At 37.9% G+C, this 57,671-nt stretch carries 47 protein-coding genes, 1 tRNA gene and 1 pseudogene (2 of these 49 running past the window's edge); 30 read left to right on the top strand and 19 right to left on the bottom strand.

Annotation, left to right across the window (positions count from 1 at the left end):
* From Q1K34_RS03020 to Q1K34_RS03005, 4 genes and pseudogenes are all read left to right on the top strand, one after another.
* Positions 1–1,179: pseudogene (locus Q1K34_RS03020) on the top strand (IS256 family transposase); it begins 48 nt to the left of the window's first position.
* Between the two features lie 142 nt (positions 1,180–1,321).
* A complete protein-coding gene (locus tag Q1K34_RS03015; RefSeq protein WP_300434316.1) occupies positions 1,322–3,964 on the top strand; it encodes a TonB-dependent receptor in 2,643 nt (880 codons plus the stop codon).
* Between the two features lie 186 nt (positions 3,965–4,150).
* Positions 4,151–4,582 carry a DoxX family membrane protein gene (locus Q1K34_RS03010; protein ID WP_300434313.1) on the top strand — a complete coding sequence of 144 codons (432 nt, stop codon included), beginning with the start codon at positions 4,151–4,153 and terminating at the stop codon, positions 4,580–4,582.
* 771 nt (positions 4,583–5,353) lie between these two features.
* Positions 5,354–6,718: an AAA family ATPase gene (locus Q1K34_RS03005; RefSeq protein WP_300434311.1), complete on the top strand. Its 1,365-nt coding sequence runs from the start codon at positions 5,354–5,356 to the stop codon at positions 6,716–6,718.
* Positions 6,719–6,874: 156 nt separating this feature from the next.
* Here the strand turns inward: Q1K34_RS03005 and Q1K34_RS03000 are convergent.
* Positions 6,875–6,959, bottom strand: a tRNA-Leu gene (locus Q1K34_RS03000).
* A gap of 304 nt (positions 6,960–7,263) precedes the next feature.
* Here Q1K34_RS03000 and Q1K34_RS02995 point away from each other — a divergent pair.
* Positions 7,264–8,652, top strand: a complete 1,389-nt coding sequence (locus tag Q1K34_RS02995; RefSeq protein ID WP_300434308.1) for a dipeptidase — start codon at positions 7,264–7,266, stop codon at positions 8,650–8,652.
* A gap of 321 nt (positions 8,653–8,973) precedes the next feature.
* Here the strand turns inward: Q1K34_RS02995 and murF are convergent, their stop codons facing one another.
* Together murF and gldJ are read right to left on the bottom strand one after the other, a co-directional pair.
* The gene (gene murF, locus Q1K34_RS02990; RefSeq protein WP_300434305.1) at positions 8,974–10,266 is read right to left on the bottom strand and encodes a UDP-N-acetylmuramoyl-tripeptide--D-alanyl-D-alanine ligase; all 1,293 of its coding nucleotides are present in this window, start codon (positions 10,264–10,266) and stop codon (positions 8,974–8,976) included.
* Positions 10,267–10,334: 68 nt separating this feature from the next.
* Complete coding sequence (gldJ, locus tag Q1K34_RS02985) at positions 10,335–12,029, bottom strand: gliding motility lipoprotein GldJ (protein WP_300434302.1); 1,695 nt, start codon at positions 12,027–12,029, stop codon at positions 10,335–10,337.
* Positions 12,030–12,449: 420 nt separating this feature from the next.
* On the opposite strand from gldJ, the gene porV reads away from it, so the two are divergent.
* From porV to Q1K34_RS02940, 9 genes are all read left to right on the top strand, one after another.
* The gene (porV, locus tag Q1K34_RS02980; protein ID WP_300434300.1) at positions 12,450–13,604 is read left to right on the top strand and encodes a type IX secretion system outer membrane channel protein PorV; all 1,155 of its coding nucleotides are present in this window, start codon (positions 12,450–12,452) and stop codon (positions 13,602–13,604) included.
* Positions 13,605–13,683: 79 nt separating this feature from the next.
* On the top strand, positions 13,684–14,166 hold the full coding sequence (gene cdd / locus Q1K34_RS02975) for a cytidine deaminase (protein WP_300434297.1): 483 nt from the start codon (positions 13,684–13,686) through the stop codon (positions 14,164–14,166).
* Positions 14,167–14,277: 111 nt separating this feature from the next.
* Entirely contained in the window at positions 14,278–15,279 is a 1,002-nt protein-coding gene (gene pdhA, locus Q1K34_RS02970; RefSeq protein WP_300434294.1) for a pyruvate dehydrogenase (acetyl-transferring) E1 component subunit alpha, read from the top strand.
* A gap of 3 nt (positions 15,280–15,282) precedes the next feature.
* The gene (locus Q1K34_RS02965) at positions 15,283–16,998 is read left to right on the top strand and encodes a pyruvate dehydrogenase complex dihydrolipoamide acetyltransferase (RefSeq protein WP_300434291.1); all 1,716 of its coding nucleotides are present in this window, start codon (positions 15,283–15,285) and stop codon (positions 16,996–16,998) included.
* A gap of 63 nt (positions 16,999–17,061) precedes the next feature.
* On the top strand, positions 17,062–18,039 hold the full coding sequence (locus Q1K34_RS02960; protein WP_300434289.1) for a M20/M25/M40 family metallo-hydrolase: 978 nt from the start codon (positions 17,062–17,064) through the stop codon (positions 18,037–18,039).
* Positions 18,036–18,719 carry an SDR family oxidoreductase gene (locus Q1K34_RS02955; RefSeq protein WP_300434286.1) on the top strand — a complete coding sequence of 228 codons (684 nt, stop codon included), beginning with the start codon at positions 18,036–18,038 and terminating at the stop codon, positions 18,717–18,719. Before Q1K34_RS02960 ends, Q1K34_RS02955 begins: the two co-directional genes overlap by 4 nt.
* A gap of 3 nt (positions 18,720–18,722) precedes the next feature.
* Positions 18,723–19,322, top strand: coding sequence for a SprT-like domain-containing protein (locus Q1K34_RS02950; protein ID WP_300434284.1), 600 nt, complete (start codon positions 18,723–18,725; stop codon positions 19,320–19,322).
* Between the two features lie 6 nt (positions 19,323–19,328).
* Complete coding sequence (locus Q1K34_RS02945; RefSeq protein WP_300434281.1) at positions 19,329–20,420, top strand: mannose-1-phosphate guanylyltransferase; 1,092 nt, start codon at positions 19,329–19,331, stop codon at positions 20,418–20,420.
* A 3-nt stretch (positions 20,421–20,423) separates the two neighbouring features.
* Positions 20,424–21,857, top strand: coding sequence for a DUF389 domain-containing protein (locus Q1K34_RS02940; RefSeq protein ID WP_300434280.1), 1,434 nt, complete (start codon positions 20,424–20,426; stop codon positions 21,855–21,857).
* On the opposite strand, the gene Q1K34_RS02935 is transcribed toward Q1K34_RS02940, so the two are convergent.
* Both Q1K34_RS02935 and Q1K34_RS02930 read right to left on the bottom strand, forming a co-directional pair.
* Positions 21,858–22,622, bottom strand: a complete 765-nt coding sequence (locus Q1K34_RS02935) for an ABC transporter ATP-binding protein (RefSeq protein ID WP_300434278.1) — start codon at positions 22,620–22,622, stop codon at positions 21,858–21,860. It abuts the gene before it with no gap.
* A gap of 3 nt (positions 22,623–22,625) precedes the next feature.
* Positions 22,626–23,363, bottom strand: a complete 738-nt coding sequence (locus Q1K34_RS02930) for an ABC transporter permease (protein WP_300434276.1) — start codon at positions 23,361–23,363, stop codon at positions 22,626–22,628.
* A gap of 116 nt (positions 23,364–23,479) precedes the next feature.
* Here Q1K34_RS02930 and pafA point away from each other — a divergent pair, with 116 nt between their 5' ends.
* Entirely contained in the window at positions 23,480–25,105 is a 1,626-nt protein-coding gene (gene pafA, locus Q1K34_RS02925; RefSeq protein ID WP_300434273.1) for an alkaline phosphatase PafA, read from the top strand.
* Between the two features lie 2 nt (positions 25,106–25,107).
* Here the strand turns inward: pafA and Q1K34_RS02920 are convergent, their stop codons facing one another.
* The 4 genes from Q1K34_RS02920 to gcvP form a co-directional block, all read right to left on the bottom strand.
* Positions 25,108–25,956, bottom strand: coding sequence for a glycosyltransferase family A protein (locus Q1K34_RS02920; protein WP_300434270.1), 849 nt, complete (start codon positions 25,954–25,956; stop codon positions 25,108–25,110).
* Between the two features lie 50 nt (positions 25,957–26,006).
* The gene (locus Q1K34_RS02915) at positions 26,007–26,528 is read right to left on the bottom strand and encodes a methyltransferase domain-containing protein (protein WP_300434413.1); all 522 of its coding nucleotides are present in this window, start codon (positions 26,526–26,528) and stop codon (positions 26,007–26,009) included.
* A gap of 1 nt (position 26,529) precedes the next feature.
* A complete protein-coding gene (locus tag Q1K34_RS02910; protein WP_300434268.1) occupies positions 26,530–27,588 on the bottom strand; it encodes a ketoacyl-ACP synthase III in 1,059 nt (352 codons plus the stop codon).
* Positions 27,589–27,716: 128 nt separating this feature from the next.
* Positions 27,717–30,566: an aminomethyl-transferring glycine dehydrogenase gene (gene gcvP, locus Q1K34_RS02905; RefSeq protein WP_300434265.1), complete on the bottom strand. Its 2,850-nt coding sequence runs from the start codon at positions 30,564–30,566 to the stop codon at positions 27,717–27,719.
* A 133-nt stretch (positions 30,567–30,699) separates the two neighbouring features.
* On the opposite strand from gcvP, the gene Q1K34_RS02900 reads away from it, so the two are divergent.
* Positions 30,700–31,539, top strand: coding sequence for a hypothetical protein (locus Q1K34_RS02900; RefSeq protein WP_300434262.1), 840 nt, complete (start codon positions 30,700–30,702; stop codon positions 31,537–31,539).
* Here the strand turns inward: Q1K34_RS02900 and Q1K34_RS02895 are convergent.
* From Q1K34_RS02895 to Q1K34_RS02875, 5 genes are all read right to left on the bottom strand, one after another.
* The gene (locus tag Q1K34_RS02895) at positions 31,508–31,774 is read right to left on the bottom strand and encodes a hypothetical protein (RefSeq protein ID WP_300434259.1); all 267 of its coding nucleotides are present in this window, start codon (positions 31,772–31,774) and stop codon (positions 31,508–31,510) included. The genes Q1K34_RS02900 and Q1K34_RS02895 overlap by 32 nt on opposite strands.
* A 2-nt stretch (positions 31,775–31,776) precedes the next feature.
* Entirely contained in the window at positions 31,777–32,328 is a 552-nt protein-coding gene (locus Q1K34_RS02890) for a sigma-70 family RNA polymerase sigma factor (protein ID WP_300434256.1), read from the bottom strand.
* 94 nt (positions 32,329–32,422) lie between these two features.
* Positions 32,423–34,453 carry a M3 family metallopeptidase gene (locus Q1K34_RS02885; RefSeq protein ID WP_300434253.1) on the bottom strand — a complete coding sequence of 677 codons (2,031 nt, stop codon included), beginning with the start codon at positions 34,451–34,453 and terminating at the stop codon, positions 32,423–32,425.
* 215 nt (positions 34,454–34,668) lie between these two features.
* Entirely contained in the window at positions 34,669–35,154 is a 486-nt protein-coding gene (purE, locus tag Q1K34_RS02880; RefSeq protein WP_300434250.1) for a 5-(carboxyamino)imidazole ribonucleotide mutase, read from the bottom strand.
* A 5-nt stretch (positions 35,155–35,159) separates the two neighbouring features.
* Positions 35,160–36,320 (bottom strand): 5-(carboxyamino)imidazole ribonucleotide synthase, encoded by a 1,161-nt coding sequence (locus Q1K34_RS02875; RefSeq protein ID WP_300434247.1) that lies wholly within the window; start codon positions 36,318–36,320, stop codon positions 35,160–35,162.
* Between the two features lie 122 nt (positions 36,321–36,442).
* Here Q1K34_RS02875 and Q1K34_RS02870 point away from each other — a divergent pair, with 122 nt between their 5' ends.
* The 6 genes from Q1K34_RS02870 to Q1K34_RS17985 are packed head-to-tail and all read left to right on the top strand — an operon-like array spanning position 36,443 to position 39,731.
* Positions 36,443–36,970, top strand: a complete 528-nt coding sequence (locus Q1K34_RS02870; protein ID WP_300434246.1) for a phosphoribosyltransferase — start codon at positions 36,443–36,445, stop codon at positions 36,968–36,970.
* A gap of 5 nt (positions 36,971–36,975) precedes the next feature.
* Complete coding sequence (locus Q1K34_RS02865; protein WP_300434244.1) at positions 36,976–37,554, top strand: adenylate kinase; 579 nt, start codon at positions 36,976–36,978, stop codon at positions 37,552–37,554.
* Positions 37,555–37,559: 5 nt separating this feature from the next.
* Complete coding sequence (gene obgE / locus Q1K34_RS02860; protein ID WP_300434242.1) at positions 37,560–38,567, top strand: GTPase ObgE; 1,008 nt, start codon at positions 37,560–37,562, stop codon at positions 38,565–38,567.
* A 60-nt stretch (positions 38,568–38,627) separates the two neighbouring features.
* Positions 38,628–39,149 carry a DUF4136 domain-containing protein gene (locus tag Q1K34_RS02855; protein WP_300434239.1) on the top strand — a complete coding sequence of 174 codons (522 nt, stop codon included), beginning with the start codon at positions 38,628–38,630 and terminating at the stop codon, positions 39,147–39,149.
* Between the two features lie 43 nt (positions 39,150–39,192).
* Complete coding sequence (locus tag Q1K34_RS02850; protein WP_300434236.1) at positions 39,193–39,498, top strand: GNAT family N-acetyltransferase; 306 nt, start codon at positions 39,193–39,195, stop codon at positions 39,496–39,498.
* Positions 39,499–39,524: 26 nt separating this feature from the next.
* Complete coding sequence (locus Q1K34_RS17985; RefSeq protein WP_367183291.1) at positions 39,525–39,731, top strand: GNAT family N-acetyltransferase; 207 nt, start codon at positions 39,525–39,527, stop codon at positions 39,729–39,731.
* Between the two features lie 419 nt (positions 39,732–40,150).
* Here Q1K34_RS17985 and Q1K34_RS02845 read toward each other — a convergent pair whose 3' ends face one another.
* The 3 genes from Q1K34_RS02845 to Q1K34_RS02835 are packed head-to-tail and all read right to left on the bottom strand — an operon-like array spanning position 40,151 to position 48,071.
* Positions 40,151–41,830, bottom strand: a complete 1,680-nt coding sequence (locus tag Q1K34_RS02845) for an OmpA family protein (RefSeq protein WP_300434234.1) — start codon at positions 41,828–41,830, stop codon at positions 40,151–40,153.
* A 12-nt stretch (positions 41,831–41,842) separates the two neighbouring features.
* Positions 41,843–42,778, bottom strand: coding sequence for a type IX secretion system membrane protein PorP/SprF (locus Q1K34_RS02840; RefSeq protein WP_300434228.1), 936 nt, complete (start codon positions 42,776–42,778; stop codon positions 41,843–41,845).
* A 22-nt stretch (positions 42,779–42,800) separates the two neighbouring features.
* The gene (locus tag Q1K34_RS02835; RefSeq protein WP_300434216.1) at positions 42,801–48,071 is read right to left on the bottom strand and encodes a gliding motility-associated C-terminal domain-containing protein; all 5,271 of its coding nucleotides are present in this window, start codon (positions 48,069–48,071) and stop codon (positions 42,801–42,803) included.
* A 178-nt stretch (positions 48,072–48,249) separates the two neighbouring features.
* Between Q1K34_RS02835 and Q1K34_RS02830 the strand changes: the two genes are divergently transcribed.
* Genes Q1K34_RS02830 through Q1K34_RS02795 form a run of 8 tightly spaced genes read left to right on the top strand, consistent with a single transcriptional unit; the run spans position 48,250 to position 56,210 of the window.
* Positions 48,250–49,128, top strand: a complete 879-nt coding sequence (locus Q1K34_RS02830; RefSeq protein ID WP_300434205.1) for a hypothetical protein — start codon at positions 48,250–48,252, stop codon at positions 49,126–49,128.
* A gap of 48 nt (positions 49,129–49,176) precedes the next feature.
* Positions 49,177–50,529 (top strand): Mur ligase family protein, encoded by a 1,353-nt coding sequence (murC, locus tag Q1K34_RS02825; protein ID WP_300434196.1) that lies wholly within the window; start codon positions 49,177–49,179, stop codon positions 50,527–50,529.
* 58 nt (positions 50,530–50,587) lie between these two features.
* Positions 50,588–51,286 (top strand): DNA repair protein RadC, encoded by a 699-nt coding sequence (gene radC / locus Q1K34_RS02820; protein WP_300434190.1) that lies wholly within the window; start codon positions 50,588–50,590, stop codon positions 51,284–51,286.
* Positions 51,287–51,298: 12 nt separating this feature from the next.
* The gene (locus tag Q1K34_RS02815; RefSeq protein ID WP_300434185.1) at positions 51,299–52,588 is read left to right on the top strand and encodes a polysaccharide deacetylase family protein; all 1,290 of its coding nucleotides are present in this window, start codon (positions 51,299–51,301) and stop codon (positions 52,586–52,588) included.
* The gene (locus Q1K34_RS02810; protein WP_300434184.1) at positions 52,575–53,264 is read left to right on the top strand and encodes a YjjG family noncanonical pyrimidine nucleotidase; all 690 of its coding nucleotides are present in this window, start codon (positions 52,575–52,577) and stop codon (positions 53,262–53,264) included. The genes Q1K34_RS02815 and Q1K34_RS02810 overlap by 14 nt, the downstream gene beginning before the upstream one ends.
* A 43-nt stretch (positions 53,265–53,307) precedes the next feature.
* Entirely contained in the window at positions 53,308–53,859 is a 552-nt protein-coding gene (locus Q1K34_RS02805) for a hypothetical protein (RefSeq protein WP_300434182.1), read from the top strand.
* Between the two features lies 1 nt (position 53,860).
* The gene (locus Q1K34_RS02800) at positions 53,861–55,270 is read left to right on the top strand and encodes a DUF5723 family protein (protein ID WP_300434178.1); all 1,410 of its coding nucleotides are present in this window, start codon (positions 53,861–53,863) and stop codon (positions 55,268–55,270) included.
* 49 nt (positions 55,271–55,319) lie between these two features.
* Positions 55,320–56,210 carry a hypothetical protein gene (locus Q1K34_RS02795; RefSeq protein WP_300434171.1) on the top strand — a complete coding sequence of 297 codons (891 nt, stop codon included), beginning with the start codon at positions 55,320–55,322 and terminating at the stop codon, positions 56,208–56,210.
* Here Q1K34_RS02795 and Q1K34_RS02790 read toward each other — a convergent pair.
* Together Q1K34_RS02790 and Q1K34_RS02785 are read right to left on the bottom strand one after the other, a co-directional pair.
* On the bottom strand, positions 56,207–57,481 hold the full coding sequence (locus Q1K34_RS02790; protein ID WP_300434166.1) for a replication-associated recombination protein A: 1,275 nt from the start codon (positions 57,479–57,481) through the stop codon (positions 56,207–56,209). The two genes, Q1K34_RS02795 and Q1K34_RS02790, sit on opposite strands and share 4 nt — an antisense overlap.
* Positions 57,482–57,533: 52 nt before the next feature.
* On the bottom strand, positions 57,534–57,671 hold the 3' portion of the coding sequence (locus Q1K34_RS02785) for an HlyD family efflux transporter periplasmic adaptor subunit (RefSeq protein WP_300434154.1). Its footprint extends 1,149 nt past the window's final position; only the last 138 of its 1,287 coding nucleotides appear in the window; its start codon lies off the right edge, out of view; its stop codon occupies positions 57,534–57,536.

Here is a 57,671-nt window from a genome sequence, read left to right as displayed (position 1 = left end):
TTCAGTAAAGGCAAGAGCTTTTTTGGAAAGGATGGTGCCTTTGCACCTATGCTTCAAAGTTTCATAGAAAAAGCCCTTGAAGCAGAAATGGAAGGCCATTTGGATAGCGATGAGCGAAACAAAGGCAACAAGCGTAATGGAAAAGACAAAAAGACCATCAAAAGCGGCATGGGGAGTTTTGAAATCGAAACCCCACAAGATAGGCAGAGCAGCTTTGAACCCGAATTGGTCAAAAAACGCCAGTCCATTCTTGCCGATAACCTCTCCGATAAGATTATTGGACTTTATGGGCTTGGTATGAGCTACCGGGATATTTGTAGTCATATAAAAGAAATGTACGATACCGAGATCTCCCACAATGTGCTTACCGAGATCACCGACCGGATCATCCCTGATGTAAAAGCCTGGCAAAACCGTCCTTTGGATCCCCTCTACTGCATCGTATGGTTGGATGCCATGCACTACAAGGTCAAGGTTGATGGAAAGATAAAACATAAAGCCCTTTACAATGTGTTGGGCATCAACAAAGACGGGTATAAGGAGGTGCTTGGGATGTATATTTCCGAGAGCGAAGGCGCCAATTTTTGGCTTCAGGTACTTACCGACCTGCAAAACCGCGGATTGGATGACATATTGATTGTCTGTACCGATAACCTCAAGGGCTTTACCGAGGCCATACTAAGTATTTTTCCAAAGACGGAGGTACAACTTTGTATTATCCACCAAATAAGGAACTTAATGAAATACGTGGCCTCCAAAGACCAAAAGGAGTTTATGGCAAATCTAAAACTGGTCTATCGTGCCACCAGCAAAGAGGTGGCAGAGGATCAACTGTTGGACCTGGAAGAAATACCCGATGGTTATCGAAAGCTGGCAAAACAACTGGGAACACCTCTCACAGTACTTTAAATACACCCAGCCCATCCGTAACTTATTTATACCACCAATGCCGTGGAAGGCTTCCACCGGCAGGTGCGCAAAATGACCAAGACCAAAGGGGCTTTCACCAACGCTATGGCACTATTGAAACTGGTCTATCTGGCCACCAAAAATATCCAAAAGAAATGGACGAGCCCACTTCAAAATTGGAGCTTGACAATCCAGCAATTATACATTAGATTTGAAGACCGGATCAAGCTCGATTTAGCGACCACTCCTTCGGGGGTACCCAAGGAGTGAAGCAGAGGACAGAGTTTAAATTACACTCCCTATATATTTTCGTCAAAACAGCAAGATCAGATATTCTAATGGACAAAGCGTAAATTAAATATTATTTTTTTAATCATTTGCCGACAATCAGCAAAAAACAAATTATTTCAAAATGACCAAAACAGTCCTATCCTTATTGATCATTTTTTTTGCAAATTTATATTCCGTTTATTCACAAAACTTAATTTCAGGTAAAGTGGTTGATAAAACAGATAATCAACCGTTGGCAGGAGCAATAGTTCAATTCCAGTCAAATAGTGCAAGTACCGTCACAGGCAAGCAGGGATATTTTGAATTGCAGAAACCGAAAAGTGAGGATGTACTCCTTATTAAATATTTAGGCTATAACGCAAGGACTATTAAAGTCAATCCTAACACCTTTAATTTAGGCGTAATTGAAATGACGCGATCCAGTACCAGCCTGGATGAGGTTCTCGTAAGTGCATCGCCCACTAATTTTAAAACAACATTTAAAGGGAGTAATTTCAGGATTAATCCTATAACCCTGAAAAATATGAATCCCATCAGTACTGAAGAAATACTTAAGATTGTGCCCGGGGTGAACATTGTGGGAGATATGGGATTGTCCAACCGCCCGAATATTAGTATTAGAGGCTCTTGGGGAAGACGTTCAAAAAAAGTACTATTAATGGAAGATGGCACCCCTTCAGCACCCGCACCTTATATCGCACCGGGCGCATATTATAATCCCGTAAGTGACCGGTTAACTGCTATTGAAGTTTACAAAGGTGCCGATATGTTGCGTTTTGGACCGAATAATATGTATGGTGCCGTAAATTACATCACCGCATTGCCACCACAAAAACCTAAACTCAGGGTAAAATTGGTAGGTGGTCAGCGAAACTATCAAACCGGACTTCTCTCCTATGGAGGTACATGGAACAACCTTGGAGCTTTGGTGGAAGGCGTTTACAAAAAATTTGGTGGGTTTACTGATAATTCTTCCGTTGAAATACTGAATTTAAATGCCAAAATATTCTCAAAACTTTCGGATAAACAATCGCTATATTTTAAAGTAAGTGGACAATATGAAGATAATCAGGCATCTTTGAGTTCACAAACACCATTTACTTTCGAAACAGATCCAACAGAAAACCCATTGGATGCCGACCAATTTACCATGAGACGTTATGGGTTGGACATTATCCATAAATGGCTACCTAAAAGTAATTTGAGTTTTACCTCAAAAATATATGCTTCCGATTTTGAGCGGGATTGGTGGCGACAGATTACTACAAAGGTTAAAGCTGAGCAAGTAAGGGATTACGTGGGGGAACAAATTTTTAACGATCGTTACGCTTATTTAAAAGGAAAAACTTTTAACGAGGAAGATTATCTCATTGTAGGCAGGATATTAAACGGTAGGGAAAGCACCACAGATAGCCGCTGGACTTATACGGTTTCAGGTTTTAAAGAAACCATGAATTATGATTGGGAAGTTTTTGGAGAAGGGCAACATTTAGAAGCAAGTATCAATTTACACCGTGAGATATTTAAAGACCGTTTTTTGGTGGCCGATAACAGCCGATGGGCAAGAAGTGGCAGAACCACAAAAGATTTATGGTATCGCCTCTGGTCAGCCAATGGTTTTATCAGAAATGAATTTAACATAGGAAGATGGGGTTTCACCCCTATTCTACGAGTGGAGCATGTAAATATGTATCGGCAGGATCTGTTTGCCGTGGCTCAAAACCCAAGTCTCAGCAGTACAGAAGAAGGTAAAGAGCCTAATATTTATACTCAGTTCCTGCCGGGTCTTACAGCAGATTATAGCATAAAAAACGGAGAATTTTATGGAAGTATTTATCAGGGAATGATTGCCCCGTCTAAGGTATTTGGCTTTTTGGTCGAGCAAAATGGTATAGTTACCAATCCACTGGCAAGACAAAGTATTAATATAGAACCAGAATTGGCCTGGAATCGGGAGATAGGTTGGAGAGGAAATTTATGGAACAATCGCATTGACGGTCAACTTACTTACTTCAATAATACGAGTCGAAATTTCTATGCAGGAGGACGAAATGAAGTATTTGAGGATTTGGGACGAATCAATGTACAGGGACTGGAAGTGGCCCTGGGTGCTGAACTTTTAAATAAAAATCAACATAAGCTCCGACTTTTTGGAAATATTAATATTATGAAGTCTGAGGTCTTAGACGGCCGATTGGTGGACAAAGATCTTTTTTCACAAGTCATACATAGCAGAGCTACTCAAAACGAATACATAGAAAAAGTAAATTCCAACCGGGATGCATTTGAAGTTTATGTTGCTGACGGCCCGAGTGGAGAAGTGCTTTTAACCGATGAAACTATTGACCAATCTGATTTTCAAAATATCACTAAAAGTGTTATAAATTTTGGAGATGATGGTTTGTCTGACGTTGAAGCACCCTACACGCCAGGATGGAATACCAGTGTTGGATTGAATTATAATTATAAAAATTTATCTGCTGGCATTAGTGGACATTTTGTAAGTGAACAATATACCGAATTTCATAATTTCGACAACGAATCAGCAGATGGGGCAATCGGGAAACTGCCTGCCTATCATTCTATAGATGCCTTTGTGAATTATAACTTTAGTATAGGTGAAAAACTCAAAATGTTGGCTTTCATCAATGGCAAAAATATTACCGATGAAATTTATCGGGCTTCCCGTTTAAACCGTGCAACATCTGGTATTTTCGGAGGTGGTTTTAGGCAAATTATTTTCGGAGTGGATATCAAAATATAAATACTTCTATAACCTGTTGAAATAATAAATAAAAATTGATTGGGATATCCCAAACCAAGCCTCCTTCTTTAGAAATGTTTCTTGATTAAGAGAAAACTACTTAGGATGAGAGGTATAAATCAGACTGCTTAAAAGCACATTCAAATGAAATATAATAAGGAGCCAATCACAATACCGTTACAAAATATGAGAGAAAAGATCGAATGCTGGATTGGACTTCAGGGAACGTTCCTATTGCGCATAAGTATTGGTCTCATATATTGCTTATTTGGAATACTAAAATTTTTCCCTAATCTAAGTCCTGCCGAAGATTTGGCTACTACAACCGTTCATACATTAACATTTGGGCTACTCTCTCCAGAGCTGTCCATGATTCTGTTGGCGTTGTGGGAGACCGCTATAGGTTTTCTTCTGCTCCTTAATATCCTTAGACCGCTTACCATTGCATTAGTACTATTGCATATAGCTGGAACTTTTACTCCTTTGCTGCTTTTTCCAGAGTTAACATTCACCCTGGTTGGCCAGTACATTCTAAAAAATATAATAATTGTTAGCTCAATGCTGGTAATTAGTACTTCCGCATTGAAGGAAAAAAAGGAAAATGAGAACCATTGCTAAGGTAATGGAAGATGGAATAGAATTTTCTTTTTATCCTACTAGAGACAAAGGAAAATTGGCTAAAGAAAATTTGAAATAGAAATAATACTTTTTTAAGATTTAGTTTATTTTGATTTATTTTATTGAAGTTTTTTTCAAATGAATGCGCTTATTGTTCTTTTCTATTTCCAATAAAGAAAAAAGAATAGGGACTTCATACCTCACATACTCTAGTTATTTGTATGTCTAAATTATTTGAATTATGGTTCTGAAACAAGACACCGGTAACCATAGGAGGGTACCTTGAAGCCAATTCTTTATTTAGTATAGAAGAAGGATTAACTAATGGGCTGCCCTTATAGTTATAGAAGATAAAAATGCAATAACAACATGTCTCGAAGAGTATAAATTTTAACATTATACCATGGAAACCGAACTTGATTCAGAAACCTGTAAATTGAGATAGCCAAAATGGCTGACACAAAGCTCTTATCGTCTTCAAGTTTTCATACTGGTTCAATTTTAAACATCCGAAAATATTTAAGCTTGAAAAGAATAAATAACAATTCGGGGATAAGAAAATTACTTACGGTTCTTAAACATTGTTTTAGTGTTTTTGCATTCTGCTCAAATTTTGGCATACTTTCCGATTTCCCCTTTAGACCTCTTCAAAAATTTATTTGAATCACTGTCTTTTCTATTACCCTAATTTCATTACAAATTAAATTTAAAATAACCCTTATTTTGTTACAATATAATTATATATTTACCCTTATTATATAACAAAATAAAATGAATTTCCAGAGACATATAACCGGTCATCTAGAGAATTGGAAGAAAAATTCCGACAAGAAGCCCTTGGTAATTAGAGGCGCAAGACAAGTAGGTAAAACTACATTAGTCCAGGACTTTGCAAAAAAATATAAGAATTCTATTTTTTTAAATTTGGAGAAGTCTGCAGATAAAAGGGTATTTGAAGAACATGATGATGTTGAAACAATTGTCGAAGCTCTGTTCCTGACCAATAATATATCTGTTCGGGATTTAAACGACACCCTTTTATTTATAGATGAAATTCAGGAGTTGCCCAAAGCTATCCAATTACTACGATATTTCTACGAGGACAAACCTCAATTGCATGTTATTGCAGCTGGTTCTTTGCTTGAGTTTGCCATAAAAGATGTAAAAAGTTTTCCCGTAGGCCGTATTGAATATTTATATCTCTACCCGTTGAATTTTGCTGAATATTTAAAAGCTTTAGAACACGAAACAGCGTTAGACCAACTAAATACTATTCCAATAAAGCCTTATGCCCATACTACTCTGATGGATCTATTTCATAGATATGCTATTATAGGTGGTATGCCAGAAGTGGTCAAAGCCGATCTAAAAACCAAAAGTTTGGCCGACCTGCCTAAAGTCTATGAAAGTATTTGGAGTACTTATAGAAACGATGTGGAAAAATACACTTCGAATGCTACAGAAAGGCGTGTAATAAAACATATCATGGAAGTAGCTCACTTATATGTAGATGAACGTATCAAATTTCAGAATTTTGGAAATTCCAACTATAGATCAAGAGAAGTTGGGGAAGCTATGCGCAATTTAGATGATGCCAAAATAATTCAGCTTATTTATCCTACTACAGATACAGAGAATCCCATAAAATCAAATTTAAAAAAGTCTCCTAGGCTTCAATTTCTGGATACGGGATTGATAAATCACGCCCTTGGAATTCAAGCGCAAATGTTGGGAATGGAAGATCTTAGCAATTCCTTTAAAGGAGCTATAATTCCACATTTAATTACTCAGGAGTTGATTTCATTGAATACCATAACAAACGCAAAACCAAATTTTTGGGTAAGGGAGAAAAACCAGGCATCTTCTGAAGTTGATTTGGTATATCCTTATGAAGATAAAGTGATTCCTATAGAAATAAAATCCGGAGCAAAAGGCACTTTAAAATCATTACATCAATTTACAATAAGGGCAAACCACCCTTATACTATAAGAATATATGGGGGTAACTTTAAAATTGAAGAAGATAAAACCCTGGACGGAACACCTTATTTATTGATGAATTTACCTTATTACCTGGGTACACAACTTCCAAAATATGTTGAATTCTTCGTGAAAAATTATGGCTTAAATCAGTAATTAGAGCAAAAGTTAACTGGCATCATATAATACTGAATCGTTCAGTTATTTAAGATATGCCGGGATGATATGCTTTTTTGTTAAACTTTAACATAAAGTGTTACCTCGGTGTTACCCACATAAAAAAAGCCGACTCGTTAAAGTCGGCTTTTCGTTTGGTGCGGGCGAGAGGACTCGAACCTCCACACATTGCTGCACTAGATCCTAAGTCTAGCGTGTCTACCAATTCCACCACGCCCGCATTTAAAGTTTCACAACACTTAGGACTCGTTGTGATTCCCTGCTTAATTACTTAAGCGGGTGCAAATATAATTATTGTTTTTAAATTTCAAATAATGTTAGACAAAAATATTAATTTTTTTTCTGAATAATTTTAACGGGATAAAATATGCGTCTTTCAGGACTTGATTCCAGTGTTCAAACAGATTATAATTTTTTTTCGATAAATTGAAAAGGTTTAGGTTGAGTTTTGGAAACAGTAAATAAAAGCTTTATAGATTTCCAATTATAACTTAGTAACTTTACGCACATTTGAAAAATAATTCATGGATTCAATAAAGAAATACTTAGATACGAATAAAGATAGATTTTTGGATGAACTGGTAGATCTGCTAAAGATCCCTTCAATTTCAGCCGATCCTGCCTATAAAGGCGATATGCTAAAAGCTGCAGAAGCGGTAAAAGAAAGTCTGCTGAAAGCAGATTGTGATATAGCAGAAGTTTCAGAAACTCCCGGTCATCCGGTAGTATATGCCGAAAAAATCATCGATAAAAACCTACCTACAGTACTGGTTTATGGACATTATGACGTGCAGCCCCCAGATCCGTTGGACCTTTGGGATTCACCACCTTTTGAACCTGTGATCAAAGAAACAAAGATCCATCCTGAAGGTGCGATATTCGCGAGAGGTTCCTGTGATGATAAAGGACAAATGTTTATGCACGTGAAAGCGATGGAATATATGACCCGAAATAATGAGCTTCCCTGTAATGTGAAGTTTATGATCGAAGGAGAAGAAGAAGTAGGGAGTGAGCATCTGGAATGGTGGATCAAAGAGAATAGAGAAAGACTTCAGAATGATGTTATTCTTATTTCAGATACCGGAATGATCTCTAAGGACACACCTTCTATAACGACAGGACTTCGCGGACTGTCTTATGTGGAAGTTGAGGTGACCGGTGCCAACCGTGACTTGCATTCAGGTCTTTATGGAGGTGCGGTGGCAAATCCATTGAATATTTTAAGCCAGATGATCGCTAAGCTCACCAATGAAAATAATCATATTACCATTCCTGGATTTTACGATAACGTGGAAAATCTCAGCGATGAAGAAAGATCTAAAATGGCTGAAGCTCCTTTTAGCTTGGAAGATTATAAGGAAAAGCTGGATATCAATGATGTTCATGGGGAAAAAGGATATTCTACTTTAGAAAGAGGTTCCATAAGGCCAACGCTGGACGTAAATGGAATGTGGGGAGGTTATATAGGTGAAGGGGCCAAGACAGTACTTCCTTCAAAAGCATATGCTAAGATTTCCATGCGACTGGTGCCAAATCAGGATTGGAAAGAGATCACAGAATTATTCAAAAAACATTTTGAAAGTCTGGCGCCAGATTCAGTAAAAGTAGAAGTGAAGCCACATCACGGGGGATATCCTTATGTTACTCCCATAGATACTATTGGTTACCAGGCGGCGAGTAAAGCTTATGAAGAAACTTTTGGTAAAACACCAATTCCGCAAAGGAGCGGTGGGAGTATACCAATTGTGTCGTTGTTTGAAAAAGAACTGGACAGCAAAATCATTTTAATGGGCTTCGGATTGGATACTGATGCGATACATTCGCCGAATGAGCACTTCGGAGTCTGGAATTACCTGAAAGGAATTGAGACAATTCCGTGGTTTTATAAGCATTTTACTGAGATGAGTAAATAGGGGAATATTTGTAAATTTAATTTGTCATTGCTTATTTTACTCTCCCAGTTATAGGTTTTCAAATTTTAAAATTCTCCAACGGCTCTGCATCGGGGCTTCCGTTTCATATCTTCTTTGAGAGAGGTCGGAACTGCTTTTTTTGCAGTTCCGGGTGAGGGAAAATAAAAAAAATCGGTTTTTGGCTGGGGAGGCCAAAATCACACCGATAATTAGCGGTACGGCGACATACCCCTACGGCTTACCTCAGGGATAGTCGGTATAAGAAATTTGAATTAAAACTAAAGTTTGATTTATACTGAAAAGTTTAAAACCTGAAGTAAATTATTTTTTAATAGAATCAAGGACTCTTTCAAGTGTCATTCCTCTGGAACCTTTGATAAGAAAATAGCAATTTTGGAAGTCGGATTCTTTTAAGTGGTTTTGTAGACTTTCCATTGACTTAAACTTAAAGATGAAATTACTACTTGTTTTTGTATTCTTGAAATTGTCTCCAAGCAAATAAACCTCCGAAAAATCACTGTTTTGAACATAGTTTGCAATCACCTGATGTTCTGTTTCAGCAGAAGTGCCTAATTCAAACATATCTCCTAGGATGGCAATTTTTTGTTTATTCGTCTTAAGCTGACTAAAATTTTCAAGTGCGGCATGCATGCTTGTGGGGTTAGCATTATAAGCATCCATGATGATCGTATTAGTTTCGGTTTCGATCATCTGAGATCGATTATTGTCTGGAGCGTAGTGCTGTATTGCATCCTGAATTTGTTTGAACTCCACCTTAAAATAAAGACCTATACATAATGCGGCTGCCATATTTTTGGCATTATAAGATCCGCTTAAGTTGCTTTTAAAGTCGGTCTTATTAAAAGTTAACTGGGCATTGGGTAAACCTGTTTTGTATTCTATGCAAACATCAGCAAGCTTGCTTTCCCCAAAGCTAAAGGTATGGCTATAATTATGATGTCTCCTTTGGATTTCATCATCGATATTAATAAAAATTAATTTATGTCTTTCTTGCAGACTTTTATAAAGTTCGGTTTTTGCTTTAATTACTCCGTCTATACTTCCGAAGCCTTCTAAGTGTGCTTTCCCGAAATTCGTGATGTAACCATAATCGGGATTAGCGATAGTACACAGGTGTTCTATTTCAAAAGGATGGTTTGCGCCCATTTCCACAATTCCAAATTCCGTTTGATTGTCCATACTTAATAAAGTAAGCGGGACTCCAATATGGTTGTTTAAATTACCCCTGGTGGCCATAGTTCTAAATTTTCTGGAAAGCACAGTATTCACTAATTCTTTCGTAGTAGTTTTGCCATTGCTCCCGGTAATCGCCAGGATAGGGATATTTAGATAATTTCGATGGAAAGTTGCTAATTTCTGAAGAGCTTCCAGAGCATTTTTTACCAGTATATAATGCTCTTCTTTTTTCGCATATTTTTTATCATCTACCACAACATAGCGGGCACCTTTTTTAAGCGCATTTTCCGCAAATTCATTCCCATTGAAGTTTGTACCCTTCAGGGCAAAAAACATACTGTCTTTTCTTATTTCTCTAGTATCTGTATTGGCGCCAGAACAAAGTAAAAATCGTTGATGTAGTCGAGCTGTATTCATAAATTAAATCTATAAAAAAAGCCCTAAACAAATTAGGGCTTTAAGTTTATTTTATGGAACTAAGCAAATTAGTTGCTTCTGGCTGTTTTATTTTTATCCAGTGATTTTGAGCCTACTCTGGACATGGCGTTTCTAAAACCAATATAATCTGTGGCCATATCCTGTGGGAAATAGCGACGCTGTGCGGGATCTAACCAATAGGCTCTGTCTCTCCAGCTACCTCCTTTATAAACCCTAACTTCATTACTTATTAACGTAGTTCTTTTTTCTTTATCGTAACCTCTTTCAGTGATTTCACCTTCTGCGCTACTATCGGCATACGTGAAATTATCATAGGTTGGGGAATTATACATTCTTTTAGCAGGATCCTCCTCTACTTCCTGGAAAGGCTGGTAATATCTACTGGAGCTTTTATCTCCATCACGGAAATCCCTTTGATCACTTTCGGTAAAATTGGTTCTCATGTAAGTATCTTCCTGAGTAACCGGCACCTGGGCAATTTCTCCAGGTAAATTTCTTGCTACAAGTTTTCCGTTGCTTAGAGTGTCATAAACTATGTCGTCTGTTCCTACAACTTTTACAGTCCCATCTTCATTGATAGCGTGTTTAGTATACACATTTCCACGATAATAATTAAAGTCATTAAATTCATCATCAACGATAGGTCTGTAAACATCAGCAACCCATTCAGCTACGTTACCGGCCATATCATAAAGGCCATAATCATTAGGTTCGTAAGTTTTAACTTCAGCGGTAATATCAGCGCCATCATCACTCCATCCGGCAATTCCGCCGTAATCTCCATCCCCCTGTTTAAAGTTGGCTAACTGATCACCCATTTTCTTAACATCACCATTTCTGGTATATTGCCCATCCCATGGATATTTTTTTCTACCACGGTAAGTGTTGTAATTTCTAATTCCCACCAATCCAAGTGCCGCGTACTCCCATTCTGCTTCTGTTGGAAGTCTGTATTCTGGATATATAAGACCGCTTTCTCGCCCTGGGTATACTTTCTTAACCGGGTTTCCAGCCTCATTAGTTTCACTTAATCTGTCTTGCGACTCATCTCCACCCTGACTAATTTCGGTGTTGCCTCCATAAGCTTTGCTTGGCGTGTGGATATAGGTTTCGGTGTTAAAAGTGGAAGACGCATCTACGTCTGTTAAGTGTGCACTTTCTTTAATGAAGCCTTCATCTTCTAAACGATATTCATTCACTCGGTCGGTTCTCCATTTACTGAATTCCACAGCTTGTATCCAACTAACTCCAACCACAGGATATTCAGCATAAGCAGGGTGACGTAGGTAATTAGTTACCATAGTCTCGTTATAACCCAGGCGGTTTCTCCAAACCAACGTATCTGGGAGAGCTCCATTATATATATTCTTGTAATTTTCTTCGCTAGGCGGGAAGACACGTCTTAACCAATCCAGATACTCGAGGTACATTTTATTGGTGACCTCGGTTTCGTCCATATAGAACGACTGTACATGCTGTTGCGTTGGGGTGTTGTTCCAGTCGTGCATAGGATCATCCTGAACACGTCCCATAGTGTAAGTTCCTCCTTCTACAAATACTAATCCGGGAGCAGCTTCCTGCTCTTTATAATCAGAATTATACTGAAAGCCACCTTCGTCAGAATTAATGTCCCAACCGGTAGCGCGAGAGGTATTTTTGTAATTGTTGGATTTATTACAGCTTAGTAAGCTAACGCCACAAATTACAGCAATAACGGCTTTTAAAGCTACATTCAATTTCATAGTATTCCCTTCTTTATGATAGAAATTTAGGCTTCGCAATATACTAATTAACGATAAATGTACAAGATTATTTTGTTAATTCTGAAAGAGTCGAAAATTCATAACTCTCTGATATTGTGATCACCCAAGATCAATTTATATTCGGTTTAAAATTAGGTTTTTAGGTTCCCCAACTGCGGGATCTATAAAACGTAATTATTACTGGAAAAATTATATGCATTTTTAAATTTTTATCGAATTTAATGTTCTCTTTATTATGTCCTGCAATAAATTCCATTAATTTGAGTTATATTCATTAACCCCTAACGAAATCACTGCTATAGATTTATTGAGATTCTACTGAATGGGAAAGCATTTTTTTTTCGAGGTTCTTTCTTAACAGGATTATTACTATATATTTGTGTATCATTAACTACTATAATGAAAAAAATTACATTCTTTTTGATCGTTGCCATTTTGTTCACCAATCTTTCAATCTTTGGGCAGGGAAATGATAGGGACAGAGTAATAACCACAGCCGTTCCTTTTCTATTGGTAGCTGCAGATGCACGTGCGGCCGGATTGGGGGACCAGGGGGTGGCAACTTCTCCAGACGTTTTTTCCCAACAATGGAATCCCGCAAAATATGCTTTCGCTACAAGCGAAAATGGGGTGGCGGTTTCCTACACTCCTTATTTGAGCGAAATAGTAAATGATATTTTTCTTGGAAGTCTTAATTATTTCCACAAGATAGATGATCGAAGTGCTGTTGCCGGAAGTTTAAGATATTTTAGTCTCGGGTCTATAGAGACGCGTCAGGGATTTGAAGATCTTCCGCTTTTGGTGAATCCAAATGAACTTACTTTTGATGTATCTTATGCTTTAAAGCTTAATGAAACTTTCTCTATGGCCGTAGCCGGAAGGTACTTAAGGTCTGATCTCGGACTTCAGGACAATGAGGATCTGGGTGCTGCTTCTACTTTTGGGGTAGATGTCGCTGCATATTATGAAGGGGAACAGCTCACTCTAAGTAGTTTTGATGCAAAATGGCGATTAGGTGCTGCAATATCCAATATTGGTCCTAAGATGAAATATGATGATGCAGGACAGGAAAACTTTATTCCTACCAATCTTAAATTAGGTGCCGGTTTCGATTTTATTTTTGATGCTGATAATCGTTTAGGGACCTATGTTGAATTTAATAAGCTTTTGGTTCCTACCCCTCAGGATTTTGATGATGATGGTGATATAGATGCTGAAGATGATGAGGAATATAATACAATAGGTTCTATAGACGGTATATTTAAGTCTTTTGGAGATGCGCCTGACGGTTTTTCTGAAGAGCTGAAAGAAATCACTCTCGCCCTGGGAGCCGAATACTGGTATAGGGAAAAATTCGCTTTAAGGGCAGGATATTTCAATGAGAGTGAAGATAAAGGTTTTAGAAAATTTTTCTCCCTGGGTGCAGGTTTTGCTTATGAAAATATCATTATAGATGCTTCTTATTTATTTTCAACTTCTTCCGTGCCCAGCCCGTTAGAAGGTACCTTAAGGTTTGGGTTAAGCTTTAACTTTGGGGATAGCTACAATAACTAAAACTGAATTCTTAAATCTGTCTTGTCATTACGGTTTAGCCTGGTGATTTCTTTTACCTTGTATTTTTCAATAATTATATATGAAACCACTTACCATTACTTCACGTTTAGAAGTTTATGAATCTATAGATGAAATTTCCCATGATATTCAGGATTTAATGAAAAAAGCCGTGGAGGTTCGGGAAAATGCCTATGCCCCTTACTCCAGGTTTAAAGTTGGAGCAGCAATTCTTTTGGAAAACGGGGAAGTGGTCGTGGGAAGCAATCAGGAGAATGCTTCTTACCCCTCGGGTCTTTGTGCTGAAAGGACCGCTGTTTATGCCGCTGGAGCCCAACATCCAAATATTCGAATATTAAAAATTGCAATAACTGCAAGATCATTAAAACATAAAGTTGTTTCGCCCGTACCACCTTGTGGTGCATGTAGGCAGGCTTTAGCAGAATATGAAGTAAAACAGGAAGAGCCTATAGAATTGTATTTTATGGGCGAAACAGGAAAAGTGGTGAAGGCTGAATCTATAAAGGATCTGTTGCCTTTAGCTTTTGACAATTCGTGTCTATAAGGTTTTCGTGATTTTTTGCAGTAAAACTGTTTTCGTTTCTTAGCGAAAATAGTATTTTTGTTACCCGCTTGGCAAAACCAATCTGTCTGGCCTTTAAATATAAATTTTTAGATGAAGAAAATTACAAAAGCCACATACTTAAAGTGGTACGAGGATATGTTGTTTTGGCGCAAATTCGAAGATAAGCTTGCGCAGGTTTATATACAACAGAAAGTTAGAGGGTTTTTACATTTATATAATGGGCAGGAAGCCATATTGGCCGGAGCACTTCATGCAATGGATCTGGAGAAAGACCGCATGATCACGGCTTATCGTAACCACGTTCAGCCAATTGGGATGGGAGTAGACCCAAAACGAGTGATGGCAGAATTGTATGGTAAGAAAACAGGGACTTCTATGGGACTGGGTGGTTCCATGCATATTTTTGCCAAGGAGCAGAGGTTTTATGGAGGTCACGGTATCGTAGGAGGGCAAATTCCTCTGGGAGCTGGACTTGCATTCGCAGATAAATACCACAAGAGGGATAATGTTACCTTGACTTTTATGGGTGACGGAGCTGTTAGACAGGGTTCCCTTCATGAAACTTTGAACATGGCCGTAAACTGGAATCTTCCGGTTGTTTTTTGTGTTGAGAATAATGGTTATGCTATGGGTACTTCTGTAGCCCGTACTTCAAAAGATACTGAGATATGGAAGCTAGGGAATGGTTATGAAATGCCTTGTGGTCCTGTAGATGCCATGGATCCTGTAAAAGTTGCTGAAGCATTGGATGAAGCGATCACCAGGGCAAGAAAAGGAAACGGGCCAACTTTCCTTGAGTTAAAAACATACCGTTATAGAGGTCACTCTATGAGTGATGCTCAGAAATACCGTACTAAAGATGAGGTTGCAGAGTATCAAAAACTGGATCCTATCACTAAAGTTCGGGATATCATTAAGGAGAAAAAATACGCCTCAGATAAAGAAATTAAAGAGATAGATAAACGCGTTAAGGAAAGAGTTTCAGAATGTGAAAAATTCGCAGATGAATCTGATTTTCCAGATACCAATATTATGTATGACGTTGTTTATGAACAGGAGAATTATCCATTTCTAGCACATAAATTAGATTAAACTATGGCAGAAGTTATCAAAATGCCGCGCCTGAGCGATACCATGGAAGAAGGTACCGTTGCCAAGTGGCTGAAAAAAAAGGGAGATAAAGTAGAAGAAGGTGATATCCTGGCTGAAATCGAAACAGATAAGGCCACAATGGAGTTCGAATCTTTCTATGAAGGTACGCTGCTTCATATTGGAGTTGAGGAGGGGGATGGAGCCCCGGTGGACGAACTGCTAGCCATAATTGGTGATGAAGGAGAAGATATTTCTGATCTTATCAATGGAGGTGGAAGTGATGATGCGGACGATAAAAAGAACAAAAAGAAAAAAGATAAATCTGATGATTCTGAAAATGAAGAATCAAAAGACGATTCAGATAAAGAAGGTGATTCGAAAGAAAAATCACAGTCTGAAGATGATAGCAACGAGACCTCAGGTATACCTGAAGGTGTTGAGATCATAAATATGCCTCGTTTAAGTGATACCATGGAAGAAGGCACCGTCGCTGCATGGCTTAAACAGGAAGGAGATAAAGTAGAAGAAGGGGATATCCTGGCTGAGATCGAGACCGATAAGGCTACTATGGAATTTGAATCTTTTTACGAGGGAACGCTGCTGAAAATTGGTATTCAGGAAGGTGAATCTGCAAAAGTGGATAGCCTGCTGGCCATTATAGGCCCTGAAGGAACCGATGTTTCCAAAATTGATACTTCGGGAGGTACTAAAAAGAAAGCTACTTCTTCAGATAAGAAACAGGAAGCTACAGATACTTCTAAAGATTCAGAAAAACAGGATAAAGAAGAGAAAGAAGCTTCAGGTCCGGCTCAGGGCAAAGACGGCAAAAGAATATTTGCTTCGCCTTTAGCTAAAAAGATGGCGGAAGATAAAGGTATTGATCTTGCTGATGTTAGCGGGTCAGGAGAAAATGGCAGAATTGTAAAGAAAGATATAGAGAACTTTAAAGGAACTGATAAAAAAGCTGGAGCTGAAGCAAAAGCTGATTCCGCTGAAAAAACAACGGCAGCAGCTCAGCCTTATACTCCGGCAGGAGAAGAAAGTTTTGAAGATCGTAAGAATTCTCAAATGCGTAAGGTAATTGCCAAGCGTCTTGGGGAGTCTAAATTCACCGCTCCGCATTATTATTTAACTATCGAGGTTGATATGGCTAATGCGATGGCTTCCAGAAAACATATTAATGAAATGCCAGATGTAAAGGTGTCTTTCAACGATATGGTGATCAAAGCGTCTGCAATGGCTCTTAGAAAACATCCGCAGGTGAACAGCCAGTGGACAGGTGATAATACTAAGATCGCCAAACATATTCATATGGGAGTGGCGGTTGCTGTTGAAGAAGGGCTGGTGGTGCCGGTTTTGAAATTTGCAGATCAAATGTCACTGACTCAAATTGGTGGAAATGTGAAGGATCTTGCTGGTAAAGCAAGAAATAAGAAAATTCAACCGTCAGAGATGGAAGGGAGCACCTTTACCGTTTCTAATCTTGGAATGTTTGGGATTGTAGAATTCACCAGTATTATAAATCAGCCTAATTCAGCGATACTTTCCGTAGGAACTATTGTAGAGAAGCCGGTGGTTAGAAATGGTGAGATTGTTGTTGGAAATACGATGAAGTTAACACTTGCCTGTGATCACCGTACCGTAGATGGAGCAACAGGGGCTGCTTTCTTACAGACCTTAAAGACTTATATGGAGAATCCGGTAACGATGCTGGCTTAATTCAAAAGCTTAATAAACTATCATAATCCCGCCTAATCGCGGGATTTTTTTATCTTTAGCATTATGAGAAAAAATAGATTATTCAATAGGTTCAACGCAATGTTTCTTGTGTTTTTCACAACCCTGGCCTGTACAGGTCAGACTGATAAGAATCCTGATATTGTAAAAGCTGAGGTTTCCAAAAATGAAGTTCAGGATGATTTAAAGTATTTGTCATCAGATGAATTAATGGGAAGGAAAACAGGTACTAAAGGAATTGAAGATGCTGCTGTTTTTATTGAAAATAAGTTTAAAGATTTTGGGGTAGAACCATATTTTGAAACCTACAGGGATAATTTCATGATAAATGATATCCAGGGTTTTAATATCGTGGGATATGTAGAAGGGAACGATCCGGAATTGAAAGATGAATTTATAATTATTGGTGCACATTATGACCATATTGGCACAGGGAAAGAAGTAGAAGAGGATACTATCGCCAATGGAGCCAATGATAATGCGGCAGGAACTGTAGGAGTGATACAATTGGCTAAACATTTTGCTAATTCTGAAAATAAAAGAAGCATTTTATTTGCCCTTTTTTCAGGAGAAGAAATGGGGCTAAAAGGTTCAAAGCATCTTGCTGAAAAATTGAAAGAAGAAGGCCTCGACCTGTATGTGATGTTCAACCTGGAAATGATTGGTGTTCCCATGAAAGCCAAAGATTACCGGGCTTATTTAACCGGATTCGAAAAATCGAATCTCGCTGAAAAATTCAATGAATATTCTGAAGGAGAGCAAATTCTGGGATTCCTGCCCCAGGCGCAGCAAATGAGCCTTTTCAGGAGAAGCGATAATTATCCGTTTTTTGAAGTATTTAATGTGCCCTCCCAAACCGTAAGTACCTTTGATTTTTCAAATTATCCATATTATCATCATGTAGATGATGAATCTGAATTTCTTAATGCTGAGTTCATGGCATCACTAATAGAAGATCTTATTCCAGGTTTGAGAAAAATGGCAAATACCGGAGACAAGGAAATTAAAATGACTAATGAATGAAGAATGTAGTAATTACCGGAACTAGCAGAGGTATAGGTTTCGAGCTGGTTTCTTTCTTATCTAAAATGGGACATCAGGTTCTCGCACTTTCCAGAAATGAAAAGCCGGTTAAAGATTTGGGTCTTGAGAATGTACATGCATTTTCTTTTGATATTACAAAAGAAGATAGTTTGCTAAAGGCTGAAAGCTACATTACTAAAAACTGGAATTCTAAAGTAGATATTCTTATAAATAATGCAGGTGCTCTTTTGAACAAGCCCTTCAAAGATTCTAATTATGAGGATTTTACTACAGTTTATAAAGTAAACGTTTTTGGAGTAGCTGAAGTAACCAGAAAATTACTTCCTTTTATGAATGATAAGTCGCATGTATTAAATATTAGTAGTATGGGTGGAATTCAGGGAAGTATAAAATTTTCTGGCCTGGCAGCGTATAGTTCCAGTAAAGGAGCTTTACTTACACTAACTGAATTGCTTGCGGAAGAATATAAGGAAAACGGTCCTTCATTTAACGCATTGGCACTGGGAGCAGTTCAAACTGAAATGTTGGAAGAAGCTTTTCCTGGATATAAAGCTCCGGTGAGCGCAGAAGAAATGGCACATTACATAGCAGATTTCAGTCTGAATGGACAAAAGTTCTACAACGGTAAAATAATGCAGGTGTCTAATAGTACGCCCTAATAGATGAGAGATATTCTCGCTAAATACTTGCCAGTAAATGCGGTAGAACCCGTATCAGAATTGATAAAAATGAACGGCGTTCATTTGAAAATAGTCAATGAACGGATTACCAGGCATGGGGATTATCGCCGAATGCCAGATGGAGCACAGCAAATCACTATCAATGCAAATTTGAATAAATACAGATTCTTGATAACAACTATTCATGAGGTAGCCCATTTGATAGCATTTGAAAAATACGGTCGGGGAATAAAACCTCATGGCCTGGAGTGGAAGCATTGTTTCAGAAGCTTAATGTTACCATTTATTAGGCCCGAAATTTTCCCCAATTCTTTGTTGCCGGTAATAGCGAATCATTTTAGAAATCCCAAAGCCAGTAGTGATACAGATGCGGGACTCTCTGTTGCTCTCAAAAGCTTTGATCCGGAGAACGATAAAAGCTATATTTTTGAAATTCCTTTTGGCAGTGTTTTTAAAATACACAATGGAAAGACTTTTAAAAAAGTAAGAAAGAAAATAAAGCGCTATGAATGCTTGGAGGTGGAGACAGGAAGAATTTATTTATTTCAGCCCAATGCTGAAGTACATTTAATTAAGGTTTAAATTATTATGACGGGTACAAAAAAAGATAATTATTATGCGATCCTGATGGCAGGTGGTATTGGTTCTCGATTTTGGCCGGCTAGCAAGGCATCAAATCCTAAACAGTTTATAGATATATTGGGCGTTGGGGAGACGTTATTTCAGGCTACTTTTAGAAGGCTTTCAAAATTGATTCCCATGGAAAATATTTATGTACTTACCAATAAAAAGTATGTAGATATTATTAGGGATCAGGTGCCACAGATTAAAGAAGAACAGGTAGTCGCTGAGCCTGAAATGAGGAATACTGCTCCAAGTATATTATTAGGAGCTTTAAAAATTTACGATAAGAACCCAAAGGCATTAACCGTCGTAGCGCCTAGCGATCATTGGATCAAGGAAGAAGATAAATTTCTTGAGGCTATCCAGGAAGCTTTTAATAATGTAGAGCATAATGATAAGTTGGTAACGCTTGGGATAGAGCCGGCTTATCCAAATACCGGTTATGGTTATATAAAATATGATAAGGAAGATCAGGAAAGCCTGAAGAAAGTAGATGCTTTTATAGAAAAACCGAGTGAAAAAAAAGCGAAACAATTTATCGAAGCCGGCAATTATGCCTGGAATGCCGGGATATTTATTTGGAGTGCGAAATTCATCATTGAAAGTTTTAAAAAATATCTTCCCGATACTTTTCATGTTTTAGATAAGGGAAAGAAAAAATGGAATACTCCGGAAGAAGAAAAATTTATTGAAGCGAACTATTCAAAAACCTCCAATATTTCTATTGATTACGCCATCCTGGAAAAATCTGACGCTGTGTTTGTGATTCCGGTTAGCTTTAATTGGAGTGATCTTGGAACCTGGTCTTCGGTTCAAGCGGAACTACCTTCAGATGAAGAAAATAATACAACTATAAATTGCAGATTCTTAGCAGAAAACTCAGAGAATAATATTGTCTCTACAATTGATAAAAAGATTGTAGTTTTAAAGGGACTTTCAGATTATATAGTTGTGGAGGATAAGGATATCCTGATGATCGTTCCAAAATCTGAAGAACAGCAAATAAAGCAATTAAGGGAAAAGGTAATGAAAGATTTTGGGGAAGACCTAGGTTAATAAATGGCAGATACTAAAATTACAGATGGCGAATCAAAGAATTCCTCAGGTGAAAACCTAAGGGAAGATGCCAAAGAGATTCATAAGAAAGCAAGAACATTTTTTAGTAGGCTGCTGGACATTCGCGAAGATACCGATAGAGAATCTACAGTAGAAGCTGTACAGAAAGATATTTCCTTTAAGGGCCATAATGCCTGGATCCTTATATTTTCAATTTTTGTCGCTTCCATTGGGTTAAATGTAAGTAGTACCGCGGTGGTGATTGGAGCCATGCTTATTTCTCCCTTAATGGGACCTATTGTAGGGATTGGAATGGCTGTAGCTATCAATGACGTAGATACTTTAAGGCGTTCTTTTGTGAACCTTGGGATTATGGTGGGTCTAAGTGTGCTTACCGCTAGCATTTACTTTTTTATATCGCCGGTTAAAAATGAAACACCAGAGCTGGTAGCCAGAACATATCCTACAATTCTGGATGTACTGGTAGCTATTTTTGGCGGACTGGCCCTCATTGTCGCTAAGACTAAAAAAGGAACTATAGCCAGCGTAATCTTAGGGGTTGCGATCGCCACAGCTCTTATGCCACCATTATGTACGGTAGGCTATGGTATAGCAAATGCAAAATGGGAATATGCTCTTGGAGCGCTCTACTTGTTTTCTATCAATGCGGTATTTATCGCCCTTTCCACCTTTGTAGTGTCAAAACTGCTGGGTTTTCCGTTGGTAAGGTATGCCAATAGTAAAAGAAGGAGGAGGACCGCTCAAATTGCATCCACAGTGGCTATTATAGTAATGATCCCCAGTGTGGTTCTGTTCGTGAAATTATTAAGAGAACAGGTTTTTCAAAGCAAGGCAGCAGAATTTATTGAAAATACTGTTAGGTATTCCGGCACTGAAGTTTTAAAAGCAACCAGTGATTATGCGGCTAAGACTATTGATGTGTATATGATAGGTAATTCTGTACCAGTTGCAACCATTACTACCTGGCAGGAGCGACTGGGGGAAATAGAAGCTCTTAAAGAAAGTCAGCTTGTAATCCATCAGGGAAATGATCAGAGCCAGGATATTAATGAACTTTCAACAGTAGTTAGAAGCGGGATTCTCGAGGATCTCTATGTTAAGAATCAGGAAGTACTTCAGAATAAAGATCGCAGAATTCAATTATTAGAATCGGAACTTTCGAAATATCGAGGCGATAAATTTTCTTTTGTTAATTTGAGTAAGGAGGCTAAGATCAATTATGAGAATATTGAAGAAATTGGATATTCTAATCTTATAACCACCAATTTTCAGAAAACAGATACCGTTCCAACCTTCACGGTGATTTGGAATGATAAGATAAATGCCAGGCAGTTGGCTACAGAACAAGACAAATTCGCCGACTGGATGCGGGTACGTTTAGAGCTTGATACACTCGCGATAAAGAATGTGAGATAATTAAAGGCCTTTGAGCTGTGCCTCGCGCACCTTCTGAAAAAGATTGGAAGAATACACAAAATTGGTAACCGTCTCATCGTCTGTCTGGAAAATTTCATCTTTGGTGCCTTTCCAGGCCAATTTTCCATCTTTTAGAAAAGCGATACGTTCCCCAATTTCTAAGACTGAATTCATATCGTGCGTGATGAGAACGGTGGTAATATCATTCTCATGCGTAATTTCCTGGATAAGATTATCAATTACCGTAGCCGTTTGAGGGTCAAGTCCTGAATTTGGCTCATCACAAAAAAGATATTTAGGTTTGTTTACGATTGCTCTGGCGATCGCAACCCTTTTTTGCATCCCCCCACTAATCTCTGAAGGCATTTTGTCGCCCGTGCCGTCGAGATTTACACGCTCCAGTACTTCATGAACCCTGGAGAGCATTTCTTTTTTTCTCTGCTTTGTAAACATTCTTAGGGGGAACATTACGTTCTCTTCCACTGTCATGGAGTCGAATAAAGCACCTCCCTGAAAAAGCATTCCTATTTCAGTCCTTAATTCCCGCTGTTCTTCATCTGAAAAACTGGAGTAAGGTTTGCCATCGTATTCAATGGTTCCTTTATCAGCTTTAAATAGCCCGAGCATACATTTTAAAAAGACACTTTTTCCTGAGCCAGACTGACCAATAATTAAGTTTGTTTTCCCTCTTTCAAACGTATAGGAAATCCCGCGAAGTACTTCCTGATTATTGAATCCTTTGTATAAATTTTTTACCTGTATCATTTGCTAACTTAATAAGAGTTGTGTAACCACATAATTTGTTACAATTAGAACTACACTGGTCCATACGAAAGACGTGGTAGAGGCTTCCCCAACTTCCAGAGCTCCACCTTTCATATAATAACCATGATAAGCTGGTACAGTTGCTAAAATGATGGCAAAGAGAAATGTTTTTATAAATGCGTACGTAAGATGAAAACCGTTAAAATCGTCCTGAAGTCCCGTTATAAATTCATCTGATGGGACAAAATTTCCAAGCACTGCAGCACAATAAGCTCCTACTATTCCAAGGAACATCGAAATTGCAATTACAAATGGATATGTTAACATTGCGATGATCTTGGGAAAGATGAGATAATTTTTGGAGTTGATACCCATTACTTCCAGCGCGTCAATTTGTTCAGTAACTCTCATAGATCCAATACTGGAAGTAATAAAAGATCCTACTTTACCGGCCATAATAATGGAAATGAAAGTAGGGGCAAATTCTAATATTACAGACTGCCTTGCGGCATAAGCTACCAATGATTTAGGAATAAGCGGGTTGTTTAGGTTCAGTGCGGTTTGAATTGCTACTACCGCTCCAATAAAAAATGATAGAAATGCGACAATCCCCAGGGAACCCATAATAAGTTCATTTATCTCCTTTAGAATAAGATTTCTGAGAACCGAACCTTTGGTCATTCGGCCAAAAACTCCTTTAAGCATTAAAAAGTATTCCCCAATGGAGTGCAGGTAGGTCATTAATTCAATTTTGAAAAGCTAAAATACTAAAATTTCGTTCTAAAGTATTTAAGGCTTAATTAAACTTTAGCGTTTCAAGTTTAGTATTTTTGGAATCCATTTAAAAATTTAACCTAATGAAACGGTATTTATTGGTATTTATATTAGTGCTTGCCTTCTCACCGATCAAGGCGCAAATTGTAAATGAAAAACCAAAATTGGTAGTAGGAATTGTCGTAGACCAGATGAGGTATGATTACTTAACCCGATTTTGGAACCGGTTTGGAGATGAAGGATTCAAAAGACTTGTGAATAACGGGTATAATTTTAAGAATAACCATTTCAACTATGTGCCTACCTATACTGGTCCCGGTCATGCTTCGGTTTTTACCGGTACTACTCCCGAATATCATGGAATTATAGGTAATGGCTGGTTTGATAAATTTAAGGATACTTCGGTTTATTGTGTAGGAGATGAAAATGTGGAGCCAGTTGGAACCACCAATGATGCTGGTAAAATGTCTCCGCATAGAATGAAGACAACTACCTTTGGAGATGAAAACCGGCTACACACCCAAATGAAGGGGAAAACTATTGGTATTGCTTTGAAAGATCGGGGAGCAATTTTGCCAGCCGGTCATACTGCAAATGCAGCTTATTGGTTCCACGGAAGGGATGAGGCAAGATGGATCACTAGTTCTTTTTATAAGACAGAATTACCAGACTGGGTGAAAGACTTCAATAGATCTGGCAAGGCAAAAGAGTATTTAAAAACATGGAATACTCTGGAAGATATTGATACTTATTCTGAAAGTGGAGTAGATGAGAACAACTTTGAATTTGGATATCAGGGAAAAGAAACCGCCACATTTCCTTATGATCTGGAAGCTCTGGCTTCTGAAAATGGAGAATATGAATTAATAAAAGCAACACCTTTTGGCAATGACCTTACGGCGGAATTTGCAAAAGCCGCGATCAAAGGTGAAAACCTGGGTCAGGATAAATTTACTGATGTGCTTACACTTAGTTTCTCCAGCACCGATTATGTAGGTCATAATTTTGGAGTGAATTCAAAAGAAATTCAGGATACTTATATGAGGCTGGATCTGGCTTTGGCAGATCTCCTGAACTATCTTGATCAAAATGTTGGAGAGGGTGAATATACGGTCTTTTTAACTGCAGATCATGGAGGAGTAGATGTCCCTGCCTATTTAAATACCCGTAAAATTCCTTCAGGATATTATGATGATATAGAAGGAAATAAAAGATTAGAGCAATTTTTAAGCGAGGAGTTTAAGGTTGATAGTCTCATTCAAAATATTTCTAATTCACAGATTTTTCTGGATTATGATGTTTTAACTGAAGAAGATTTAGATGCAGAGGAAGTAGAAAATAAGATTTCCCACTATTTACTTCAGCAAAAAAATATTTCCAGGGTATATACCAGGTCACAATTACAATCGGGAAGCTTTACCAAAGGAATTAGTTCGTTGATCCAGAATGGATTTAACCAGGAACGTAGCGGTGATGTGGTTTTTGTATTAGATCCCGCCTTTATAGTATATCCAGAAAAGGGAACCACCCACGGTTCCGGATTTCTTTATGATACACATGTTCCTTTAATTTTCTTCGGAAAAGGGATTAAGAAGGGAAGCACTTTTGAACATTCAGTAATTCCTGATATTGCGCCCACAATTTCTGCTTTACTGGGCATATCTTTTCCAGATGCTTCAACCGGTCAGCCTTTAATTCAAATGCTGTAAGATTAGGCGAATTTTTTCCGGATGTTAGCCCAGCGTAATTTTCTTATAAAATGGCCTTCTTCTTCAGAAACAAGAAAAGGTCGTTTTTTGTTTTTTGCATTGAAGTAGCCTGTGATATAATGTAAAAAAGCAAAAGGGTTCATTTTCATCGCGGCCAGTTTGGCTGAAGCGATTAAACTCAATAAAGTGCCGTATCTCAACCGGTAAAATGCTTCGCCCTGTTTGCGGCCGGAATGTTCAAAATAATTCATTCCCGTGGGTCTTAGGTGTTTTACATATAGAGAATCATCCGTAATTACCTTCCAGCCGTGAAAACGTGCGAGAAGTTCATCGGCAGTATCCCAGCCCATTGCCGGTTTTAATTCCCCAATCTGAATAAAGCAATGTTTTCTGTAAGCTTTAAGAGCTCCCCGAATATGATCTTTTCCGGTTAAATTTTCAGGGATCCATTTATTTTTTCTTTGAACTGAACAAAAACCTCCTACCATCCCCGCCAAATTATTATCATTAAAATGTGCGACTATTTTTTCAAGATAATTTTTTGGAAAAATAAGGTCTGCATCAAATTTACAAATGATATCGAAATCATCCTCTAATTCATAATATCCTTTATAAAAAGCATTGATCACCTTGCTGCCGGGGGCATGTTCAGTAGAAGAATTATTTTTAACTAATTGCATGAAAGAATATTTTTTGGAAAATTCTTCAACCACTTCAGAAGTATTATCGGTAGAACTGTCATCCACCACAACCAGTTTATGAGGTTTTAAGCTTTGATCTGCGAGCGACTGAAGCGTCTGACCAATAAAATTAGCTTCATTGTGGGCGGGTATAACAATGGAGATCTTCAACAGAAAATAGATTATGATGAGTTGCTAAGATAGAATTTTAGACTAAAAAGCTAGGCTTTTTCAGCGTAAACAGCATAATACCGCGGAGTGAATTTTCTTAAGACAGGCCTTATCCCAATCTTATTTACAGGGTTTGTCCATTTAATGCTTTTTTTGATCTCCCAGCCGCTTTTTTCGAACAGCCAATCGAACTGCCAGTCTTCAAATTCATGATAATGCCGGTCCCATTTGTCTGTCTTGCTTCGGTAAGCTGGCGAAAACCATAATTTAAGAGGTACGCTGGCCAGGATTTTATCTGCTTTTATTTCCCGTAGAATGTTGTAGGGAGCAAGTAGATGTTCAAAAATCTCAAAGGCGGTTACCAGATCGTATGTCTTTTTCTTTACAGCTTCAAAATTATTGTCTAGATCTTCTCCCGAGGTATTGGTAACATCATACCCGTGTTCTTTCATGATTTCAGAAAAAGGATTTTCAACTCCCAGATCCAGAACTTTGGCTGGCGGAGGCAGCATTTCTTTTAAAAATTCAAGTGTTTTTTGATAACGTTTTTCAGGAAAAGTATTCTCGTACATTTTAGATCTGATAAGTGATCGCATTGATGTTCATTCCCGCTCCTACGCTGGCAAACATAACGACATCTCCTTTTTCCAGTTTTTGATTATCTATTTTTCCCCTTTGTACAAGATCAAAAAGGGTTGGCACCGTAGCTACACTGCTATTCCCTAATTCATGGATTGTCATGGGCATTACATCATCTGGAGGAGTCATTCCATGAAGTTTGTAGAATCTTTGAATAATGGCATGATCCATTTTTTCATTCGCCTGGTGTATAAAGACTTTTTTAAGATCCTTAATAGATTTACCACTATTCTCAAGGCATTCCTTCATTGCCCTGGGCACATTGACCAAAGCAAATTCGTAAATCTTTCTGCCATGCATTTTGATATACCTGATCTCTTCTGGTGCAGTAGAATGATTGGATTTTCCGAAATAAATATATTCTGACTCCTGAAAAGAATAGGTAGCAGATTCATGGGATAAAATTCCCGATTCACTTTCTGAAGCTTCCAGAATTACTGCGCCGGCACCATCTGAAAATATCATGGAATCCCGGTCATGCTTATCAACAACCCGGGAAAGTGCTTCAGCTCCTATAATTAGACATTTTTTTGCAATACCTGCCTTGATAAAAGCCTGTGCCTGTATCAAGCCCTCAATCCATCCGGGACAGCCAAAAAGAAGGTCGTAACCTACACATTTTGGATTTTTAATCCTTAAATGTGCCTTCACCCGGGTGGCCAAACTAGGCACCGTATCGCTTTGTATGGAGTTGGATCTTACATCACCATAATTATGGGCGACAATAATATAATCCAGGGTTTCAGGATCAATTCCCGAGCTTTCAATGGCTTTCTGACTTGCAATGACGGCTATATCTGAAGTATTTAAATTTTCATCTAAATATCGTCTTTCTTCAATTCCCGTAATAGCTTTAAATTTCCTAATGGTAGTTTCATTATCATGAGGAAAAGTGGAACCATCGAGATTAAAAAATTCGTGTTTGTCGAAGTCAGCATTCCTGGTTATAACATTCGGTATATAACTTCCCGTCCCCGTGATTTTACAATTCATCTGACTTACTTCTTATTAGGTTAAGGCCTACAATTTAAATAAATATCTTAAAAATAATTTAAAACTGACAAAATTTTGGTCGTAAAAGAACCTGCGGGCTAACAGGTTCTTTTTTATACAATCAAAACCTAAGCTTCTGCGTACTCCTCGGTTGGGGGGCACGTGCACATTAGATTCCTGTCCCCAAAAGCTTCATCTACTCTTCTAACACTCGGCCAGAATTTATTGTCATGAAGATGTGATAATGGGTATGCCGCTTTCTCTCTGGAATAAGGGAGATCCCATTCATCTGAAGTTAACATATGAATAGTGTGCGGTGCATTTTTCAATACGTTATTATTATCGTTAGCTGAGACTTCTTCTATTTCTTTTCTTATGGAAATCAGAGCATCACAAAAACGATCCAGTTCTGGTTTACTCTCACTTTCGGTAGGCTCTATCATCATGGTTCCGGCAACAGGGAAAGAAACCGTAGGCGCGTGAAAACCATAATCTATAAGTCGCTTGGCAATATCTGTGACCTCAATTCCCTGTTCTTTGAATGGCCTGCAATCTATGATCATCTCATGGGCTGCTCGTCCTCTTTCTCCTGAATACAAGGTTTTATAATGTCCGTTCAACCTCGCTTTGATATAATTAGCATTTAGAATAGCATATTCTGTAGCCTTTTGTAGACCGCCAGTTCCAAGCATTTTAATATAACCATAGGAGATTAGGCACACCAAAGAAGAACCCCATGGTGCAGAAGAAATTGCGCCAATTGCTTTTTCTCCTCCTGTTTTAATAACTGGATTACCGGGTAAAAAAGGTTTTAGCTGCTCTGCAACACAAATAGGCCCAACTCCTGGTCCGCCCCCGCCGTGAGGAATGGCAAAAGTTTTATGTAAATTCAAGTGGCAAACATCAGCTCCAATTCTTCCTGGATTTGTTAATCCTACCTGTGCATTCATATTGGCACCATCCATATACACCTGTCCGCCATTTTCGTGGATAATATTGGTAATCTCCCGAATAGCAGATTCAAAAACCCCATGCGTAGAAGGATAGGTGACCATTAATGCCGCCAGATTATCTTTATACTTTATAGCTTTTTGCTTAAGATCTTCTACATCAATATTTCCGTTTTCAGAAGCCTTAGTAACCACTACTTTCATTCCTGCCATAACTGCAGAAGCCGGATTGGTTCCGTGAGCAGAAGATGGAATTAAACAGACATTTCTATGTCCTTCTCCGTTGGCTTCATGATAAGCCCTGATTACCATTAATCCGGCATACTCTCCCTGAGCACCTGAGTTAGGTTGCAGGGAGGTTGCTGAAAAACCAGTTATTTCGGTTAATTGATGCTCTAATTCTTTTAAAACAGTTTGATAACCTTCTGCCTGGTCTACCGGTGCAAACGGGTGCATATTTCCCCATTGTGGGTTGCTCAAAGGAAGCATTTCTGAAGCTGCATTAAGTTTCATGGTACACGATCCAAGAGATATCATGGAGTGATTTAACGAAAGATCTTTACGCTCCAGTTTTTTGATATAACGCATCAGTTCAGTTTCTGAATGATACAGGTTGAAAACTTCATGCGTTAAAAATTCAGTTTTTCTCTGAAGATTTTCAGGAATTGCAATTTTTTCAGAAAGTTCTTCGATCTCTGATTTATCTTTTTCCGCAAGTTCTGCAAAAACAGCTACTATAGCATTAATATCGTCTGTAGTGGTAGTTTCATTTATAGAAATACAGGCACTTTCAGCATCTGGATAAAAGAAGTTGATTTCGTGATCTTCAGCAATTTTCTTCAATTTAGAAGTATCTGCCTTTACATGAATTGTATCGAAATACGCGGAATTTAATTGCTCAAATCCAAGTTCTTTCAGGCTACCTTCAAGAGAAACGGCAGAAGCATGTACTGTGTTTGCGATGTATTCAAGACCTTTAGGGCCGTGATAGACAGCGTACATTCCTGCCATAACGGCCAATAATACCTGTGCAGTACAGATATTTGAGGTTGCTTTATCTCTTTTTATATGCTGCTCCCGGGTTTGAAGCGCCATTCTTAGAGCGTTGTTACCATCAAGATCTTTAGTAAGACCAATGATTCTTCCGGGTAAATTACGTTTATATTCTTCTTTGGTAGCGAAATATGCCGCGTGAGGGCCGCCATAACCTAGCGGAATTCCAAATCTTTGAGTGGTTCCAACCACAACATCAACTCCAAGTTCTCCCGGAGCCTGAAGTTTAACAAGGCTGAGTATATCTGCCGCAACCGCAGTTTTGATATTTGCATTCCTACAATTTTCAACAAAATCAGCATAGTCAAAAATCTGTCCGAATTTTCCAGGATATTGTACCAGAGCGCCAAAATATTCTTCTGAGAAGTCAAATTCTTCATGGTCTCCAACAATCATATCTATTCCCAGGAAATTGGCTCTGGTTTCCATTAAAGAAATGGTTTGAGGCAGGGTTTGTTGAGAGACAAAAAACTTGTTTACTTCATTTTTCTTTTGTTTTCTGTCGCGTACCGCATGCAATAAGGCCATGGCTTCGGCCGCCGCAGTAGATTCGTCTAAAAGTGAAGCATTTGCTATCTCCATTCCGGTAAGATCGCTTACCATGGTTTGGAAATTTAGTAAAGCTTCCAGGCGTCCCTGGGCAATTTCAGCCTGATAAGGGGTGTAAGCGGTGTACCAACCCGGATTTTCCAGAATATTTCTCTGAATAACTGCCGGAAGTATTGCCTGGTGATACCCAAGACCTATGTATGTTTTGAAAACCCTGTTCTTTTCAGAAAGCTTTTTTATATGCTCGGCATATTGGTTTTCACTCATCGCTTTCGGAAGGTTGAGTGGCTGGTGGAGCCTAATATCATCGGGGATCGTCTCGTAAATTAATTGCTCTATAGACTCAACGCCGATGGTATCCAGCATTTCCTGTAGATTTTCTGCTTTAGGACCTATGTGACGTAACGCGAAAGAATCTGTTCTCATTAAAATAATAGTTGTGTTTTTCGTGCTGCGAAAATACATAATTTCAAGCTATTTTTTTAGCCTTTAATGGCATACACTTGTTAAGATTTTCTGAGGTTCACTTTCTGAATAATTTTATATGTAATTTCGTAAAATGAAGTATTTGCAAAATGCTTTCGAACTTTACCTGAATAGTAGCATTCATGTCTCCTTAGCGATTGTTGTTTTTACCCTGATCACTTATTTTGAGCATGATCTTGAACCGGATAAAAATTTAATAGGATTCATATTTTTTGCCTCTATTACCGGTTATAATTTTGTGAAGTATGCGGGAATAGCGAAACTTCATCATTTAAGCCTGGCAAAGAATCTTAGGATCATTCAGATTTTCTCTGGTCTATCTTTTATTGCCTTAATATATTTTTGTTTTCAGTTGAAAATTGAAGTCCTTATTGCCACAGGAATTTTAGGTTTATTCACCCTATTTTATGCGGTTCCCCTTTTTGGGGGAGGTAAAAACCTGAGAAGCCTACCCGGAATAAAAATCTTTATTATTGCTATCGTTTGGGCAGGAAGCACAGTAATTCTTCCTCTTATTAATGCTGAAAAATATCTTGAAATTGAAATATTAGCCAATTTCATACAACGTCTTTTACTGGTGATTGTCTTAACCCTGCCTTTCGAAATAAGAGATCTTAATTTTGATAGGGCAAACCTGGGAACGATTCCTCAGAAACTTGGGGTTTTTAAGACTAAAACATTTGGAACTTTTTTAATTGGTTTCATATTTCTGATAGAGTTATTTCAGAATTCTTTCCAATTAAATGAATTTCTTGCTTTGGCGATAATTCTAGTTATAAGTGGAGTGATGCTTTGGAAATCGAGAGAGAATCAGAAAAAATATTATGCTTCTTTTTGGGTGGAAGCAGTACCGATTTTTTATTTAGGGATATATTTATGTTTTAAGAACGTTCTTCCGCAAATTCTTTCTTAATTTCTTCACGCCACTGTTTTTTCTTTTCTTCTGGACAAGTTTCCAGTTTAGATTCTTTCATTAGATGGGTGAGCCTGGAATTGCGGGCAGAAAATTTTCTGCAGGTTTTGCAAAATGCCAGGTGCAGCATTAATTTTGCTTTTTCAAATAAATTTGCCTCTTCATATTGAGCTTTATCGCAACAGGTAGCCGCTTCAGAACAATTAAAAAAAAGAAACTTAGCTTTTTTGCCCATAATTAAAACCAGTTTTTTTCTAAACAAGCAGCCAGTGCAGTCCTGGCTCTATGTATAATAACCCAGAGATTAGACGGGGTGATATTAAATTCATTACAAATTGCTTCCGTATCTGCACCATCAATTGTTTTTCGCTTAAAGATCTCTGCGTGTTTTTCATTTATAGAATCCAGACAATCCAGGATTGCCAATCCAAGTTCATTATTCTCCATTTCATCTTCGGCAGTTCTGTCGAACTGGTCTGCTACCTGTTCTTCCAGCCATTCTCCTTCATTATAATCATCAGAATAATTGATTTTGACCTCTGCTTTCCCTTTACGCGAATTGATCTTACGGTAGTAATCTATAATTTTTCGCTTTAATATTGAAATAAGCCAGGTTCTTTCACTCGCTTCTCCCTTAAAATTCTTAGCCGATTTTAGCCCAGCCAGAAAAGTTTCGGAAATAAGATCATTAGCTACCTCGCGATTATTTACACGAACTATCGTGTAATTAAAAAGGTAGTCTGAATATTTATCCACCCATTTGTTAGGGTCGAGGGTGTTGGCTGACATGATCTAAATTAATCGGTTCTAGTCAAAAATAGCAAAAGATAGGCTATATAAAGTTATAGAAAGGATAAGATTTAGGTATGACAACCGTTTTCAGCTATTTTGAAATTAATCCGGCTCTTCTTAGCAATGCATCGGGTTTGGGTTCCTTTCCGCGGAAACGTTTGTAAAGTTCCATTGGATGCTCGGTGCCCCCTTTTGAAAGAATATTTTCTCTGAATTTATCGGCAATATCCTTGCTGAAAATACCATTTTCAGTAAAGTATTCAAAGGTGTCTGCATCCAATACTTCAGCCCATTTATAAGAATAATATCCTGCGGAATACCCTCCCTGAAAAATATGGGAAAATGCTGTGCTCATACAATTTGAAGGAACATCCGGGTATAGTTTTGTAGCTTCAAAAGCTTCGAGTTCATGCTCTTTAACATCATTTACGTTCGTCGGGTCAATGGCGTGCCAGCTAAGATCCAGCATACCAAAACTCAATTGTCTTAAAGTAGCCATTCCTTCAAGGAAATTAGCCGATTCTTTAATTTTATCTATATACTGCTGAGGGATTGCTTCTCCCGTTTTATAATGTTTAGCAAAAAGCTGCAGGGCTTCTTTTTCATAACACCAGTTTTCCAATACCTGACTGGGGAGTTCTACAAAATCCCAATAAACGTTCGGTCCGGAAAGGCTAGGGTAAGTCGTGTTTGCCAGCATCCCGTGAAGAGCATGGCCAAATTCATGAAAAAGTGTGGTCACTTCGTTAAAGGTGAGAAGGGAAGGTTCTTTTTCAGTTGGTTTGGTAAAATTGCAAACGATAGAAATATGTGGGCGCTCATTTTTATTATTCTGAACATATTGATCTTTATAAATGGTCATCCAGGCTCCATCTCGTTTTCCGGGACGAGGATGAAAATCGGCGTAAAAAAGCGCAATTTCTTCTCCTAATTCATTAGTTACTTCAAACGTCTTAACATCCTGGTGATATTTGTCAATATGGTGAACTTCTTTGAAATTGAGTCCGTAGAGTTTTTGCGCTATTGTAAAAACCCCTTCGATCACATTTTCGAGTTTGAAATACGGCTTTAACTTTTCATCATCGAGATCAAAAAGTTTCTGTTTAAGTTTTTCACCATAATAAGCGGCATCCCATTTTTGAAGCTGATCTATTCCATCGAGATCTTTGGCAAAATTTTCCAGTTCTTTAAACTCCTTTTCAGCAGCTGGTTTTGCTTTTTCAAGCATATCATCTAAAAAGGAATTTACTTTTTCCGGAGTTTCAGCCATACGCTCTTCTAAAATGAAGTGAGCATGGGAATTAAAGCCTAATAGTTTTGCTCTTTGATACCTTAACTTGGCGATTTTCAGAACATTTTCGCGGTTGTCTAATTCGTCATTATGAAAAGCACGGGAACCAAAGGCAAGGGATAGTTCTTTGCGAAGTTCACGATCTTTCGCATATTTCATAAAAGGTATATAGCTGGGGTATTCCAGGCTGAAAATCCAACCATCCTTATCTTTAGAGTTTGCAACCGATCTCGCTTCGTCCTTAAAGCTTTCCGGAAGGCCATCAAGTCTGGATTCATCGGTTACCTGAAGTTCGTATTTATTGGTTTCAGCAAGGACATTTTCTCCAAACTGAAGTTTTAATTTCGAAAGCTCCTTGTCAATTTCCCTATGTTCTGCCTGTTTTTCATCTGGCAGGTTCGCCCCATTTCGGGTAAAGGCTTTATATTTTTTATCGAGCAGCATGATTTGCTCTTTCGTTAAATCCAGAGAATCTTTAGTGGCATACACCGCTTTTATTTTCTCAAATAGTTGTTTATTTAAAATGATATCATTCTTAAATTCTGAAAGTACAGGGGAAACTTCCTGCGCAATCTTTTGAATTTGTTCATTCGTTTCAGCTGAATTAATATTGAAGAAAATACTGGTTACTCTATCCAATTTTTGACCTGAAAATTCCAAAGCTTCTATAGTATTTTCAAAAGATGGAGCTTCTTCAGATTTAATAATGTCATTGATGTCTTCCCGCGCAAGCTCCACTGCTTTTAAAATAGCAGGTTTATAATCTTCCGTATTAATTCTGGAGAAAGGAGTATATTCAAAATCTGTAAGCAATATATTCTGAGGACCCATAAGTCTATATTTAGTTTAACGCTAAAGCCGAAAAAAATTAACGTTGATGGTGAATTTTAGATTTTTTTTAATATTTTAGCCAATTATTGTTAAAATTGAACTCATTATAAATTAGTAGTTTGCAAAGTTCTGGTTTTATATTTAGAATGGTTAATAAATAATAAGTACAGATTAAAAAATGTTTACTACTTGAAAGGCCGCAACAGCGGCCTTTCTTATTTTTTAATGGATTTTGCACCGTCTATCACTTTTTGTTTAAGGCCTTCCTTGTACACCAGGATTTTGTCCAGCACACATTTATCTGAAATTCCTATAATTTGTGCGGCAAGAATCCCCGCGTTTTTAGCTCCATCTAATGCGACGGTTGCTACCGGAACCCCGCCAGGCATTTGAAGAATAGAAAGTACCGAATCCCAACCATCTATGGAATTTCTTGATTTTACTGGAACTCCAATAACGGGAAGAGGAGACATAGCAGCAACCATTCCAGGCAAATGTGCAGCGCCACCGGCTCCGGCAATAATTACCTGAATGCCTTTTTCATGAGCTGTCTTGCTAAAATCGAAAAGTTTTTCAGGAGTTCTGTGGGCAGAAACAATATCAACTTCTACCTCAATATCAAAACCCTTTAATATATCTATGGCTTCCTGCATTACCGGCATATCGCTGGTGCTGCCCATGATTACTGCTACTTTTCCCATATTGGTTATTTTTTGCTTATTACTTTAATGCTATTCTTTACTTCTTCAGCAACTTTTCTTGCTTTTGATAGGTCTTTGTTTACTATGGTCACATGTCCCATTTTTCTGAATGGCCGGGTAATTTTCTTTCCATAAATATGAGGAGTCACGCCGTCCATTTCCATAATTTGGGCAATGTTTTCATACACAACTTCACCTTCATGATCTTTATCGCCCACCAAATTCACCATAATGCCTCCTACTTTACTTTCTGTATTGCCTAAAGGTAAGTCAAGGATCGCTCTAATATGTTGTTCAAACTGATTGGTATAAGAGGCTTCTATGCTGTAATGTCCACTATTATGTGGTCGTGGCGCCACTTCATTGATTAGGATTTGATCATCTTCTGTTTGGAACATTTCTACTGCGAGTAGACCCACATGTTGGAAAGCTTTAGAAACTTTTTCAGCAATATTCCTTGCTTTTTCAGAAATATTTTCATCGATCCGGGCAGGACAAATTACATATTCTACCTGATTTGCCGTAGGATGAAATTCCATTTCCACCACCGGATAAGTTTTCATTTCTCCAGAAGGATTTCTGGCCACGATCACTGCCAGCTCATTTTTGAAAGGGATCAATTTTTCGGCAATACATTCTCCTTCAGATAAATTGTCAAGGTCACCTGTATTTCTTATCACAGAAACACCTTTGCCATCATAGCCACCGGTGGCGCTTTTCCAGACAAATGGAATTTCTATATTATTATTTCCAACGGCTTCTTTTAATTTTTGAAGCGATTCAAAAACCACAAAGTCTGCCGTGGGTATATTTTTATCTTTATAAAATTGTTTCTGAACTGCTTTATTCTGGATCTTTTCCAAAGTGCTGGCAGAAGGATAGGTTTTAATGCCTTCAGATTCCAGCTTTTTTAGAGCTTCGATATTTACGCCTTCAATTTCAAAAGTCACCACATCTGCTTTTCTTCCAAAGTTCAGGACAGTTTCATAATCCATAAGATCTCCCTGCTCAAAGTAATTACAGGAAATTTTACAGGGAGCCTCGTCACTTGGGTCCAGTACCAGGGTTTGGATATCATATTTCCTGGTTTCGTACAACATCATTTTACCCAGTTGGCCTCCGCCTAAAATTCCAAGTTTAAAGTCTGAAGAAAAATAATTTACCATAAATTCAATTCACTTTTTGCAAAAATAATCTATTCGTACTTCCTGCCATAGATATTCAGTAAGAAATCAAGCGGCAAGGCTTATTGAGATTCCTTATCTTTGCCACTTAAAATTTTACAGTTTTGGTAAAACTACATGATCTTGAATTTGAACCTTATATTTCAGAAGATGAGATTATGAAGGTGATAGACGGGATTTCAGAAATACTCAATTCCGATTTTGGTGATAAAAAACCTGTTTTCCTGGGAGTATTAAATGGCTCTTTTATGTTTGCTTCAGAAATTATTAAGCGATTTAAGGGAGATTGTGAAGTTAGTTTTGTTAAAATGGGCTCGTATGAAGGGACGGAAACTACCGGAAACGTGAAAACGCTTTTAGGTTTAAATCAGGAGTTGAAAGGACGGCAGGTAGTTTTGCTGGAAGATATTGTGGATACCGGGAATACACTGGTTGAAATTGACCAAATTTTAAAGCAGTCCCAGGTAGAAGATTATAAGGTGGTTACGTTATTTTATAAGCCTGATGCTTATAAAAAAGATATTCCGGTGCATTATAAAGGAATGGAGATACCTAATGAATTTATTGTAGGTTTTGGACTCGATTATGATGGATTGGGTCGCAACCTTACACAAGTATATAAACGCAAATAAATAAAATGACAAATTTAGTGCTTTTTGGCCCTCCGGGTGCAGGGAAAGGAACTCAGGCCGATATTTTAAAAGATAAATATGATTTGGTTCATATCTCTACCGGAGATGTTTTTAGGTATAATATCAAAAATAAAACTGAACTGGGTCTAAGTGCAAAATCTTATATAGATAAAGGACAGTTGGTGCCAGATGAGGTAACGATTAATATGCTGAAGGCTGAAGTGGAAAAGAATGAAAGTGCTAAAGGTTTTATTTTTGACGGCTTCCCGAGAACTGAAGCTCAGGCAGAAGCTTTAAGCACCTATTTAGAATCCAGGGAAACTGAGGTTCATGCGATGATCGCGTTAGAAGTGGAAGATGAAATCCTTGTGGAACGTTTACTGGAGAGAGGAAAAACCTCCGGAAGACCTGATGATGCCGATGAGTCTGTGATTAGAAATAGGATTAAGGTTTATTATGATGAAACTGCTATTCTGAAAAAATTTTATCAGAAACAGGATAAGTATTATGGCGTTGACGGAGTAGGAGGTATAAAAGAAATCACAGAGCGTTTAAGCCAGGTGATAGACGAATTAATGAAATAAAAAGAATGACTGAAGGGAATTTTGTTGATTACGTGAAAATTCATGTTTTTTCCGGAAAAGGAGGGAAGGGCTCTGCTCACCTGCATAGGGAAAAATATATTACAAAGGGTGGTCCAGATGGAGGAGATGGTGGTCGTGGCGGTCACGTTATAGTGAAAGGCAACAAAAATCTCTGGACATTATTCCATTTAAAATTCAAACGCCACGTAAAAGCTGAACATGGAGAAAATGGAAGTAAACAGAGAAGTTCAGGAGCTCAGGGGAAAGACGAATATATTGAAGTTCCATTAGGAACCGTTATTCGGGATACCGATACTAACGAAATTATTAAAGAAATCACAGAAGATGGTCAGGAATTTATAGTGGCTGAAGGAGGTAAGGGCGGACTTGGTAACTGGCATTTTAAAAGTTCTACCAATCAAACTCCACGATATGCACAGCCAGGAATAGATGGCCAACAGGTAGATATTACGCTGGAATTAAAAGTCCTGGCAGATGTTGGTCTGGTTGGTTTTCCAAATGCTGGTAAATCTACACTACTTTCTGTAATCACTGCGGCAAAACCTAAGATTGCTAACTATGAGTTTACCACCCTTAAGCCAAACCTTGGGATTGTAGAATATCGTGATTTTAAAACATTTGTGGTTGCCGATATACCAGGAATTATAGAAGGGGCCGCAGAAGGTAAAGGCCTGGGGCATAGATTTCTTAGGCATATTGAGCGAAATTCAACCCTGTTATTTTTAATTCCTGCAGATGCAAAAGATATCAAGAAGGAATATGATATCCTCCTTGACGAATTAAAGCGATATAATCCTGAATTGATGGATAAGGATCGATTGATCGCTATCTCTAAAAGTGATCTTCTTGATGAGGAATTGAAAGAGGAAATGGCTAAAGAATTGGATAAAGAATTTAAATTACCCTATATATTTATTTCTTCAGTGGCTCAAATGGGACTTACGCAATTAAAGGATCAGTTATGGCAGATGCTTAATAAAGAGCCTGTTTAAATCCTGTTAAACCTTTCAAGTCTGGAACTGATTTTGCTTATTTTTAGTAAAAATCAGATTATGAGACTATTGAAATATTCTTTTCTACTGTTATTTATTGCCGCGTGTAATTCTCCCAAAGCAGTTTATGATTATGATCAACAGGTGAATTTTGATCGATATAATTCTTATACTATTTTTCCTGATCTTCAAACAGGACTTAGCCAGTTAGATGAAGCAAGATTGCTGGAAAGTATCGAAAGACAGATGCAGGAAAAAGGTTTTTCTGATTCTTCTTCACCGGGAATCTATGTAAATGTATATACCAAAAAATTTCAGCAAGATAACCGAAGCAGAGTCGGAGTAGGAATAGGTGGCGGTGGCGGTAATGTTGGAGTAGGAGTTTCCGGAGGTATTCCTTTGGGACAAATGGATAGTTACCTGGAACTTACTTTTGACTTTATAGATGTTGAAAATGATGCCCTTATTTGGCAGGCCGTAGTAGAAAGTTCTTTTGATATGAATGCTGACCCTCAAAAACGACAGGAGAAATTCGATAAAATTGTAACAAAAGCACTGGAAGGATATCCCCCTAAGAATTGATCTTATAATCAAGTTAGCTGCAAGCCTCTGACAAAATTAAAACATGAAAAAGAAAAAATTTCCCCAGCTAGACACAAAAAGATTGTTTCTTAGAAAATTAGAAAAATCTGATTGGGAAAGTATTTCTTATTTACGTTCCGATAAAATTGTGAACCAGTTTGTAAAACGTGAAAATGCTGATACAAAACAAAAAGCAATTAAATTTATTGAAAAAACTAAATTAAAGATTAAAAACGACCAGTTATTTTACTGGAGTATTACATTAAAAGAAGACGAAAAAATGATTGGTTCAATTTGTCTTTGGAATTTTTCAGAAGACGAAAAAACTGAGAAATCAGATATGATCTAGATCCGAAATTTCAGAATAAAGGTATTATGAATGAATCAATGATGGCAATTCTAAACTTTGGTTTTCAAATATTGAATCTTGAAAAGGTAGAGGCATTTACACAAAAACAAAATAGAAATTCAATAAGTCTTTTAATTAAAAATAACTTTCTTCTAAATGAGAAACGAAATGATCAAAATAATATAGATAACATAATTTTTGAACTAAATCGGCCAGTAGCTAATAATTGTTAGTGGCCAATAGAAGTTAGCCTTAAAAAGAAATTATTAACTTGATTAACAAATCAAAACTAAGCCGACAAATCGGCCTCCTTACCTCCCCTAACATACGAACCGGGACCGATATAATTTAGGCTTCTTTGCTGTTTGAAATAAAGGCTAAATCCCGAAAGCTTTAAAATAAATTATTTCAAACTCGTTTTTTATTGAAAATTTTCAGGTTAAGGAATAGTTAGAATAGTAAAGCTTGTCATTGGAAGTTTTAAATTATTCCGAATAGGTTAATTCCTGATGTTAATTATACATGCCATTATATAAAATGTTCCAATTCGGGTGAAGGAAATTATTATGCACTACTTATATAAAATAGAAAAGCCCCACAATTTGCGGGGCTTTTCACTTTTTGATTGGTTAGTTAGTATCAGTTAGAAAACTTAGTTTTCGTCTTGATCTTCCATTTCCGAATCGTCCATATTAGTGTTTTCATTCATAGATCTATTTCGGTTAGATACTACAAATACACTTCTACGGTTTTTAGCATATTGCTCATTTGTACAACCTGTTGGTTCGGTACAATCGTTAACAGGTCTGTTTTCACCATATCCTTCAGAAGTTAATCTTCCTCTGTCTATACCTTTTTCAACAAGGTACTCTACGGTAGAAGCAGCTCTTCTTTTTGACAGTGCCATGTTATACTGGTCAGATCCTCTTGCGTCGGCATGAGATTCCACCTTTACTTTAATGTTTGGATAATCATTCATATAAGTCACTACAGAGTCTAGAACCGGTTTAGATTCTGGCTTAATGGTAGCTTTGTCAAAGTCGAAGTAGATTTTACTTCCATCGATAGGAATAACATCCTGTCCGCTTGTCTCATCAGTTACTGTAGGAGCTTCAATGATCTCATTTTCCTCACGGGTAAATTGGTAAAGGTTATCAGTTCCTCTTCGGTTTGAAGCGAAATAGCCCATTTCTTCACTTTCTTTAATTACGAAAGCAAAATCATCATTTCCACTGTTAATAGACTCTCCAAGATTTTCAACTTCAGAAAAATCACCTTCAGTTCTGAAAATATCAAGATTTCCAAATCCCTGGTGGCCATCTGAGGTAAAGTAAAGAACATCTTCCTCACTAATGAATGGGAATTGCTCTCTATGTGCAGTGTTTACTCCGGGTCCTAAATTTTGAGGTGGTCCGTAAGTCCCATCTTCATTTACATCTACAACGTAGATATCAAAAGATCCGCTACCGCCTGGCATATCACTGGCAAAGTATAGTTTACTTCCGTCAGCACTTAAGCTTGGATGTTCAACTGAATATTCTTCGCTACTGAATGGTAATTTCTCAACATTGGTCCATTCACCATCTACATTTTCAGCACGGTAAAGGCTGATGTGTGCCACACGAACGTCATTTTCATTTTTCACTCTATCCTCATTTGTTCTGTCAAAGAACATCACTGTACCATCCTGGCTGAAGGTAGCTGAACTTTCATGCTCATCAGTATTGATAGCATCAGAGAAAAGAACGATATCTGTCATTTCTCCTTCGTCATTCATTTCAGCACTATAGAGGTCTAAAGTTGGAAGTTTATTCCAGGGATAAACCGGGCGCTCCTGGTTTCTTGTGGAAGCAAAAGCAACGCGATCGCCGTAGAATCCAATCCCGAAGTCTGAAGAAGACTGATTGTTCATCACCTGATCGTACTTGAATTTGTGAGGAACCATGGTATCCAGTTCACTTGCAAATTCTTCATGCTCCCAGCTTTCACCAGTTAATTCATTCATTAATTCATCAGCTTTTACGTAATTACCCGCAGCCATTAAAGTGTGGGCATATCTAAACTGATACTCAGGTTCTATGGATCCTTCATGTCTTAAGAACAACAATTCGTATACTTCAGCTGCATTTTGCATCTGGTTAGTATAGAAATAAGAGTCTCCCAGATTTTGAAGAACCTCCTGAGATTTATCATTTACGTTCTCGTAAGCATCAGCAGCATCGATATAAGCAGCCTGGGCGAAAAACTTGTTTCCATCCCTAATATCAGACTTTTGCCCGAACGCAGTGATACTTACAAAAATTATTAAAAGTGTACTATATATATTTTTCATGTTAGTCGGGTTTTAGAAGAATCTAGGTGATTTGTCATATCCTTTTTTAAGTCCGAATAGATCCAGATCAAATAAAAGCATGATCTCATGTGACCCATCGTTACTTAAATCGTAGGTAGGATAATCATATGCATATCCTATTCTAAGGCCTGGAGTCACTCTGAAGTTCACCAAACCAGTTACAGTTTCATCGAATCTATAACCTACACCTGCTTCAAGTCTATCGTATAATAAAACGTTAGCATTTACATCAACAGAAAGTGGAGCTCCTTGTACTCCTCTTACCATGGTTGATGGTTTTAATTTGAAGTTCTCTCCTATGTCAAAGACATAACCACCAGTTAAATAATAGTGAATTTCTTCTGAACCACGATCACGAAGTAACTGACTTTCGTCCAAATGATCTGAAGTAAGCAGGTTGGGAGCAGAAACACCTAAATAGTGTTTATCTCCAAACCAAAAAGCGCCAACTCCAAATACTGGAAATACCTCATTGATGTTGTTTGCAAATGCGGGATCGTTAGGATCATTAACTACTAATTGCGATAAATCTGCATCATAAGTTGTGATACCAGCTTTAGCACCAAAAGATAGGTTGGTGGTTTCACCGGTTGGAATTACATAGGCGAAATCTGCTGTAATGTTGTTTGTGTTCTCAACATTTCCAATTTCATCATGTACTACCGTAAGTCCTAATTCAACCCTCTCACTCACAGGAGTGTGGGCAAAGAAGTTGAGGGTGCGAGGTGCACCATCAACATCTGTCCATTGCATTCTATAAATTCCACCCAGGTTTAACATTCCCGGATCGTCCGTTGCGTAAGCAGGATTCATCACACTCATGTTATACATATACTGAGTGAAAAGTGGATCTTGCTGGGCTAATCCTTTTATAGAAAAAAGGATAATGCCTGCGAATAATAAATATTTTGTGATTATTTTTTTCATTTCGTTCTCTTGTTTATCCTAATTATCTACTTAAGTATACAGTTCCTCTTGCGGGCTCAGTGGTACCATCGTTAAAGTCTATATAGTAGAAGTAAGCTCCTACCGGTAGAACACCATTTCCTAAAGAACCTTCGGTACTGGTTCCATCCCAGTTTGGGGAATTTCGGTTTCCTTTGTAAACCAAATCACCATTTCTATTACGGATCTCCATAGTGTAATTAGGATATATGTCTTCGATAAATCTTATATCAAATGTGTCATTTAGTCCATCTCCATTAGGCGAAAATCCTTCAGGGATGAAGAAATCACACTCTATACTTACTGAAACTGCCAATCTTATAGAGCTCTCACATCCTGTTTCTGTATCGAATAATGTTGCGTAATAAGTTACTCCATCCTGTAAAGGTGTTCCGCTACTTAGGGCATTGTCTCCATCTTCAGAATCATACCAGGTAATTGTACCTGTTTCATTAATTAAATCTGTAAGATCTGCTACAGTTGGATCATTAAATTCACAGAAAGTTGGATTAGCATCTGAAATTGTTGGAGTTGCTGCATCATTGATATTTACTGTTATTTCAGCAGCTTCAGATTCGCAAGTACCATCATCACCTCGTTGAGTCACATAATAAGTTCCTGCAACTAAAGTATCTTCTTCAGCAACCATCATACTAAGCGCTTCATCTGAATAGTATGTTAGATTAGTTCCTGTTGCTGAAAGATCAGCCACAGTAGCATCGTCTGTTGCGCAGAAGTTGAATGGGTTGCCATCAACTGTTGGTGCATCTGGTGCCTCCTCAACGGTAACCGTAAAGGTTGCGGTATCATCACCACAGTCATTAATCGCCTCTACTGTATAAATTACTTCGTATTCACCAGCTTCGAAATCTGCAGGGTTCATCAATCCATCAGCGATCACCTCGCCATCCAGTGTGAATTCTCCATTATTATCAGCATCTACTGAAATAAAATCGAATAGGTTTTGAACTTCATCGCTCATACAAACGCTAAGATCCATATCTTCTCCTGCAAAAGCAGATTCAGTTACTGTAATGGTAAAGGTAGCAGATGCTTCTCCTTCAGTACATGGAGAATCTTCTGTAAGCGTATATGTGATTTCAAATGAACCTACACCTGCCATTCCTGGGCTGAAAGTACCTTCCTCATAACCTTCGAAGGTTCCGTTTGGATTTGCATCTTCAGGAAGGAAAGAGAATAGGTCTATATCGTCAGCATTTCTACAAATAGGGTCTGGATTAGCAATATCTCCAATTTCAGCAGGAATTGCATCGAAAAGGTTTATCGTTAATTCCACGCTATCTGAACAAGTTCCGTTTGAAATTGTGTAGGTAGTGCTAAACTCATCCTGATCTGCATTTGCATTATAAGCATCAATTATTTCCTGAATAGTTGGAGCAAAAGTTCCATTTCTAGAGACTCCTTCGTCCAATAAATTAAGATAGAAATTTCTAACGGAGGTATTATTTGGAAATAATTCATCAACTTCAGCTCTACATACACTAGTACTATTTGATTCTCCAGCATCTACTGAAGCGTCAATAAATATCGTGAAAGTAGTTGAGTCACTGGTTCCTTCAGTTACACACTCTGTAGAATCATCTACGGTGTAAGTGATTTCATAACCATCTTCATTAGATCCGAGAGAAGAATCGAACATTCCATCCTCTACACCCGTTCCGCTGAAAGTTCCACCAGGAACAGTTTCATCAGTAAAGAAATCTGTTAAGTCGATCATTCCGCTTGCTTCACAAACAGTTTGATCTTCTATATCTCCGGCTTCAGCATCTCTTAGATCATTGATGGTGATAGCAATGCTAATAACGCCATCCCCACACACAGAATCTGAAGGATCGGTATATTCAAAATTGAATGTTTCAGAATCTGAAGTTGGTGAATCTATAAAGTTGGATAATCTGGTAGCTTCAGCAAAGGCTTCATCATTAAAATTATCAGCATCAAAATCTTCAACTCCAGCTTCTTCTACCAGGTTTTGTAAGAATGCAAAACCAGCTGCAGGATCAGAAATTAAATCTCTCGCATCTGTTACACATAAAGTTCTATTGATGCTTGCACTAACAGGCGCATCGATTACAGTAATTGTAAAAGAGGTGTCATCAGAACCAGTCGTACATGGTGTCGTGTCGTCTACCGAATAAGTGATGGTATAAGTGCCTTCACCTATTGATGGATCAAATTCGTTATCTGTAACTCCTTCACCACTAAATGTACCCCCAATGGTAGCATCGGGATCATTATTAGTTAAAGATGTAAGGTCTATAGGATCTTCATCTGAACATACATCCTCAATATTATCAAAGCTTCCGGCATTTGCAGGCCCTTCTTCTATAATTCTCACAGTCAGGTCAGCAGAATCTTCACAACCATCTACATTAATGGTATAGGTAGTTGTAAAGTCGCCTAATCCGTCTTCATCAGCCTGATATTGATCAATGATCTGTTGGATGGTGGGGTTAAATGTACCATTGGTTGGTACACCTTCGTCTAAAAGGCCCAGATAGTATTTTCTAACCTCATCATTTGAAGAGAAAGTTTCCTGTACATCTGTATCACATACCACTCCGGTATTATCGCTTCCTGCGTCACATTCTTCAGAAGTTAGTGTTACTGTAACAGTAGCAGAATCTGTACATTCTCCATCACTAACGGTATAAGTGAAAGTTCCAGCAGTATCAGTCGCAGGATCGAAGGTTCCATCACCCGGGCTCCATGTTCCTCCTTCATCTGGAGTTCCACCTAGGAAATCAAACAGATCCACAGGGTCATCTGTTGGAGCCAGTTCTACGAACCCATCTTCTCCCGCATCAGCATCACCTTCATTTACAGTTATATTAAAAGTAGCAGAATCTGACCCCGTTACGCAACCGGTAGATTCATCCACCGTATAAGTAACAGTATATGTTCCTGCACCTTCTGAAGAAGGGCTGAAAATACCATCAGGATAGCCTTCAAAAGTACCATCGTTATTGGCGTCTTCACTTAAGAATATATATAAATTCTGGTCTTCATCTCCGGTACAGAAAGTCAGGTTTACATCTTCACCAGCATTGGCTGGTTCAGGAGCTACTATACTTACCGTGAGTTCTGTAGAATCTTCACAACCATCTACATTAATGGTATAGGTAGTGGTAAAATCACCTAATCCGTCTTCATCAGCTTGATATTGGTCAATGATCTGTTGGATGGTAGGATTGAAAGTTCCATCAGTTGGAACACCTTCGTCTAAAAGACCTAGATAAAATTTTCTGACCTCATCGTTCGATGGGAAAGTTTCCTGTACATCTGTTTCACATACCACTCCGGTATTGTCGCTTCCTGCTGTAACTCCCGCACATTCTTCATCAACTGTCACTGTGACTGTAGCTGAGTCTTCACAACCAAAAGAATTGCTCACGGTGTAGGTAAAGGTTCCAGGAGTATCAGTGGCAGGATCGAAAGTTCCATCTCCCGGACTCCATGTCCCTCCTTCGTCTGGAGTTCCTCCCAGATAATCAAAAAGTTGAACAGGATCATCTGTAGATTCTAAATTAGCAGTTCCATCTTCCCCCGCATCTGGAGAAGGATTTACAGTAACTGATATTGTAGCCTGATCTTCACAACTTCCATCGGTAACCGTATAAGTTACATCATAAGTTTGAGGAAGATTATCTGAAGCTAAATCGTTTTGATATTGAGCGTATAAATCTTCTAAAGCTGGATCGAAAGTACCGTCAGTATCCCTTCCCTCCAAATATGAAGCAAATTGAGCCTGGAAACTACTGGGGTCTTCAATATCTGAACTACAAACAGTGTCTGATATGTCTTCACCCGCATTTGCGTCATTTACGGTAATTGTAAAAGTAGTAGAGTCAGATCCTGAAGTACAGGGTTCGGAGTTTTCATCTACGGTATAGGTGATTGTGTATTCACCTTCGCCAATTGAAGGGTCGAATTCATTATTTGATACTCCTTCTCCTGTAAAAGTTCCACCTGAAGTAGCATCAGGGTCGTTGTTTTCAAGGCTTGTCAGATCTATGGGTTCATCTTCAGCACAAACTCCGGAAATATCATCAAAAGTTCCTGCATTAGCAGGTTCTTCCTCGATAACTCGAATAGTTAGATCTACAGAGTCCTGACATGAATCTTCTCCAATTGTATAGGTTACTGTAAAATCTCCAAGGCCATCTTCGTCAGCATTATAAGCATCAACGATTTGCGCTATAGTTGGCTCAAAAGTTCCGTCAGTAGGAACTCCATCATCCAGAAGAGACAAATAGAAGTTTTCTACAGCATCCAGACTTGGAAATGTAGCTTCTACATCAGGCTCACAAACCACGCCTGTATTATCTTCTCCAGCATCCGGGCCTTCAATAATTGTTACTACAACTCTGGTTCTTTCACCAGATGCTGTTTCACATGGAGGGAACGGACTGTTTCTATCATTTACAACCTGCGCTGCAAAATAGTCTTCTCCATTAACAAGTTCAACATCATCTGCAAGTGGAGAGTTAGAAGTCTGGCTTCTATACCATCTAATTGCCTGAGTATTTGGTTCGGTTCCTGAAGCCATTAAATCAGCTACAGTTGCTTCTTCGCAATAAGTTTGATTAGCATCAGCGGTTGGTCCTGGCGATTCAAGTGGGTCATAGCCAACTGCAGCTCTTGTGGATGGACATCTGGAACCAGAGCCATCGTCCACCTGGCCTACAAAATAACTATCTCCAGGTGTTAAAGTAGTTCCTGGCGCCAAAGCGACTTCGCCAAATTCTATATCATAAACTTCTAGTTCATAACCTGCATCAGCAGTAAATAAGTCTTCTAATTCCTGAGCGGTAAAACCTGCAGATTCGCACGGAGAAATAGAAAAACTATCTCTGCCTCCAGTTATCTCATTCTGCGGTGTTGGACCTGCATCAACACTTACCTCAACAGGTACTCTAGTACAACTTGAATCTGTGGAATCCCCGAAAAAGTAAGTTGTGGCATTGGTTAGAAGTTCGTCCCTGTCTATAGGATCTGTATCGTTAGTACTGTCAGCAGTTTCATATATTTCAATGTTTGCTGGGGCACTATTTGGATCTCCATCATTTGTACCTTGTTCTAATAAATCCTGAATGGTAGAAAGGTAACAATATGATTGCTGATTGCCATTTGTACCGGCATCCTCATCATTCACGTCGGCACATTGTCCATAAGAGGACGAGCTGCCAACAAATAAAATGAAGGCGAAAAGGAACCAATTAAGTCCTTTCCTCCCTAAAGTAAAATTTTGCATAGGCTAGGTGTTAAAATTCAAAAAATTTGTATTCGGTTAAAACTCATTAAAAAGCTGCACAAATATTAAAATAATTTTTAATATGCCGAGTTAAATTAAGAAACATTAATTAAGATGTTATCTTAAGTTTGCTGAATAACAACTCTTTGGGCGTGCTAAATTTATAAAAAATATATTTATGTTAACAAATTTTAAGTATCTGATCGGCTTTTTTTACCTTTTTTCTGGTATTTCAATGGCGCAAACCAGTTTGAATTCTGCGGAAAAAATGCTCAAAAACGGGGAAATTCAAAAAGCCCGGGAAGTATTTCTACAGTATGAGGATGAGCCAAAATCCATCGAATATTTAGGAGATATTGCCAGTTTTGAAAAAAATTGGGATGAAGCCATTGAATATTACGAAACACTTGTTGAAATGGATTCTGAAAATGCTATGTATAACTTTAAGCTTGGAGGAGCTATGGGTATGAAAGCTTATTATGGTTCTAAATTTCAGGCTGCTTTATTATTGGGAGATATAAAAGAGTATCTAAAAAAAGCTGCCAAGCTCGATCCTACGCATAAAGAAGTCCGTCGGGCATTGGTGGAGCTTTATATGCAGTTGCCTGGTATTATTGGTGGAAGTAAAACAATTGCTGAAAGTTATGCTTCAGATTTGGATAGGTTAAATGAGGTGGATGCATTATTAGCTGACGCTTACATCTATAAAACCCAGGAATACCGGGACCTTGCGAAAAAGAAATATGAGGAGGCGATTCGTACGGCGGCTAATCAGCCTGAACTCCTTTCCAGAAACTATCTAAAATATGAACTAGGAGAAGCAGCTGCCATCTATGAAATACGTTTGAAAGAGGGTAAAAAACTCTTAGAAGAATATATTGAAAATTTTGGATATCAGGATCTTAAGTCACCAGCCTGGGCATATCTTAGACTTGCTCAGATAGAAAGAATCCAAAATAATCAAAAGGAAGCTTTGGCATATATTGAAAAGTCATTAAATATTGATCCGGATTTTGATAAAGCCCTGATCGAGAAGCAAAAAATTCGGAGGCTCTAAGCGAGGTGAAACTTTAGCCAAACCCCTATATTTGCATAAAATTAAGCCATGAAAATTCATTTTATCGCTATTGGTGGCAGTGCCATGCATAGCCTTGCTATTGCATTAAAACAGAAATCCTACGAAATTTCCGGAAGTGACGATGCTATTTTTGAACCTTCTAAATCCCGGTTAAAAAAGTACGATATTTTTCCTGATCACATTGGATGGTCTGAAGATCATATATCTGAAGATCTCGATGCGGTGATCCTTGGAATGCATGCCAAAGAAGATAATCCTGAATTAATTAAAGCCCGGAAACTCGGTCTGAAGATATATTCTTATCCCGAATTTCTTTATGAACAGGCAAAGCATAAGACCCGTGTTGTTATCGGGGGTTCGCATGGAAAAACCAGTATTACTTCTATGATCCTTCATGTAATGAATTATCATGATAAGGAGGTAGATTATATGGTCGGAGCAGCCCTGGCGGGACTGGATAATCCCGTCCATTTAACCGAAGAGAATGATTTTATTGTTATAGAAGGGGATGAGTATTTATCTTCAGCAATTGATCCAAGACCAAAATTTCATCTGTATCAGCCAAATATTGCTCTACTGAGCGGAATTGCATGGGATCATATCAATGTTTTTCCTACCTATGAGAAATATGTAGAACAATTCAAAATATTTATTGATTCTATTGTAAATGGAGGGATTTTAGTGTATAACGAAGAAGATTCCGCTGTAAAAAAGCTTGCAGAAAATACTGAAAACCCTATCAGAAAGCATCCTTATCAAACCCCGGAATATCATTTGGAGGAAAATCATACCATTTTAGATGTTCCTGAGGGAGAATTACCTTTAGAAATTTTCGGGAAGCACAACCTGAATAATCTGGCCGGTGCGAAGTGGATATGTCAGCATATGGGAGTAGATGAAGATGATTTTTATGAAGCGATCGCTACTTTTAAAGGAGCTTCAAAACGCCTGGAAAAAGTTGCTGAAACATCTTCTTCAGTCATATTTAAGGATTTTGCTCATAGTCCTTCAAAGGTTTCTGCGACGACGGCTGCGGTGAAAGAACAATATTCAAATAAGAAATTGATTGCCTGTCTGGAATTGTATACCTACAGCAGTTTGAATGCTGAATTTCTTAAAGAGTATAAAAACAGTCTTGAAAAAGCAGACGTGGCGCTGGTTTTTTATTCTCCAGATGCAGTAGCCATCAAAAAATTAGAAGCTGTAAGTGAAGAGCAGATAAAAGAAGCATTTCAGAAGGAAAACCTGAAGGTTTTTACCACTTCAGAAGAATTTAAAGCAGAGTTGGCTGATATCGACCTGAACAATGCTGTATTATTACTGATGAGTAGCGGAAATTATGGCGGACTGGAAATGGAAGAATTAAAGAAAATGATCTAAATTTTCAGCTGAATAATTATTATCACAATCTTATTTCATTGTGTATCTTTAATTTAAGATGAACGATGAAAAAATAAACCTTAGCATAAAAAAATGGGCTGAAGACGATCGGCCCAGGGAAAAACTGCTTCAGAAGGGGAAGTTGAGTCTAAGCGATTCTGAATTAATCGCGATTTTAATAGGTTCTGGAAGCAGAAACGAAACCGCTGTAGAATTATCTAAACGAATTCTTTCTTCTACTAAAAATAATATTAGCGAATTAGGAAAATTATCGGTAAATCAGTTATGCAAATTTAAAGGGATTGGGCCTGCAAAAGCGGTTTCTATTGTCGCAGCCCTTGAATTGGGGAGGAGAAGAAGACTTGAAGAAGCGCTGGAGCAAAAGAAAATTTCCTCCAGTCATTCGGTGTTTGAAATTATGCAGCCTGTAATTGGGGAACTTCCGCATGAAGAATTCTGGATTATTTATTTGAATAATAGCAATAAGGTTATTGAGCAGTTTCAAATTAGTAAGGGTGGTATCACCGGAACTTTAGTTGATGTGAGAATTACATTGAAAAAAGCTTTGGAGGTTGGGGCTGTTTCAATAATTTTGGTGCACAATCATCCTTCCGGAAATTTAAAGGCCAGTGAAGCAGATAAGCAACTTACCAAAAAATTAAAACTAGCAGCAGAGAGCCTGGATATCAAAATTCTTGACCATCTTATTGTAACCGAAAAATCTTACCTTAGCTTTGCCGATGAAGGTATGCTCTAAGACAGCTTTTTAATGTTATTGATTTACACTCAGAAAGTCACTCCAAGAATTATATATGTGTTTAAGCACATTTGTACTCACATTCTGGGGATCCCAATAAAATTCACTTCAAAAATTGAAGAATTTATTGCTCATGATGGGGCAAAACTTTCCTATGGAAAACAGGCTTTAGGAAATGAATTTTTTATTCAAAAGGTAGAGCTTTTGATGGAACAGGGCTTTTCTGAACTGGAAATAAAAGTACAGCCCTGGGACGATACGGTATGTTTCTTTCCTTTGCCGGATGCCAGCGGTTTACCCTTCGACATTTTTGCGGCTTCTTTTTATTTGCTTAGCCGCTATGAAGAATATCTTCCCCATGTTAAAGATGAAGAGGGAAGATTTCCTGCAGCAGAAAGTCTAGCTTACCAGGAAAGTTTTCTGCATAAACCCGTAGTGGACATCTGGGCTTTCAAATTCAGGGAAATATTAATTGAACGATTTCCCGATCTTGATTTCACAGATAGAAAATTTAAGGTTGGTACCATCATAGAATCCAACCATACGTATATATTTAGGAATAAAGGTTTCTTACGCAGCTTTATAGGCCTATGGTTTGATGCATTTAAACTTAACTTCGGAAAGGTAGTGGATAGGCTTCAGGTTTGGGTAAGATTAAAAGATGATCCTCATGATATTTTTGAAGATCTCATAGATTTGATAAAAGAGCACAAGCTTTATATGCTTTTTATGTTCCAGCTAAGTGATTTTTCTATTTATGATCGCAATATTAGCCATAACCGGATACCTCACAGGGCGGTTATTAAATCTGTGGCAGATTATGCTAAAGTGGGATTGCTCATGGGTTATTATGCTATGGAAGAGGTGAAAAGTCTTCGAAAAGAAAAATTGAGGTTAGAAGAAATTATTCATAGTCCTGTGGAACATGCCATGAATTCACAATACAATTTAAGGCTCCCGGACCAGTATAATAATCTTGCCGAATTGGAAATTAATAACGACCATTCTATGGGATATTCTGAAAATCCCGGTTTTCGCGCGGGCACCTGTACTCCTTATCTTTTTTATGATATAAATATGGAAGTAACTACACCTTTACGGGTTCATCCATATGTTTTTCACTCCAATGCAGCGGGAGAAATGTCTAAAACAAAAGTAAAGGAAGAGATTTCCAGGATGCTCCTTGAGGTGAAGGAAGTTCGGGGAATGTTCCGGGCTGTTTTCAGCAATCATGACTTTTCAGATTATGCCGATAATAAATTTTACTATTCTCTGTTAAAAACAATACATGAAATTGAATAATATTAAACACGTGTTCTTTGATCTTGACCATACGCTATGGGATTTTGATCGTAATTCTGCCCTGGCTTTTAAAGAGGTCTTTGAACAGCAAAAGATTAAATTGAGTGTAGATGAGTTCCTGGAAGTCTATATGCCCATCAACTTCAAATATTGGGAGCTTTACCGGAATAATTCGGTGACAAAAGAAGCTTTGCGTTATGGCCGGTTAAAGGACAGTTTTGATAGTCTGAAGTTTGAAACCCAGGATGACACTATTAATTTAATCGCTAATAATTATATAGAATATCTTCCCAATAACAATCATTTATTAGAAGGGAGTATCGAGATCCTGGACCATTTGAAAAAGGATTATAAATTACATATTATCACGAATGGTTTTGAGGAAGTACAACAAAAAAAAATGCATAATTCAGCTATTCTTGAATATTTTGATACGATTACTACTTCTGAAGATGCCGGTGTAAAAAAGCCACATCCTCTCATTTTCGAAAAAGCAATTCAAAAAAGCGGCGCTGAACGGTCTAATTCGGTAATGATCGGGGATAATCTAGAAGCAGATATTATAGGTGCCCACCAGTTCGGTTTACACGTTATTCATCTTGATATTCATGGGCAATCTGCTCATAATCAATATCCTCAAATTCAAAAGTTAAAAGAACTCTTAAATTATTTATAATAATAAAGAATAGGTATTTTCGTTTCCAAAGAAAGCCTTGTTCGTGTCTTGTTTTAAACTATTTAGAATACCTGCTTTATTAGGTGCCTTCGGCCTGCTTCTAACATCCTGTTTTAAGGATGTAGATTTTGAGCAGGCGCAGGATATCCAGTTAACCCCCGATCTTGAAGCAGACCTGTTGTTCTATAAACTAAATGAGATAGACTTTTTCGATTCAGAGACAAATGCTTTTACACCCATAATCCGTGATACGGTAAGACTGGAATTTTTAGATGACGATTATATCCAGGATGGCCTTATGTATGCTGAATTTAGGTTCAAGCACGAAAATAAATTTCCTTACCTGATAAAAAGTAGGATTAGGTTTTTATCGGAAAATGATAGGACACAATTTTCTGTGAACTATGATATACCTCCTGGTTCCATAGATTCAATAGCCGTTGTTGATACACTTCATGTAATGGAGACTAACGAGATCGGAAAAGTTAGGAGATCCATAAAAATGCTTGTGGAATTGGAATTGATAGATGACGGAAAAGATATTGAGGGAGAATTAGAATTTTCATCAAAAGGGCTTTTCAAGTTTGAATTTTAATATGCGGAAGATTGTTCTAATCTTATTCCTGTTTTCCTCGTTGTTAAGTTTTGGTCAAAATAAACCATTGCTTTACAATGTAGATGATTTACCGCAATCCCTCATGCAAAATCCTGGGGCAAGAATAGATTTTACCCGGCATATTGGTGTTCCTTTTTTTTCGCAGATACATTTATTTGCCGGCTCAACCGGTGTTACTGCTCATGATATTTTTTCAGATGAAGATCCTAACGTGAATGCAAGAGTTCGTAATGTGATGAATTCAATTACCGCAGGGGATTACTTCTCTATTAATGAACAACTGGAAATCCTTTCACTGGGTTGGAAGATGGGTGCAAAAGGCTATTTCTCAACAGGTATTTATCAGGAATTGGACGTTTTCGCCTATTTTCCAAAGGATCCTGCTGTGCTCGCATTTGAAGGGAATGCAGATTATATCAATCAGGATTTTGAATTTTCAGATGTAAATTTCACCGGTGAAATTTTAACCGTTTATCATGCGGGTTTTAATTATAAAGTTGATAGAAAATTAACTGTTGGGGGAAGATTTAAATTATATTCTGGGATATTCAATGCTGAAAGTACTAGCAATGAAGGTATCTTTAGAACAGTACAAACTCCCGGTGGTCCCAACTTTTACAGGCATGAAGTTTCGGGGGTAGATGTGGTTGTGAACACCTCTGGGTACGCCTCTTTGAAAAATGAGGCAAATATGACCGTAGATGAAGCAGTTGCCGAACTTTTAAGCCGTTCCTTCTTTGGTCAGAATATTGGATTAGGGCTGGATCTTGGATTTAATTACCGGGTAACAGATCAATTTTCCGTAAATGCTTCCATAAGAGATCTAGGGCTTATGTTTCATCAAAAAGATGTGGAGAATTACAATTATTTTGGTTCTTTTCAAACCACTGGATTGGAGCCACTTTTTCCTGAACTTGATGAGAACGAAAGTGCCATTCCCTACTGGGATGTATTTGAAGAGAGACTTGATGTGAACCTTCAGGATGAAACTACAGAGAATATCTATACAACCTGGCGGCCCTTAAAATTTAATGCATCTTTCCAATTCGGAACAGGTAAATCTATACTGCCGTGTGACTATTTAATAAGTAAAAGGCCAAGGTTTATGAATTTATTTGGAATGCTGGTTTCGGGAGTGAATCGTCCAAAAGGACTTACTTATGGAGTAACCGCTTACTGGGATAGAAAAGTGAACGATAATATGAGGTTTCGCCTGGCTTACGGGGTAGATGAATATTCTTTAACCAAACTTGGAGCAATGGTTACTTCCCGATTTAAAAATTTTAATATTTATCTTGCAGCTAATGATATTATTGGATATACTAATTTAGCAAAGGCCAATAGTGCCTCCTTACAATTAGGTTTTCAATTTGTTTTTAAAGACCTGTAAAAAGATAGGTTGGATTTTATCCAGCACCTAACCTCAAAAAATAGAAATAATGAAAAAAATATTGACCAGTATATTTATCTTACTGTTGGCGATTAAAGTTTCCGGTCAGGATATCAATAATTATAAATATGTTATAATTCCCGAAACTTTTCAGTTCACCGAGGAGGTGGATAAATACAGGTTGAATTCTTTAACGAAGTTCCTTTTTGAACAAAATGGATTCAATACTGTCATGAAAACAGAAAATAAACCTTCAGATCTGGATACAGATCGCTGTCTTGGTTTGCAAACGAAACTTGAGGATAATTCCGGACTTTTTGTAACTAAACTGGTTTTAAAACTTCTGGATTGTAATGATAGGGTAATATTCGAATCTAAAGAGGGCAGGAGCCGGGAAAAAGATTTTAAGAATGCCTACCAAGAAGCATTGCGGGATGCATTTAGTTCTATCGAAGAGCTGGAATATAAGTATGTTAAATCTGCTGAACAAGAAAAAACCCCGGAAGTGGAAGTAGTTGCTGTGCCTGCTATCGCTGCGGCGGAACCATCAAAAGATGTAGAAGTTGATGCAGAAGAAGAAGAAGAAGAAGAAGAAGAAGAAGAAGAAGAAGAAGAATCAGTAGCAGATGAAAATGAGATATTAGAAGACACTGCACCAGTTGCCAGGGCAGAGCGTAAGATTAAGACCGGTTCAGAATTTCTTTTTTCAGGAAAATCTTATAATCTTAAAAAGACCAATCAGGGCTTAGGTTTATATCAGGAAGATTCTTCAGAGCCTATTGCAATTTTAATAGAAACAAACGGAGGGGAAAGCTATATTTATAATTCGCTTACCAATCAGGGAGTCGCTTATTTTGATGTTACAGGAAACCTTATCGTAGAATACCTGGACAGGCAAAAGAATGAGAAAATTTCTTTAACCTATAAGCTCAAAAACTAGTAACCATATTTTTTCTGCCATCTTTTTCGTAAAAACTCACGTTGTGCATTTTCACGCTGATTGTTTCCGGGCTTGTAGAGTGTTGTATTGCTTATTTCTTCTGGCATAAATTCAGCAGCAACAAAATTGCCTTCGTGGTTATGCGCATACTTATAATCTTTTCCGTAGCCGATATCTTTCATGAGTTTGGTAGGAGCATTTCTTATGGCTAAGGGAACAGAAAGGTTGCCAGTTTTCTTAACCAGGCTCTGAGCTTCATTAATTGCCATATAAGCGGCATTGCTTTTAGGTGAAGTCGCAAGGTATGTCACACACTGGCTAAGGATGATCCTCGCTTCAGGATATCCTATTGTGTTCACCGCCTGAAAAGAATTGTTCGCGATCACTAAAGCTGTTGGGTTAGCATTTCCAATATCTTCACTAGCAAGAATCAATAATCTACGCGCGATGAATTTCACGTCTTCACCGCCCTCGATCATTCTCGCAAGCCAATACACAGCTGCATTTGGGTCACTACCTCTTATAGATTTTATAAAAGCTGAAATAATATCGTAATGCTGCTCGCCAGTCTTATCGTAGAGCACCGTATTTTGCTGAACTTTAGAAAGTACAAGATCGTTAGTGATCTCTACATTTTTTTCAGCAGAAGTTACCAGGAGCTCAAAGATATTCAGCAGTTTTCTCGCGTCGCCCCCGCTAAGTCTTAAAAGTGCTTCGGTTTCTTTTAAACTGACATTTTTGGCTGCGATTACCTTATCTTCTTTAATGGCTCTATTCAGTAAAGCCACCAGGTCATCTTTAGAAAATGGTTTTAAAATATATACCTGGCAACGGGATAACAATGCTGAGATTACCTCAAAGCTGGGATTTTCTGTGGTTGCGCCAATTAAGGTGACCCAACCTTTTTCTACAGCTCCCAAAAGTGAATCCTGCTGGGACTTACTAAAACGATGAATCTCGTCTATAAACAGGATAGGACTTTTTGTCGTAAATAAGCCTTCACTCTTTTTTGCTTTTTCAATAACCTCCCGAACATCTTTCACTCCACTGCTAATAGCGCTAAGAGTAAAAAAGGGTCTGCCAGATTCTGTAGCTATGATATTGGCTAAGGTTGTTTTGCCAACGCCGGGTGGCCCCCAAAAGATCATGGAAGGAATAATTCCCTGTTTTATCTGTTGTTTGAGTGCTCCATCTTTGCCAATAAGATGTTGCTGACTTAAATAATCTTCAAGTGTTTTTGGGCGCAGTCTTTCGGCGAGAGGTTGATTCATATTTAAAAGAAATGACAGGCTATACAATTGCTGTTTAAAAAAAATTAAAGATTTAATTGGTGAAAATACCCCTAACTTGGTAAAAAAATCGTTCAATCAAACGTAGATCTTCTGTAACTATTTCTGCAGTACCGGTCATTTCGTTTTTAAAAGGTATTTCTATATTATACGATGAAACAAGGGATTTTTC

Source organism: Christiangramia sp. (assembly GCF_029937855.1).
Lineage (GTDB): Bacteria > Bacteroidota > Bacteroidia > Flavobacteriales > Flavobacteriaceae > Christiangramia.
Note: the sequence above shows the minus strand (reverse complement) of the source record. Positions and strands in the feature narration are given on the sequence as shown.

Bases quoted from the DNA above. Each gene is read 5' to 3' on its own strand.
- Q1K34_RS03015 (WP_300434316.1), top strand. From the start codon at position 1,322: ATGACCAAAACAGTCCTATCCTTATTGATCATTTTTTTTGCAAATTTA.
- Q1K34_RS03010 (WP_300434313.1), top strand. From the start codon at position 4,151: ATGAGAGAAAAGATCGAATGCTGGATTGGACTTCAGGGAACGTTCCTA.
- Q1K34_RS03005 (WP_300434311.1), top strand. From the start codon at position 5,354: ATGAATTTCCAGAGACATATAACCGGTCATCTAGAGAATTGGAAGAAA.
- Q1K34_RS02995 (WP_300434308.1), top strand. From the start codon at position 7,264: ATGGATTCAATAAAGAAATACTTAGATACGAATAAAGATAGATTTTTG.
- murF (WP_300434305.1), bottom strand. From the start codon at position 10,266: ATGAATACAGCTCGACTACATCAACGATTTTTACTTTGTTCTGGCGCC.
- gldJ (WP_300434302.1), bottom strand. From the start codon at position 12,029: ATGAAATTGAATGTAGCTTTAAAAGCCGTTATTGCTGTAATTTGTGGC.
- porV (WP_300434300.1), top strand. From the start codon at position 12,450: ATGAAAAAAATTACATTCTTTTTGATCGTTGCCATTTTGTTCACCAAT.
- cdd (WP_300434297.1), top strand. From the start codon at position 13,684: ATGAAACCACTTACCATTACTTCACGTTTAGAAGTTTATGAATCTATA.
- pdhA (WP_300434294.1), top strand. From the start codon at position 14,278: ATGAAGAAAATTACAAAAGCCACATACTTAAAGTGGTACGAGGATATG.
- Q1K34_RS02965 (WP_300434291.1), top strand. From the start codon at position 15,283: ATGGCAGAAGTTATCAAAATGCCGCGCCTGAGCGATACCATGGAAGAA.
- Q1K34_RS02960 (WP_300434289.1), top strand. From the start codon at position 17,062: ATGAGAAAAAATAGATTATTCAATAGGTTCAACGCAATGTTTCTTGTG.
- Q1K34_RS02955 (WP_300434286.1), top strand. From the start codon at position 18,036: ATGAAGAATGTAGTAATTACCGGAACTAGCAGAGGTATAGGTTTCGAG.
- Q1K34_RS02950 (WP_300434284.1), top strand. From the start codon at position 18,723: ATGAGAGATATTCTCGCTAAATACTTGCCAGTAAATGCGGTAGAACCC.
- Q1K34_RS02945 (WP_300434281.1), top strand. From the start codon at position 19,329: ATGACGGGTACAAAAAAAGATAATTATTATGCGATCCTGATGGCAGGT.
- Q1K34_RS02940 (WP_300434280.1), top strand. From the start codon at position 20,424: ATGGCAGATACTAAAATTACAGATGGCGAATCAAAGAATTCCTCAGGT.
- Q1K34_RS02935 (WP_300434278.1), bottom strand. From the start codon at position 22,622: ATGATACAGGTAAAAAATTTATACAAAGGATTCAATAATCAGGAAGTA.
- Q1K34_RS02930 (WP_300434276.1), bottom strand. From the start codon at position 23,363: ATGACCTACCTGCACTCCATTGGGGAATACTTTTTAATGCTTAAAGGA.
- pafA (WP_300434273.1), top strand. From the start codon at position 23,480: ATGAAACGGTATTTATTGGTATTTATATTAGTGCTTGCCTTCTCACCG.
- Q1K34_RS02915 (WP_300434413.1), bottom strand. From the start codon at position 26,528: ATGTACGAGAATACTTTTCCTGAAAAACGTTATCAAAAAACACTTGAA.
- Q1K34_RS02910 (WP_300434268.1), bottom strand. From the start codon at position 27,588: ATGAATTGTAAAATCACGGGGACGGGAAGTTATATACCGAATGTTATA.
- gcvP (WP_300434265.1), bottom strand. From the start codon at position 30,566: ATGAGAACAGATTCTTTCGCGTTACGTCACATAGGTCCTAAAGCAGAA.
- Q1K34_RS02900 (WP_300434262.1), top strand. From the start codon at position 30,700: ATGAAGTATTTGCAAAATGCTTTCGAACTTTACCTGAATAGTAGCATT.
- Q1K34_RS02895 (WP_300434259.1), bottom strand. From the start codon at position 31,774: ATGGGCAAAAAAGCTAAGTTTCTTTTTTTTAATTGTTCTGAAGCGGCT.
- Q1K34_RS02890 (WP_300434256.1), bottom strand. From the start codon at position 32,328: ATGTCAGCCAACACCCTCGACCCTAACAAATGGGTGGATAAATATTCA.
- Q1K34_RS02885 (WP_300434253.1), bottom strand. From the start codon at position 34,453: ATGGGTCCTCAGAATATATTGCTTACAGATTTTGAATATACTCCTTTC.
- purE (WP_300434250.1), bottom strand. From the start codon at position 35,154: ATGGGAAAAGTAGCAGTAATCATGGGCAGCACCAGCGATATGCCGGTA.
- Q1K34_RS02875 (WP_300434247.1), bottom strand. From the start codon at position 36,320: ATGGTAAATTATTTTTCTTCAGACTTTAAACTTGGAATTTTAGGCGGA.
- Q1K34_RS02865 (WP_300434244.1), top strand. From the start codon at position 36,976: ATGACAAATTTAGTGCTTTTTGGCCCTCCGGGTGCAGGGAAAGGAACT.
- obgE (WP_300434242.1), top strand. From the start codon at position 37,560: ATGACTGAAGGGAATTTTGTTGATTACGTGAAAATTCATGTTTTTTCC.
- Q1K34_RS02855 (WP_300434239.1), top strand. From the start codon at position 38,628: ATGAGACTATTGAAATATTCTTTTCTACTGTTATTTATTGCCGCGTGT.
- Q1K34_RS02850 (WP_300434236.1), top strand. From the start codon at position 39,193: ATGAAAAAGAAAAAATTTCCCCAGCTAGACACAAAAAGATTGTTTCTT.
- Q1K34_RS17985 (WP_367183291.1), top strand. From the start codon at position 39,525: ATGAATGAATCAATGATGGCAATTCTAAACTTTGGTTTTCAAATATTG.
- Q1K34_RS02845 (WP_300434234.1), bottom strand. From the start codon at position 41,830: ATGAAAAATATATATAGTACACTTTTAATAATTTTTGTAAGTATCACT.
- Q1K34_RS02840 (WP_300434228.1), bottom strand. From the start codon at position 42,778: ATGAAAAAAATAATCACAAAATATTTATTATTCGCAGGCATTATCCTT.
- Q1K34_RS02835 (WP_300434216.1), bottom strand. From the start codon at position 48,071: ATGCAAAATTTTACTTTAGGGAGGAAAGGACTTAATTGGTTCCTTTTC.
- Q1K34_RS02830 (WP_300434205.1), top strand. From the start codon at position 48,250: ATGTTAACAAATTTTAAGTATCTGATCGGCTTTTTTTACCTTTTTTCT.
- murC (WP_300434196.1), top strand. From the start codon at position 49,177: ATGAAAATTCATTTTATCGCTATTGGTGGCAGTGCCATGCATAGCCTT.
- radC (WP_300434190.1), top strand. From the start codon at position 50,588: ATGAACGATGAAAAAATAAACCTTAGCATAAAAAAATGGGCTGAAGAC.
- Q1K34_RS02815 (WP_300434185.1), top strand. From the start codon at position 51,299: ATGTTATTGATTTACACTCAGAAAGTCACTCCAAGAATTATATATGTG.
- Q1K34_RS02810 (WP_300434184.1), top strand. From the start codon at position 52,575: ATGAAATTGAATAATATTAAACACGTGTTCTTTGATCTTGACCATACG.
- Q1K34_RS02800 (WP_300434178.1), top strand. From the start codon at position 53,861: ATGCGGAAGATTGTTCTAATCTTATTCCTGTTTTCCTCGTTGTTAAGT.
- Q1K34_RS02795 (WP_300434171.1), top strand. From the start codon at position 55,320: ATGAAAAAAATATTGACCAGTATATTTATCTTACTGTTGGCGATTAAA.
- Q1K34_RS02790 (WP_300434166.1), bottom strand. From the start codon at position 57,481: ATGAATCAACCTCTCGCCGAAAGACTGCGCCCAAAAACACTTGAAGAT.